Origin of the sequence: Phocaeicola fibrisolvens (assembly GCF_025567125.1) — a bacterium.
GTDB lineage: Bacteria > Bacteroidota > Bacteroidia > Bacteroidales > Bacteroidaceae > Phocaeicola > Phocaeicola fibrisolvens.
In genome coordinates, this window is record NZ_JAOQJI010000007.1 from 1 (window position 1) to 57,671 (window position 57,671).

Sequence of the window (57,671 nt, forward strand, 5' to 3'; positions counted from 1 at the left end):
AACTTTGCCAACGACACTGAATACTAACTGGGGAGTGAACGGATATCACCGGAAATGCTGAACGGGTATCCGCCGGAATATGCACCCAAAGGCGCTAAAATGTACCGTTATCCAAAAAAAATGTATTTTTTGTGACAAACAGGCCCTGTTTTTAGGGACATCTTCGGCTCCGGCCCGCGGCTTTCTAAAAAAAAACAGCTCCCGGTTTTCCGGGAACTGTTTCATATTCAATGCGAATTGCTGTAAAGCTCGCTGAGGAAGTTTTTTTATTCTTTTCCTTTCACCTCGGTTCTGCGGGCTTTCACGGAGTACCTCAGTTCCTTTTCAATCACCCGGTCTTTGCCCAGTCCGTAGGTGTGCAGCCGGTCTTCTTCAATGCCCACTTTCACGAGCCATTTTTTCAGGGCCTCCGCACGTTTTTCGGTTACCTTCTTGTTGATGGCTTCTCCTCCCGTGTGGTCCGCATATCCGCAGATGTCGATTTCCACGTCCGGATTTTCCTTCAGGGCCTTTGCGATGGTAAAGAGTTCGCGGGCATACTTGTCGGTATCCAGTTTCCACTTGCCCCGTTCGAAGTACACGGCCGGCAGTTCCGGCAGTCCTTTGCAGACCACCACTTCCGGTGATTTCTCCGTAATGGCCTTTTCAATGTAGACCGTGTCGCGTATCACCTTCGTCACGGTCCGGGTAGCCCGTTTCCACATCGGCAGGTAGCCCGGAGCATACATCAGGTTGTCCTTCTTCTTTCCGTTGCCGTTGCCGATTTTCCAGATGACTCCGATTTGTGCCGTCAGCACCGTGTTGTGCTTGGTCGTATTGATGGAGTTGATGCCGTCGAACTTTCCGTTTCTGATCCAGATCATGCCCCCCTTCACCTGGGCGTCCAGGTGCGGGTTGATGCGGTATCTCACGGCCAGGTCACCTCCCAGTCCCAGGTCCACCTTTTTCCCGACCCCTTCGGCAAAGCGGCTGTCGTCGCTTCTGCGCTTCACGGTCGACGAGAAATGTTGCAGGTAGATGCCCGGTGCCGCAATCAGGGCCCATCTTCTGTCCCCGTCGCTTCTGCGGAACAGGTTCAGCAGGTTGGTTTCCCAGTTCAATCCCACGTTCAGCATCCGTACCTTGCTGTAGAGGTCCCTGTATCGCATGGAATTTTCCGGGATGTCCGTATTATAATAGGTGTTCCCGTTGGGCAGCAGCAGGAAATCATCCTCGTAATACTGCGAGCCGGCCCGGTTCACGCCATAATCCAGGCTCAGTCTCACGCCGAACAGCGGGCTGATTTGGTAGCCCCCTTGCAGGCCCACCATTCCTCCCAGGAAATTATAGTTTCCTCTGCTCAGCGAGCGGAAGTCACCGGCAAAATACGGAGAACCGATGTGGAATCCCACTGAAAAGCGGGAATAGTCCTTATACAGTTCTTCCTTGGTGGGATAATCCTTCCACGGGTCATCCACCTTTACCGTTTCTTGTGCGGCGAGGTTCACGACACCTCCCCACAGGCACATTGCAGCCACAATATATTTTGCGTAATTCATATACATCTCCATTAATTAAGTCCATCGTTTTTCATTTGCAGGCGGAAGCATACGTACGCCCGTTTCCCGTAATTCTGTCCGTTCTGTTTGGCCTGCAGTCCCACCACCATTTTAAAGCCTTCCAGTGAAGTAGGGGTTACTCCCGGAGTCAGGTTGCTCTTCATGCTCACCTGTCCGGCCGTAGATACCTCGATGTAGTTCCACAGTTCCCCTCTGGCCACGCCCTGCTTGTCATAGATGGCCGCCAGGGAGTACACCACCGGCAAGTCCTTGCGGCTGCTGCCTTCCACTGTGGAAGAAGCCGTTACCGCCGCATTGAACAGAGACTGTATGCCCTCAATCTGGCAGATGGAAGCCCCCGACTGGTTGAGGATGGCTTTCAGCACCGGCAGCTTGTAGATTTCACTCTCTGCGAAGTTGCCCACTCCGATGTCCTCCTTGGTCTGCAGGATTTCCGTGCCCGCCATGAACGTATAGTCCGTATTCGTATCCATCGCTTCGTGGCTTTCCAGTCGCAGCGGTCTGTATTCAGTCAGCTTGTAGTTGTTGCCGTCGTTCAGCACCACAGCCACCTGATACGGAAGCGCCTGTCCACCTTCCAATGCCTCTTCCAGTGTGAAGCCCACTTTCACGGTCAGCTCTCCGTAGGCACTTTGCGTCACCTCCTCTACCGTCATTGCCGGCAGGCTGTTGCTGCTTCTCACCGGTATCACCTCCCTGCATCTCAGTCCGACGATGCCTTTCAGGTTCGTCAGTTTGCCGGCTGCGTCTTCCGGGGTGATTTCCACTTTCAGTTCCATGGTGTAGTGTCCCGGAGTGGTTTCCTTCACCTTCACCGTGCCGTCGTTGTAATCGGCCAGCAGTTCGAAGCTCTGTATGCGGTTCATCAGCGTTTCCACCTGCTGTTTCAAGGCGTCGTATTGTGAAGTCAGCTGGGCAATCTGCTGTTGCATTTTGTCAAGCTGTTCCTGCAGTTGCTGTGCAGCCTCCTCGATGGCCTGGTTCATGTCGTCCAGAGTAGGGCAGTCGTTGATTTTCTGGAACATTGCTTCCAGCTGGCGGTCAATGGCAGCCTTGTCGTAGTAATTGTCCAGCAACTTTTCTATTTCTTCCCGGGTCACGTAGTTGCTTTGTCCTTCCTGCAAGTTCTTGATTCGGTTGTACAAATCCGTAATCTGCGATGCCTGCAAATTCACTTTCGAAGTCAGCTCACCCACTTGCTGGTTCGTCTTTTTCAGGTTTTCGTTCAGCGTTTCCACGAAACTATTGAGTCCGCTCACCTCCTTGCTCAGGTTGTTGTAGTTTGTCTGCAAGGCCAGGATGGAAGACTGCACGTAGTTGTTCAGCTGCGTCAGGGCCTCCGCCTGTTTCTGCTGGTCCCCCTTCAGGTTCAGAATATCCTGTGTCTGCTTGTCTACCTTCTGTTGCAGGGCGAGCAAGTCCTGTTTCAGTTGGGCCAGTTCGGCCGGGTCGCTTCCGCCTCCCTGCTGTTCCAGTGCGCTCAGTCTCTTTTCAATGTCAGTCAGTGTCAGCTGGTAGGCCGTCTGCATGTCCTGTATCAGTCCTTCCAGGGTGCTCACCTTGAGTCCCAGTTGGTCCAGTCTGGTCGACAGTTCGTTCAGTTTTTGCGTATGATTCTCCACCAGCTCCTTTGTCTGCTGCAAGTCATTGCCAAACAGTTTTTGTGTGTTGAGCAGTTTTTCCAGCTGTTGGTTCATGGCCGTCTTCAAGTCGTCCAGGTCCTTCTGCAAGGTCGTTACCAGCTCTTTCAGTTCGTTCAGTTCGGTGTCGCTTCCCGGAGTCAGTGCGTTGATGGCTTCCCAGATTTTGTAGATTTGCAGGTCATATTTTTCCACCAGGTTGTTCAGTTGTTCTCCCAGGTTGTCGTATTTGCTGTTCAGTTGGTTTACCTTGTTTCCGAGCGATTGCACCGTCGACGACAATCCGGCCATTTCATTTTCCACGTCCTGGATTCTTGCGTCCACCTCCGTTTTTACGGCAGTAATTTTTTCGATGGTATTTTGGCGCAGGCTTTCCAGGTTGGCGGCATTTGTAGCCGTTGCCTTCTTCACCTCATCCACGAGCGCCTTCAACTGGTTGATATCCGTGGTCAGCTTGTTTTTCACTTCCTGTAGCTGGGTGAGTGCTTCTTCCATTTTCTGCTTCTGGTCCGCCATGTCGCTGCCCAGTCCGGCCATTTCTGTTTTCAGGCCTTCAATGGCCAGTTCCACCGCCTTCTGCTTTTCCTGCAAGGCCTCCACCTGCATTTCCAGTTTGGCCACCCGTCCGTCCAGCACGTTCAGGCTGGTGTCGATGGCGTTGATTTGGTTGGAGATTTCCAGTAACCGCGTATTGAATTCCTGGTTGGCAATCTGGATTTTCTCCTTGAGTTGCTGTATTTCTTCCGTATTGCCGTCAATTACCGCCTGGAGTTCCGCAATCCGGTTGTTCAAGTCCGTTTTCACAGTCTCCAGTTCCGTTTTCAGCCGGTCAATATCCTCTTTGTGACCACTGCCACCCTCCGTAAGCGCTTCTTCAAGCGCTTTGATTTGTTGTTCGATGAGTGTCACCTTTTCCTTCAAGCTGTTCAGGTTCACCTCACCATTATTGATTTGATTTCGAAGAATTTCCAGTTGTCCGTCGTAGTCTTTTTGGCAACTGGTAAGGAGCGACGTGCCACTTAAGCAGAGTAGCGCTGCGGCTGCCAGTAAATAGCCTTTTCTCTTTGTCATAACGATATAACCTTAATGTTAGTTAGAATAATTCAGTTTCATTACAACAAATATAAAGAAAAATTGTTAGAGAAAAGTGAAGAAATCCTTTTTTTTTTTGCTTAATTCTTCATTTTTCGCCAGCCGTAGTGCCAGATTTTGAAGAACGGAGCCCAGCATACCTCCTGCGGGTAATTGTGTACGAATCCCCACATCCTTTTCAGGGAAGTCGAAAACCTTCCACCGTCTGTCTGCATTCTTTCCCGCGACAGCCGGGGGTCGAACTGACCGAAATTGCCGGCCCGCATGATTTCCTCCAGCAGCCGTCTGCCTCTTCGTTCCGAAGGACTCACCGGCATGTATTTTCTTTCCAGTCCGAATATCGTTTCCAGTACCCACATCACCGCCGCCGCAAAATCCGTCATTTGCAGTGCGCGCCATTGCCGGGCCGTCCGTGCCCGTTCCTCCGGGCTTGTTTCTTGTCTGAATACATAGAAGATGTCCATCAGCTGCCGTAATCCTACGCCCTCACTCAGCAGGTGGCGGTAAGCGTGCAACACCAGAAACACCCGGTTCATTTCCCCCTCCGGTACCCGGACGCTTCCGTCGGTTCCTTCCAGGGTCGTTTCCTGTCCGAAGCCGTTTCGCTTCCATTGGCGGCATAAGGCTTGCAGCCTGTAGTTCGTCAGCGGGTTGAACATCCACGACGGTGTGGTGTGTACCTCCACCTCACACACTTTCGACAACTCCATGTCCACATGGTGATACACCACCTCCGCTTTCGGGTCCGTTTCCCGTGCCAGTCGGATAATCTCTTTCCGGCTTCCTTCCAGCCAGATGTCAATGTCACCCGGCATCCGTCTCAACGGGTGCGGATACAGTTGAGCCACCCCCTGTCCTTTCAGGATCATGGAGCGCATACCTTTCCGGGCAAAGAATTCCGACACCCTGACCGCTTCCTTGTTGATTGCTTGGTTCACCCGTTCAATCTGGTGAGTCCGTCCTATCCATTGCATCAGTAAGGGCCGGGGCGGTTTGCTGGCGGCAGGAAGCACTTCGGCAGCTCCCAGCAGTACCCCTGTCAGCTTCTGCTTTTCTGCCAGTTCCAGCACTTCAATCCATTCCTGTGCGGAAAGAGGAGTTTCCGGTGCACTTCCCGTTCCTACAGCCAGTTTGAGCAATTGGAAAAATCGGTTTTCCTTGCCCATCACATTTCCCTTATCACGTTGCGGATGAACAGCGTGTTGCCGATGATATAGCGGCGCCACATCCGTTTGGGTTCCTTGATGAGTCGGTACAGCCATTCCAGGCTATGTTCCTGCCACCACATCGGAGCCCGTTCCATGGTGCCTGCAAAGAAATCGAATACCGCTCCGATGGTACCGCAGTGACAATGGATGTGCAGTTCGTTCCAGTGGCGGTAAGCCCATTTCTCCTGTTTGGGAGCCGTCATGCCAATCCACAGCAAGTCGGGGTTGGCCCGGTTGATGGCCTCGATGATTTCCCGGTTCTCCGCTTCCGAGAATTCCGGTTTGTAGGGTGGGGAGTACGTTTCAATCCGGATGTTCGGGTACACCGTTTTGCCCTTCTCGCGAATCAGTTTCAACACTTTTTCGCTGCTTCCCATGAAGAAGCACGTTCCTCCCTTGCGGTTCAGGCGTTCCATTTCCATTGTAAACAAGTCCCAGCCTGCAATGCGTTCTTTCGGCTGGCTTTTGGCTTTCAGTTTCCGGCAGGCCATTACGATACTTGCGCCGTCGGGAATCAGCGCATCGCCCTTCATCAGTGCTTCGGCAAAAAAATCATCCTTCAATGCCGTGTTGTAGGAATGTGCATTGATGGTGTTGATCAGTAATTTTCCTTCCGGAAGCGCTTCTAGTTCTTTTTTGGATTCAACGATTTTAAGTTCCTTTAATTTTAGCATATATCTGCGTGTTCAAAAGGTTTACGTTATTGATTTTACAGTTTTCTGTATCTGGCTGCGAACCACAGGATTTCGGCGAAGCACACCAGCGGGACGATGAATCCCACCGCCATTGAAACGTGGTCGGCGATGAATCCCATCAGCATGGGCGCGATGGCCCCTCCCACAATCGACATAATCAGGTAGGAAGACGCCTGTTTGGTATGCGTGCCTACGTGGCGCAAAGATAGTGAAAAAATCGTAGGGAACATGATGGATTCACACAAGAAACACAGCAGCAGGAAATACCACCCGATGGTTCCCGGCAGCAGGATGACCGCCGCCATGCAGATGAAGGCTCCCGTGGCACAAGTTGTCAGCACCTTTTCTCCCTTTACGAAGCGCATGATCCAGCTTCCGCCCATACGTCCCGCCATGAACAGGCCCATGCCGCCGAACGAAAGCCATACCGATGCTTTCTGGGCACTGATGCCCGCATTCTCCGTCGCATAGTTGATGAAGAAACTGTTGATGCCCGTCTGAGCTGCCACATACAGGAAGAGCGACAGCAGTCCCACGGTAAACGAAGCCGTTTTCCAGAGCGAGGTGTCGTTGCCCTGCGTTCCTTTCTCTTCCGCTTCCTGTCCGATTTCCGGCAGCTTCACCCGCGAGAAAATCACCGCAATGAGCAGCACCAGCGTGCCCAGCACCGCATACGGTGTCGTCACGTCGCCCCCTCCGGCAAAGAGGAAGAAGCCCCCCGCCAGCGGACCGCAAATCCATCCCAGTCCGTTGAACGACTGCGCCAGGTTGATGCGCCGTTCGCTGCCCTCCGGTTCCCCGAGCACCGTCACATACGGGTTCGAAGCCGTTTCCAGACACGTCAGTCCGCAGCCGATGACAAACAGCGCCAGCAGGAAGAACTCAAACGACTGAATCCGTCCCCCCGGAATAAAGAGCAAGGCCCCGATGCCATACAGCACCAGTCCCGTCAGCACCCCCGTGCGGTAACCGAAGCGGCGGATAATCCGTCCCGCCGGCAGCGCCATCACGAAATACCCCCCATACACCACCGCCTGAATCAGTGCCGAGCGCGTACGGGTAATCTCCATCGTATCCTGAAAATGCTTGTTCAGTACGTCCAGGATACTGTGTGCCACTCCCCACAGGAAGAAGAGCGACGTAATCAAAATGAAAGGAACCAGGAAACTCCTTCCGTCCCTGGTTCTTACTAATCCTATCTTTTCCATGTCAGCTTCTACTGATTTCCAGTCCTTTGTTCGATAAACTCATTTCCACGAAGCGTGCCCGGTCGTTGGGGCGGCTTTCCGTGAGAATCCGGCGGATACGCAGTGCCGCATCCGGATCTTTGGCCACCATGTACAAGTAGCCCCCTCCGCCGGCTCCCGGCAGCTTGTAGCCCAGACACAGGTCGTCAATCCGTTCCGTCAGTGCCTGTACGGCCGGCGGGTTCGTACCTTCGTCCAGCAGCTGGTTCTGCTTCCACGTTTTCCGTACCAGTCGTCCCATGCCCTCGAAATCATTCCGCAGGATGGCGTCGTACATGTCCATAGCATGTCCCTTCATCTGCTCCAGCAAGTGCAGGTGACGGTTTGAGTTGAGGAACATTCCCCGCACAATCTCTGCCAGGATGCCCTTGGCCGTGCGCGTGATGCCCGTATAATATAAAAGGTGGCATTTCCGGTACTCGTCGCTTGTGAACAGGTAGTCCGGCAGCCAGCGTACCTTCGGTTCCTGGTGCCAGCCCGGCTGCGTCTGCAGCAGTTTCACCCCTTGCAGTACCCCGCCGTACTGATCCTGCCATCCGCCGCCCGTGGTGAGCAGCTGTTCCAGTATCAGCGTGCGGCTGCCGATGCCCTGCTTGTCCCAGTTCAGGCCGCAGAAATCATTCAGTGCCCCCAGCACCGTCGATGCCAGGATGGAGCTGGTGCCCAGTCCCGAACCTGCCGGAATGGCCGACAGCAACGTCACCTCAATACCCGTGCCAAACGCCTTCAACTGTGCCTCCAGCGAGTCGAAATGCTCCGTCGAGAAATTTGGATGGAAACCTGCCAGGGTCAGTGCCGCTTTCGGAATGGAGAACGGCGAACCCACCTTGCTATAATCCTGCAACTCCTCGTAGGTAGACACCACCTCCATGGCCCCCAGGTCGATGGAACGCAGGGTGATGCGGTATTCCTTCGACGGTTTGACGTACACCTGCAACGGCGGCTGTCCGTTAAGCTCAATGGCCAGGTTCACCACGTTTCCCCCCTCCATCAGGCTATAGGGTGGGGTATCCGTCCATCCCCCCGCAATGTCGATGCGCACCGGGCTGCGGCTCCACACAATCTGGTCCGCATACACCGAAAGCTTCGGCTGCTGGCGATGATCCATCGTGCCCGTCAGTCCCTGCCGCATCAGGCCGAACGCCCTGTCTTCCAGGGTCTTCGCCTCCGGTTTCCCTTCCAGTTCCAGCACCTTCGCGCGGAACATTGCGTCGCTGATTCGTTTCAGCAGGGGAGACCCCTCCGGCAGTTCTCCCGGCAAGGCGATGCCCCCCTTGGCAAATTCCTCAGCTGCCTCCAGCAAGTCCACCTGATAGAACACGCTCCGTTCCTGGTTCTGGGCCAGCAGGCTCCAGTTTTCCTTGCGGAACACCTCCCGCTGGGCGAACAGGCGTCGCAGGTTGGCATACGCCGAAATCTCGTCCGCCGATACCTTCCGGGCCTTCTGCCAGATGGCCTTTCCGGCTTCTCCCTGTCCGCCGTCCGTCATCCATTGCAGCACCGTGCCCAGTTCCTCTATCGAGTCCGTCACCGGGAAAATCGCCGCCGCCTGCAAGTCCTCACAGCCCCGTATCTCGTCCGCCGTCAGTCCTCTTTCCGCCAGCCATTCCGTCACCGGACGTCCCAGGTAGAGGGTAGAAGCCTCTTTCAAGCTTCCCTTGAATTTATCGTTGAAGCCATACGGGCGTGCGGCGAATTCCTTTTCGCCCATCGGCACCACGTCGATGCACACTCCCTCCGGCACCTTCAGTTTCCAGTCGTTGCGCGGCACCCCCGTGACGATGTTCCGGCTGTGCAGCTGCCAGTCCTTGCCCACGTGGCTGTTTTCCACCCAGATTTCCGCGTTGTCCGCCGTCAGGGTGAAGTCCATCTCCGCATTCTGTACGAACACCGCCGGATGCGGTTTCACCTTGTGGTGCATGATGGCCCGCTGGTCTGTCACACAGTTCTGCACCGCCAGCGTCGACGAAATCATCTCCCGGCTTGTGCCGTAGTGGTGGAACTCTCCGCCCGGCAGCGGCAGGATGGCCACCTTCAGGCTGTTCAGTTCCTCGTCCGCGATGCGCGGGTGTGCGCCCAGTGCCAGTCCGAACTCCGAATACATGTCGTAGAACTTCACGTCCCCGTTCGCCGCGGTCGAGCGTTTCACCATCAGTTCCACGGCCCGGTCGCTCAGCAGCCAGATGCCGATGTCCATCAGGAACAGGTAATCCTGCATCAGCTTGCCCATCTCCTCCACGCTCGGTTTTTGCAGCATGAAGTCCAGCTTCTCCGGTTCCTTCCGCGAAGACACGAACACCCCGTGGTTCTTTGCCAGCTCAGGGTCTACCCACAAGCCGTAACACACCACGTCCACGTCCGGAATGTCCTGCAGCGGCTGAGTAGCCCGGATGTACACGTCGCCGCTGGCAATCAGTGTATGCAGCCCTTCTGGAGCCCGTTCCATGATTTCCTCGTACAAAGGCAGTTGCAGTGACAGCAAGTTCTGTGTGAGCCGTTGTCCCCGTGCCCAGCGGAACACCGGAATTGGTGTCAGAATCTTTCCCGACGGCGCATAGCCCGGCAGTCGCCGGCTCTGACCTCCCGCATGGAGCAGGATACGTTTTTCCTTTGCCAGCCAGTCCCCGAGTCCGGCTGTGTCACCTTCTTCCGTCCGGCAGGCATTCAGCAGCCACGCCGTACCTCCTCCCGAACCCAGTTTCTTGCCCACCGGGTCCGACGTGCAGAACCACTCCTTGTGGTCCGCGTGCATGATATCGTGAAAACATTCCACCAGATTTGGTGGCAATGACAGTAACTTTTTCATCTTTGCAATTAATAATGAATAATGAATAATGAACAATGAAGAATTAATAATTAATAATTAATAATTAATAATGAAGAATTAACAATGATAGTGGATGGAATGCACCCACTCGTTTTTAATTATTAATTTTTAATTATTAATTGACTTACAGCTTAAATATTCGTTCCATTAATTTCCATTTTTCCTGCGACGTCGCTCCCGGCGCTGCTTTCTGGTATTTCGCCATGTGGGCTTCCCATTCTGCCTGGCGGGGCAGGGTAGCCAGTCGGGCGTAGTCTCGTTCCATGTCAAAGTCGTCGGTGGTATCCATGATCATGAACAGGCGGTTTCCGTCGATGTAAATCTGCATGTCGGTGATGCCCACTTCGCGGATACCCGCTTTCACTTCTTCCCACACGTGTGCATGTTCTGCCACGTAGGCCTCAATCAGCTCCTTGTCGTTGTAGAGCTCGAGTGTCTGGCAATATCGTTTCATAATGAAAAATTAACAATGAATAATGAATAACGTCTCAAGATATATTCTTACTAAGAAAATCTTTCAAGGGTTGTAAAGCAGGTGAACTAAGATTCCAATATTGGATATCATTGAATTGCCATTGTCCACCTCCTAATTTTTTTCGTTTCGTGTTACTTAATGTCTTTTGTGAACTGATATAAGTATATAGTTTTCCTTTCAGGTCTGGGGTTAAGTATTTATCTCCCAAGCAAATCTCATAATCTGAATAACAGTCGAACCAGTGTGCATGATTTTCTTTCTGCATCAATTCTTCCAATAGATTCTCAAAAATACCATCTTGTGCATTATCGGGAAAAAGGAAGATTCCATCAGCCTGCATTTCATTGTCTTGCAGTTCTTGGTTAATGCGTTTCATGGTAGCTGTAAATCCATATCCGGTAGCTGGAGTATCTGCATCAAACACAATCAGATTTTTTCCCCCTTCAATGGTATTCTCTTTAAATTTGTTGGCTACATTCACTAGATTGGAATTTCCGTCTACACAAATTATTTTATATTGTTCTTCGGTAAATCCAAGATTCCTTATCACAGTATCTAGAAATACATATTCGGATGTTTTTTCATACCGTGCTTCAATGAATATATGTGTCATCCTATCTTACCTCCATTTCTTGTTTAATAGCATACGCAAGTTCTTCTGCACTATAACGTAAGGCTACAAGTTCGTCATCATTTTTTCTTATTAGTTTGTAGGATGCAATAAGTTGCGGTTGTTTCGATTTTCCGATAGCCTTGACTAGTGATTTAACTAAATCTAGACTATGTGTAGAGGCAAAAATTTGCGTATGATGCTTTTGACACATATAGAGGATGACTTCCCATAGTTGTGGCATCACGGAGAAATGCAAGCCATTGTCCAATTCATCTATAATGAGTATGCCATTTCTACATTTATAAATGGAAAGTATGACTGCCAATACCTTACGTACTCCATCTCCTAATACATTGATTGGAAGTCGTGTCGGTAGCCCTACGTCTACCATTATTCTGCTGCCTACCAGTTGCAAGTCAATGATGCGTGGTTCTATAATTTTGAGTGCCTCTATAATCTCATTTTCCTGTTTGTTTTTGATTATTTCAGCTAATTTCTCCACAATGTTGGTTTGCATGTGGTTAGAAGGAATATATTCTGCATAAAGTGTTTCCTTGTACCTTTTGTCAGAAGTTATATTTCCTTTTTTCTCTTCTGTAATTACTAGCTCAGAATGGTACTTATTTTCTTTTTCTGCTTCTGTGGAAAAGTTAATTTTTAAACCATAGCGTTTACCCGCACTTTCTGAGGAAGTCTTTTGTAAATCTTCCAAAGAGATATTCTGAGAATGCGATTCAATCATTTGGATAGAAACGTGTCGGCTTTGTTCTCCTTGGCTTGTTAATTGTATAATATGGTCAGGATTTGCTTGATAGAATTCAATTTTTAAATCTGTTTCTTCTAGTGAGTCCAATGCTCTGGCATTATTTGCTAAAATGGGCAATATAGGATTGTCGGGGCCTGACAATATAAATAATGACTCTAGTAAAGAAGATTTGCCACAATTATTCTTTCCAAAAAAGAGATTTACCAATTCAAGTTTATGGAGTGTACATTGGCGGATTCCTCTATAATTTTCTACTGAGAAGTCTGTATAAATCATATTTGTAGCTATTTTCCTGTGAATTGACAGGACAAATGTAACAAAAATAACCTGTTTATTGTATCAAAATTGTTGCAGAATCTCAAAAAAACACCGAAAAACGAGGGATATGTATATGCTTCATGTTTTTCATTTTGTTCTTTCTTCCTCTATGTTTCTGACTTCTTCCTCCGACAGTCCGGTGGCCTCTGCAATCTGTGCCGTAGTTAGTCCCAGTGCTTTTAAGTTGCGTGCAATTGCGGCTTTTTCTTCCGCACGGCCTTCCGCACGACCTTCCGCACGACCTTCTGCACGACCTTCCGCACGACCTTCCGCACGACCTTCCGCACGACCTTCCGCACGACCTTCCGCACGACCTTCCGCACGGCCTTCCGCACGGCCTTCCGCACGGCCTTCCGCACGACCTTCCGCACGACCTTCCGCACGTTCCGTCATGATGTTGTCCCTCAGAATCACGATATTATCCAAGTGTTTGTAGTATGCCTTCAGTTCCTCTCGACTCATGCGGTCCAGTTTCAGTTGCTCCTTCACCTTGTCCAGTCCCGGTGCCGTGGCATGTTCAGGTACATTTCCCGTATTCAGGTAATAAATCCATTCTTCCAGTGGCGTCTTCGCCACCCGGTTGAAATCGTTCACCTTCAGGATGTAATACTCTGGATAGAGTTGGCTCACCTTGTCCACTTTGAATGTCTGTCTCTGGAACGGGCTCAGTTCTAGGATGTCTCCCTCATGGATACCCACGAACTCCGTCTTTCCGTGATACACGAAATCCTTTCCGTGTCCCAGCGAGAAATACACGATGTTCACGCTGTACACCTTCCGCACCTTCTCGTAGCCTTCCCCCCGGTTGATATATTCCGTCACCAGCTTGGAAGCCCCGAAGAGCATCCGTTGGAAATACGCAAACTCATTGTTGTTCTGTACCTCGATGAGCACCAGTTCTCCCTTCGAGTTTTCTGCCAGCATGTCCACCCGGTTGTACTTGTCAAACTCATCCTCCTGGTTGCTTTCGCTTTCCAGCAGTTTGTGGATGGTCACCTTTTCCTCCAGCAGTGTGGTGAGCAGTCCTTCCAGCACCGCATAGTTGGCCTTGTTGCGCAACAGACGCTTCATGGCCCAGTCAAAACGAATATAACTTTCCATAGGGCAATGCCTTTATTTTGTTCTTTTTACAAAGGAAGCAAATTCTCCGCAGAAAAGCAAAAAGATTCCCGCATCTCCTGCCTTAAAAACGCTGGGATGGGGAATCTTTCGTTTTCTGTTGTGCGCCGTATCCGGCTCTTCATTTTTAATTATTTATTTACACCGTCTGGTGGTTGATGCAAATCCCTTTCAGGTACCATTCATACAAGCGGTGGATACCCTCGTCGATTTCCACCTTGTGGTGCCATCCCAGGCTGTGCAGCTTGCTCACATCCGTCAGCTTGCGCAGCGTGCCGTCCGGTTTGGATGCATCCCAGCGCAGTTCGCCCTTGAAGCCGATTTCCTTCATGATCTTTTCGGCCACTTCACGGATGGACAGTTCCTTGCCCGTACCCACGTTGATGTGGCAGTTGCGGATTTCCGTGATGCCGTCGGCGTTTTTCACCGAAGCGTCGTACGTCTGCTTGAAGTCCACGTTCAGCAGCACGTGTACGCTGGCATCCGCCATTTCCTCGCTCCACAGGAACTCACGCAGCGGCTTTCCGGTACCCCAGAGGGTCACCGCTTCGGCTGCTATGCCGTAGTGCGCCAGCACCTCCGTAATGTCTTTCTCGTCCGATGTGCCGTTCACCACAAATTTCTCGCCGTTGCGCATTACGCTCACCGGACGCAGGCTGATGTCCTTGCGCACCGCTTCCCAGTCACCCTCGTTCAGGCATTTGGCCAGGTAAATCTTGCGGATCATGGCCGGCAGCACGTGGCTGTTCTCCAGGTGGAAGTTGTCGTTCGGACCGTAAAGGTTCGTCGGCATGACGGCGATGTAGTTCGTGCCATACTGCAAGTTGAAGCTTTCACACATCTTCAGTCCCGCAATCTTCGCGATGGCATACGGTTCGTTCGTATATTCCAGCGGAGAGGTGAGGAGCACTTCCTCCTTCATCGGCTGCGGTGCTTCGCGCGGATAGATACACGTACTTCCCAGGAACAGCAGCTTCTTCACCCCGTGACGGAAACTCTCGCCAATCACGTTCTGCTGAATCTGCAAGTTCTGGTAGATGAAGTCCGCCCGGTAGTGCAGGTTGGCCATGATGCCCCCTACGTGTGCGGCAGCCAGAATCACGGCATCCGGCTTTTCCTCATCGAAGAACGCCTTTACGGCCACCGGGTCCAGCAGATCCAGTTCCTTGTGTGAGCGTCCCACCAGGTTGTTATATCCTCTTTCCTTGAGGTTGTTCCAGATAGCGGAACCCACCAGTCCGTGGTGTCCCGCTACATATATCTTTGCTGATTTATCCAACATACTAAAACCTCCGTTTCTTCGTAGAAAAATCCCGTTTTAATTGTTAATTATTAATTGTTCATTATTAATTACTTCACGATTCCTTTCTCCAGGTATTCTGCCAGGTTCGTACGGATTTCTTCGCCCGCCTTTTCTACAGCTACCTTCGCCATATCTGAATCCACCATGATGTTAATCAGTTCCTCGAAAGAAGTCTTGGTCGGGTTCCATCCCAGTCTGGCTTTCGCCTTGGTCGGGTCACCCCAGAGGTTCACCACGTCGGTCGGACGATAGAAGTCTTCGCTCACTTCCACCAGACACTTGCCGGTAGCCTTGTCGTATCCCTTTTCGTCGATTCCTTTGCCCTTGAATTCCAGTTCGATGCCGGCACGTTTGAAGGCCAGGTAACAGAATTCACGCACACTGTGCTGTTCGCCGGTAGCGATGACGAAATCTTCCGGTTCGCTGTTCTGCAGGATGAGCCACATACACTCCACGTAATCCTTGGCATATCCCCAGTCGCGCAGCGAGTCGAGGTTACCCAGGTACAGCTTTTCCTGCTTGCCCTGTGCGATACGGGCCGCAGCCAGCGTAATCTTACGTGTGACGAACGTTTCTCCGCGGCGTTCTGATTCGTGGTTGAACAGGATACCCGAGCAGCAGAACATGTTGTAAGCCTCGCGGTATTCCTTCACAATCCAGAAACCATAGAGCTTGGCCACTGCATACGGGCTGTAAGGATGGAACGGCGTGTTCTCGTTCTGCGGCACTTCTTCCACCTTTCCATACAGTTCCGAAGTAGATGCCTGATAGATGCGGCAAGTCTCTGTCAGTCCACACAGACGTACGGCTTCCAATACGCGGAGTACCCCTGTAGCATCCACGTTGGCCGTAAATTCCGGCGAGTCGAAGCTTACCTGCACGTGGCTCTGTGCGGCCAGGTTGTAGATTTCCGTCGGGCGCACCTTGCTCACTACCTGCAACATACTCATGGAGTCCGTCAGGTCCGCATAGTGCAAGTGGAAGTTCGGTTTTCCTTCCAGGTGCGCGATACGTTCGCGGAAATCCACAGACGAGCGGCGGATGGTGCCGTGTACGTCATAACCTTTTTCCAATAAGAATTCAGCCAGGAACGATCCGTCCTGACCCGTAATACCTGTGATTAATGCTACTTTTCTTTCCATATAAAAATAAAAATGAGGTTTATAAATTATGCCTGTGAAAACTCTTTGATGCGTTGTTCTTCTGCCAGTCGGCATACCAGCAGCCTTCCGTCCTTTTCTGCTACGATAAAGCCGTCCAGTCCTTCCAGCACCACCTTCTTTTCGTCGGCCACGTGTACCACGCAGTTCCGGCAGTCAAACAGTTTTACGTTGTCGCCTACTTTGGCGTTTCCGTTTTCATCCTGCGGCAACAGCCCGTGCAGCGAGCCCCAGCTTCCCAGGTCGCTCCATCCGAATTCCGCAGGAAGTACATGGATGCCTTCCGCCTTTTCCATCACGGCATAGTCGATGGATACCTTTTCGCAGGTAGGGAAGTCCGCTTTCAAGGTCTCCGTTTCCTTTTCCGTGTAGAAATCCGGTGCCATCTTCTCCATTACTCCGGCAATCTGCGGGGCATATTTTTCGATGGCATGGGTAATGGTCTGCACGTTCCATACAAAGATACCCGCATTCCAGAAATAATTTCCCTGTGCCACGTATTTCTGTGCCGTTTCCAGGTTCGGCTTCTCTTTGAACGCCTCTACCTTGTAGATTCCGTTCTGTCCTTCTCCTGTTGCGGCAATGTATCCATATCCCGTTTCCGGGCGTGTCGGTTTCATTCCCAGTGTGACGATAGCTTCCGAGTTGGCCGTAAATTCCAGCGCCTGACTGATGCACCGTTTGAACTCTTCCTTGTCGAGTACCAGCGCATCCGAAGGGGTGACTACGATGTTTGCCTCCGGATACTGCTTCTTGATTTTCCAGCACGCGTACGCGATGCAAGGAGCCGTATTTCTGGCTTCCGGTTCTGCCAGAATGTGCTGTGTCGGAATCTCCGGCAATTGTTCCTTTACGATACCGACATACTTTTCAGAGGTAACCACCCAAAAGTTTTCTTTCGGGCACACTCCTTCAAAACGTTCTGCGGTGAGTTGTATCAGTGATTTCCCTACGCCCATCACATCGATGAACTGTTTGGGATATTCCGGTACGCTCATAGGCCAGAATCGGCTTCCGATTCCTCCTGCCATGATAACTACGTGATTTTGCATTTGTATTTTTGTGTTTATTTATTTGGATTTATTCCTTTGTAAAGGGTTTCTATTTCTTTATTGATGGTATCAATATTGAAAGTTGTTTGGGAAAGTATGATAGATTGTTCAATAAGATGATTTCTTAATGTTTCATCTGTCATCAGGCGTTCCATTTGAATAGCAAGTTTATCGCAATCTCCTGGTTGAAAAAGTAGAAGATTTTCTCCATCTTTTGCAATGTCAGGAATTCCCCCTACTGGAGTGGTAATAACAGGCAAGCCGTATGCCCAAGCATCTAGTACGGCCATTGGAAAGCCCTCTGCATAGCTGGGCAAACAAAAAATAGATGCTTCTTTGAAAGCTTTGTCTTTATCTTTTCCATTTATCCATCCCAAAAATTGTGCCTGTGATTCAATTCCTAGTTCTTTTGCTAGTTTTTTTCCGTTATCAATTTCTCCATTTCCGGCAAAAACAATTTTCCAGTCAGGATATTGAGATGCTATTTTAGCAAAGGCTTTAATCATGTCAGCATATCCCTTTCTTTTGTTTACAGTACCAGCATATAATATGATATGCTGTTTTGTGTATTTTTCTGGGAGAATTTCAGTCGTACAAGGATTATAAATGACTTGTATTTTATCTCCTAAATGAAAAGTGTCATTTACGTATTTTTTCCATAATTGTGATAATACAATTACTTTATCCGCATGGCTGAAAAGATATTTGTATACTTTTTGATATTTTCCATTGATAGTCGTCTCAGGAGAGAATGCATGAAAATGTACAATAACTTTCTTTTTCCATAGTTTAGACCACCACATAAAAAGACATTTTCGAATAGCTGATGGAGGTTCACTTGTATGAATGTGTACGATATCATAAAACGGAAGATTCAGTACAAATTGAATCCATCCTTTGCAGAAATAGAATAATTTGAAAATACTACTTTTGTCAATATGAGTTTCAATCCATTTACAATGAAATTCTTTCCATTGCTCACCTTTTTGGTGAGCTTTTATAACGGAAGTGATTCCACCTCTTGTTTTGTGTGAGGTTGCAATAATTAAGACTTTATTCATATCTTTTTATTCTTTGATTCTTATTAATTTTGCAGGAACTCCACCTACAATAGCATTATCAGGTATATCTTTTGTTACAACTGAATTCGCTCCAATCGTAACATTATTACCAATTTTTACTGAACCAAAAATTTTAACTCCTAATCCAAAGTAGCAATTATCCCCAACGGTAACAATACTCTTGTCTTCATTTTCATATTTATTCCCAAAAACGACTCCAGGCAATAATGTACAGTTCTTGCCTATTGTACATGTAGATTTTACGTGGATAAAATCTCCTGTATGATATATTCTTAATCCAGGTCCTATCGTATTAGGATAAATTGTAAATCTAAGTTTAAAACCTAAACGTTTATATTTAAACCAATGATAGAGAAATAAAATTTTAGAACTTTTTGTGTTTTTATAATATTCCACATATCTTAAGTGTCTTATGTATGCATAAATGAACCATACCTCATTGTGCAATATCCAATCTTTCAGTGTCGGTTTTTTGTTGTTAAACCGTTTTAAATCTTCTGTGAGGTAGTAGTTTAAATCTTGTTTTGATTGTATCATTTTTTTTCTTCATTAATAATACTATTGATATTTTCTTGCAATATTGTTTGCATTTTATCTATTTGGTTATTAAGTTTAATAAGATTTTGACTATAATTAGCAAACATTTTGTCTACAAATGATATTAAACTCTCAGCATTAGTATAATCTATGTCAATGGAATAATCTTCAAATCCAATATTCTTCATATATTCTCGTAACTTATAGAGATAGTTTATCGCAATAATTGGTTTTCGTCCTGCAGCAGAACATAGTATGGCAGCATGCATTCTTGTGACAATACTAAATTTAGATTTTGAAAATACATAAGCTAGTTCTTTAGGAGTTAATAATTCTTCTATTTCTATTACTCGATTTTTGTTTCTCATTAGCTCTATAATATGTTTTCCTGCTGTAACATCATCAACTTTATATATGCCAACAACAGTTGGAGTGAAAACTATACTTGTATTGTATTTTTCGATGATATAATCCAAGGTTTCTGCAATAGCTTTGTTGTATCCATCCTGCCTTACAGGTCCTTTTGCTTTTCTAAATAGCCAATCTATAACAGAAACGCAGACGTATTCATCATTATTTATCCCTATTCTTGTAAATAAATTATTCTTTTCTTCTAATTTTTCTTGTAATATTGCTATGTCATAAGAGTTAAATATATGAGGTTTTGTTATGTTTAACTGAGATAACAGATTGAACGATTTATTATCTCTTACGAAGATAGCAAAAGATCTATCTAAAACTTTTTTTGCTTTTTTTATTGTGCTCTTATAGAAGACGGGACCTATAGTTAAAGAAAAATGTATTAACTTCATACCCATTTTTTCGTATATATCTAATGCTTCTAGAGATAAATAAGCTGTTTTGTAATAGACATCATTGATTCTTTCGGCTCCAATACATAAAATGTAATCAGATTGAGATATTTCTTTTAATAGTTTAGCCCTTCTACCCCATAAAAGATTGTATGGCTTTGTTGTAAAAAATAAAAGAAATCTGACGATAAGAATCCAAATAATTGTACTTATAGTCCAGCAAATTTTGTGGATAGTGGTTCCCTCAGGGAAAATGAACAGGTCATTTGTTGTATTTATAGAATTAGAATTTTCTAATGCTTTTATTGATTTGTTGACACGTTCATAATCATTTGTTAAAAGATTGATGGAACAATTATTATCGATTCTCTTTGCTATTTTAATTGCGTTTTCAATTAAGGCCATTGATCCAATATTTGCGGCAGAACCCGCTTCTGCAATAGTAATCTTCATATTTATCTTTTATCTTTAATTAGTCTACTAAGAATTTTATAGATTATAAATGGAAGTTTTGGGGATAGCGTTAAAAAAAGTTGTAAATAACGTCTTTGCTTTTCAACAGATTTTCCTGTTAATATTAATTGTGTGTCATTTGTACGTCCTTTGAAATAAGGAATAAGCTTGTTCTTTTTAATAATATCATCGTACATCAATGATTTTTCAATGTCAATGATTTGTTTTTTTTCTAAAATTAGATTTGGCGTTTGATTTATGACTTCTTTTCCCTTTTCTGTATGAATAATAATTAGATTTTTCCCTGCATTATTTTTTTCTATATTCCATGGATCTAATACTGTTATATCTACGTCAATACCGAAAGGGTTTCCACAGATATTACATCCTGGTACCATCCATAGTTTTTTCCCGAATGGCATTAAAGCTGCTTTTTCCCAAGCAATTTTTTTTTGGTTGAAGGCGCAATATCCTGGCCATCCATTTCCTCTATATGAAAAGGATTCTATGTCATTGATATTTTTTAAGTTGATTCCTGCTAATTTGGCTATAAATTTTGTAGACTCAAAAGATTTCTGCTGTTTACAAAAGATACATAGGGTATAGAGTTTCTTGCATTTATTTTTTAAATATTGACTTAAAGGAAGTAATTGGCAAGTTGTTCCAACAATTAGTATTTTATCACATTTAGTTATTTCCCGCATTTTTAGATTGAGTGGGACTGAATGATAAATAGAATTAGGTAAGTCATTATAGCTAGGTATAGTATTCTTGGTATAAAAAAAACCTTCAGCAAAAGGGTATTCATTTGTTTTTCTTAGAGTATAGACTCCATCGAATATACCATTTTTTAATCCTTCTATGATAATAGTACGAGCAACGCCCCCAGAAGAGGAATTTATTCGTATTTCGTTATTTTTGTTGTATCCTAAATAATATTGTTTTTGTTTGCAATATTCTTTGATATCGATTAATGATGTGTCTTTATTAGCTGGACATATTTGTTTACATCTACCACATTTGATGCATTTTTCTTCTAGAATGTTTAAGGTCATTAATCCATTATTTGCAATTTCAAATTTAATTGCTTTCTGTGGACATATTGCAATGCATGAACCACATTGCTGGCATAAATTATTGTTTATTTTATATAGATTCTGATAAGTTTGAAATACCATACTTATATAGTCTTAAGGAATGATTGTATACTATCACTAATTGTCTTATAATTAAAATATTTTTCTCCGACCTCAAATCCTTTTTCTCCTATTTTATCTGCTAATGAGTGATTATTAATTAGTTCTTTCATCCCTTTATAGAATCCATTTACATCGTATGATATAATTTCTGCAGTTTCTTGATGAATAAAATAATGTGATATTTCTCCAACATTATTGGTGATTAATGGTCTTTTAGAACCTACATATTCTGCAATTTTTTGCGAAAATCGAGCTTTATCTTGTAAGCTATTTGGATCTAAAGGTATTAATAGACCTAATGACTCATCATATATTCTGTAGAGCTCTTCTTGGGGTATTTGGGTTTTTATTTCTATATTTTTTATATTTATATTTTTAATAAGTTGATACATCGTATCCATTTGTTTTTTGTTGCCAAACAATACTAAAATTAAGTGTGCTGTGGAATTCTCTTCTACTACTTTTTTAAAAGCATTCAGTAGGATTTGATTTCTTATTAAGTATTCGGCATGTCCACAAAATGTAAAACAATTGTTGTCCTTATAAGGATATCTTTTTCGATTGTAAGATGCCATTATAGGCAATAACAATTGTGGCTTGTTAAATATTTTTGCTTTATCCTGAAGAAAATGACTGATTGGAAAAATTCCGTCTAAGAAGAAACCAAATGTCTTGTCTTTTAGCCATGCTTCTATTTTATAAGCAAAATTAGGTTGTTTGCAACCTATATGCCATTCATGAAATAAAGCCGTTTTTTTATATCCTAATATTGTACATATTAATGCTAGTATAATATAAACAGGGTATAGTGTCATTCCCAGTATTACAAAATTATTTTTTTCTTGTTTCTTTTCTTTTAGAATCTGCCATATTTTAGGAATATTTTTTAATATGGTCGATAATTTTCCCTTTCGTGGAAAAATATAATAATTGATTCCTGTTTCTGAAACTCCAACAATTTCTTTATCAATACCTTTAGTGCCAAATGGATTATCTATCATTGTGACATTACATCCATGTTCTTTTAATCCTCTTGCAATAAATTCAGCTTTTGAATTATTTGCAGAAAAATGTAAAGGATATCCTTCTGATACAATTAATATAATATTCATTTTATTGTTTTTATGATTTTACATGGATTCCCTGCTGCAATTACATTTGCAGGTATATCCTTAGTTACTATACTGCCAGCTCCTATTAAGCTATTCTCGCCTATATGGACACCTTTTAATACTTTTACTCCATATCCCAACCATACGTTATTTTCTATAATGACAGGTTTATTAGCTCCAGTTCTATAGTCATCTGTATGCCAATCCGAGTCTGTAATTAGTGTATTAGCTCCGCATCTAACATTATTTCCTAATTTTATATATAGAGCAGATGCAATAACAGTTCCTGAAAATCCGCATTTATCTCCAATATCTATTTGTGCTCCTTTTTCTATTGTTGAGAACATACATGGTGTGTATACACCAATAAGATTTGAATTATGTGATGAGTTGAATGAGCAATTAGATCCAATTGTGATAGAAGTGTTGGGTAAGAGTCTAAACTTTGTTTTTCCTCTAAATTTGCAATTCCTTTTTATGCTAACGTGCCACCATAGTATGGAAATTTTATTAATTAAAAGCCAATAAAAACTACTTATCTTAATGAACAGAATACTTATATAATGAGGATGTAAATATCTTATAATCATATTGATTTATCTTTTGAATTATTATATATTTTATAATATGCAGCTAAAATTTGTTCTATCACATATTTGGGAGAGAAATTGTTTAACGCATATTTACGTGCTTCTTGGCCTAATTGTTTAGCAAACTCAAATGATTTAGATATATGTAATATGGCTCCTCCTAATACATAAGGATCTCCATCTTGTACTAAAATTCCAGTTGTATTATTGGTTATTAATGAAGATGTTCCACCCGCAAATGAAGCAATAATGGGCATGCCTAAAAGCATAGCTTCACAGGTACTATTAGGGCTATTTTCAATATGGCTTGTTTGACAGTATAAGTCGGATTGTTGTAAAATAGTGGAAATTGATTTAGCTTCTTGCCTTCCAAGATATTCTATATTTAAATTATTTGCTTTGAGTTTTGTGTATTTTTCAGTTAGAATTACGTCTTTGTTATGGCTTTGTAATCCAATAATTTGCCATTTAAAATTCATATTATTTTGTTTAAGTAATGAGGCGGTTAGATATATAGTTTCTAACCCTTTATATAAACCATTGCTTATTGTTGTTGTAATTGTGAAGGTTTCTGAAAAAGAGTTTTTATTCCATTGAACTTGGAAAAATATTTCTCTCATTATTTCATTAACTTTTAAATAGACGCGATTAGGATTATAAATTAGGGAGCAATATTTATCAAAGTCTGTACGACCAATGATATAGTTCATGTGTCTTAATATTTGTTTTTCTCGGATACATTTATATCGCATCAGATGATTTATTGATGTGCTTCCTGTTAAATTTATCTTCGAAAAGAATGTTTCATATTTGGATACTTTAGTTTGTGGAATACCAGAAAATAGTTTTGCATGTATTGATGACAAAAATCCTTGTATAGATAGTACGATAGGAGTAGTATTAATATAAAGTGATATTAATCCAAAGTCTTCTTCCGTTCCATGTATGTGGATTAAATCTGGTTTTATGTCATTTATGATTTTTAGTAGTGGTTGTACATTATTATTATTAGAAAAGGACATAGTATTTTGTAGCCTTTGCATCCAACGTGTAAGCTTATTTTTGCTGTTATTCTTATATATTGGATAATATTGAATCTTTTTATATTCAAATGGAAGGATATCTTGATTCCAATAAAAAGCAATATGCAACTCAATGTCGTTCTTTTGTGATAATTCTTTAGATAAAGTATTTAACCAACCTCCACTAACCCCTTTTTGGGTACTAATTTTTTCTAATGCGCAACATGGAGTATTGCAGAACCATAATATTTTCATATTCATTTATATTTTAAAGCCAATATGGAGCCGTAAATATTGTGTGCATATCATTCCAATTACTATAATAACTTTCAGTTGACATTGTATTATAAAACCATCGAAATGCTATTAGTAGTGACCATATGACGTAGATTGTTTTTATCTCTCTTTTTTTTATATATTTAAGAATGAAAGTCAATACAAAAGGTGTTAAAATACTGAAAGGCAACATTAATCTCATTGCTGTATTAATTAAGAAATGACTTGATGTTTGTGAGAATATGTATGCAATACTGAAAGTCTTTTCAATATCATTAAACTTGTTGTAATAGTATAAAATTAATATAAGACACAAACAATCATACGCAAAATAAAAAATAGATACATTATAAGATTCACCTATTTCTGTGAGATATTGAGTGTATTTAGTATTTTCCTCTAAAAGAAATAATAAACTATTTGTATCGATTTTTAGTTGATATGAAAGAATGAAAAGTAAAATGATGGCTGTTGCTATAGTTTTATTGATTTTATTAGGTTTGAAATAAATTATTAATAGGTAAAATATACCAATATATGCTGAAAAATGTATATTCCCAGCTATTATTATGATTAGTAAAAATAGAAATATATTTTTTTTGTTTACAATATTGTTATTTGAATTATTATATAGGATTAAAATCCCCATTAGAATCAGCATAATAGCTAACGCTTGTCTTTTACTATTTAAAATGAGTAAGCCATATAATGGTATTAGCATGAGTATTGAATAGAAAAACCACAAGTATTTAATGGGAATACTTACTTTTATTAATTTATTGAGTATATAAATTTCAAAGCAACTTAATAATATGCAAAATCCAAAGAAGCCAATAGGTTTACATAATATCATGATAAGCTCGTATATAGGTTCAATTTTTTCATTTTCTATAAACTTTAGAACAAACGGATGGTCTGTTTCTCCATTTGCTACATAAAATCTTGAAACATATACCCAATAATCATTGGAGTTGCCATAATCAAATGCAAAAAGAAAAAAAATAAGAAAGATAGAGGCATAATAAAGTTTTTTTTCTTTAGACTTAAATGCTAAATATGATAATCCAATAATAAGAATTAGTATAAAATAAAACATAAAAACTGTTTATGTCGATTTATAAATTACTAAAAATTTCTTTAAGTTTTTCGTAATAATGTTCGCTAAAATATGGTTTCATTTTATGGGATAATTGAGTATTTAAAAGTTTTATACATAAATCTTTTGCCTCATTTAAATCTTTTGCAACAAATACATAATCATCGTATATACCTTTAAACCAATCTGCGCCAGTTACTACTTTGTGGTCATTACTTTTTATGATAATTACTGGAGTTCCCGCAGCTAAAGAAAATATAGTACCGTGATAACGGTCAGTTATAATGACATTGTAGCGTGAGAATTTCTCAATAGCATTTTCAATATATTTTTGCAAGTTATTACGGATTTCTAAATAATTTTCATTAATAGTTGTGTCGGTTATGGTAACGCTAGCATATCTGCTTATATCTTTACATAATTTTTTGATTTCTATTTCATTATAAAATTTCTCACTATCATCTCGTACACATACACAGACACCATTTCTTGTATGATTGAAATTTAAGGTTCCAATAAGGGATGTCACAATGTCGGGAAATGGCTTGACAGTAATATCTGGAAACATTTCTTTTGCTTGTTCATATGAAACCATATCTCGGGCCAAGAATAACATATTTTTAGCTTGGTTATAGCATTTACTAGTGCGTAATCTGTTTTCTTCATGCTTAAAAAATATGGTTTGTGGCATCATTAATATATGTGCATAGGGGATTGCATCAATAACTAAGCGGTGCATTAGTTCATGATTTCCTCCTAAATCTTGAGTTGTATATCCGCTTTGGAAGATAATTATATCATTATCTCGATAGTACTTTTTTAAAATAGACAAAAAATTGTAGTTAGGAAATACGACTGTATCAGATTCTATCTTAATTAAATTTGCATTTGGATAATTTTGCTGAATCCAACGGCAAATACAATAATGTTGAGCCATATCACCCAAATTTGAATGTGCCGTAATTCCCAGATAAAAGATTCGTTGTGTTTCTTCGTCAAGGTTTTGTAATCTTTTAATTATTGCATTTGTATCGTTGTATATCTTTTTAATTTTTGCTTTATTGCGAAAGTAAGCTAATATCGGACTATATAGCCATCCAAATGTTTTTCTAATTTTCATTTTTAGTTTTTTATTCATAACTTTTTCTTTTTTATATATGTTGTGATAAAATTAGGTAGTAACATTTTTATATAATTGCGAATTGTTGTATTTGTAGTAGATTGTATTTTTTTAGGCGGAAAGTAACAAAGAGCTAATTCTTCAAAATTTGCTCCTTGGGTGTATGAGTCCCAAAATTTATCATAATTGATTGGACGTGTTTGTGGGTTGTGTAAGTTTTTATTTCCTTTGGCCGCATCTTCAAAGGTTCTAGGTTCTGCTATCAGCTGATGCTGAATTTTTGAGTATAAGTTTTGTCCTTTAGCTGTATTTATGGAAATAAAAGAAGTGCCTTTTTGGTATGATTTAAATTTAAAGTTATATGGCGAATACCCCCAATAATCTGCTAACGTTATATCTGAGACTCTTTCTCTAGTCGCATATTTACAATGAAAACAGTTTTCTCTTAATAGATAATTGTCAACAAAACCACAAAAATAGGAATCTTCATAGACAGAACATTTTGTATAGCTATCATCTGAAAAGATATACTTCATACACGTATGGTATTGATCAGGGTTCTTGTCTCTAAAACGGATTTCTTTTATTTTTTTGTTATATTTCTTTTCTATGTATTTAATACGATCTGAAAGAGCTTTATGTGATGGAACGCCATGACAGACAATATCTAAGGTATATAAATTATTGAAATCTTGTTTTAAATAGGACTTTAGTCCCGCAACTTGGCAAGGTGTACCTGAAAAAAGTACTATTTGGCTGTTCTTAAGTAATTGTTGAATTTTTATAAAACAATTATTAATATTGCTATGAGTATATTTACTTCCTTGAAAAAGAGATATTTTGTTTATATCGTTCGTAACAATATGTTTTGCGCCAGTGCTTTCCCATATTGATCCACAAAAGTATCCACCTTCTTCAATTATTTTTTTTGATAATAAATATGAAACACCTCCGCTTGTGCTATCTTTCCTTTCTTTTTTGTTATTATTCCATCCGGCTAAGATATTAAGAGGTTGGTATTTGTTGACTTTATTTAATACAGGGCAAATTCTTATACATTTGTGACAATTGATACAGATGTTTGAGTCAATAACAGGATATATATGACCTTTTATACTTTCTTGCATAGATATAGCATGAGTTGGGCAACCCTGCATACAAGCTTGACACCCTGTACAATCTTGTTTATTGCAAATTTCCATTTGGTAACAGAATTTATTTATTTAAGATTGAATAGTTTTGCAAATCTTCTTTTTAGAAGGAATAGTTTTTCTTTTGGACCATATGACATTGATTTATCAATTTCCTCAGAAAGTATGATATTATTTATTACATATTCAGGATGTTTTAAAGGAAATTTGTATTCATATGTTGGCTGATAATATAATTTTCTGATTTTAGGTGGTAGCATTGTTAAGTTGTCTACAGAATGTGTAGATACTGAAGATATACCGATATTTGAAATAAGATTTTTAGAAGGAATAATCGCAAGCATTGAATTAAAGATTCGTGTGCTAGATACAAAATCTTCGTAGTGTTCTCTTCCTGTTGCTTTATGTTTGTAATATGAAGTCAATCTTTTTTCTGTCAAGTCCCCACTTTTCTCCAATAATGTAATAGATTCATTATTCTCCAAAAACTTATATTGAGGGTCCCACATATCCACGAAGCGTTTCCATGTTGCCCATCCCCATATTGGACCTTGTTTACGGCAGAAAAAATAATCTGCGTCTATGTTTACCTTTCCCATATGATTCATGCCAGAAATCATACAGATTCTAGAGTCGTTTTCATATTTATCTAGTAATTCTTTACAGAAAGGAAAGAAACTTTGGGAAGGGACATCATCATCTTCAAGAATAATGCCTTTATCAACGTGCTCAAACATCCATTTTTGTGATAAATATTCAGAAGGGTCGCATCCTACATTTTTTTCTTGATACCAACGGTATACTTCACATTCCCAGTCTATATTTTCAACAATCTCCCTACATTCATTAATTCCTTTTATATCATCAGGCCTATTTAAACGAGGTCCATCTTGATATAAAAATAGTTTTGAGGGGCGAGCTATTTTTATTTGCTCAAAGACCTTAGACGTTTGCTCTGGTCTAGCGAAAAAAAGGAGTAATACAGCAATATCAATAGATGCTTTCTTCATCGTTTTATCTTTTTGTTAATTAAGGAATAAATTTTACTTTTCTCTTCTTTGTTTAAACCGAAAATTCCAATCATAGCTATTATCCAAATTATGGCCATGATGGAAAAGCCTAGAAAACCATAGATATTGTCAGACCATAACATTTTTAAAATAATTAATGGGCTTGAAAAAAATGTGACCAATAAGCATGGTTTTGTGGTATGTTTTATGTACTCTTTTATTTTAAAGGTTGAAATTTTAGATAGATATATTAGCTGGAAAACCAATATTGATATTACTGCGGCTATGGTACAAATTATAATTGTATAAGCAGGAGCTCCTATGTTGTAAAAAAAATAAGAAACTGGAAGTACTAATAAGTAAGCACAACTATAAAAGATTTGATATGTACGTATTTTCCCTGTTGCTTGAATATATGAATCAAATCCGACTCCCATACATTTTATTAATCCTCCTATGAGAAGAAGAATAGCAAAGATATTGGTATAGGTCGGTGCTTTGTTTAGCCAAAGTTTTAATACAATATCTATATTTAGTATTAATGGAATTGTTGGAATCAACATAATGAAAAATGCATATTTAGAAATGTTATATACTATGGCTAATGATCTTGCATTTTTATTACCTCCTTGATTTTTCATAATTTGTGGAACTGCAGCTTGATTAAGACTTTGTACAAACATCATTACGTAGTTGTTTATTTGAAAACCAATTCCAAATGCTGCATTTATGATGGTGTTGAAAAATAAGTTTATAATCATATTTGAACCTTGGTTTTGTCCAATAGACGCTACTGCTCCTAACATAATCCAAAATGCATATTGTAAAATTTGTATATAATCAGTTCGTTTCTTGTTAAAACTCCATCGTATAATATCTTTATCTTTTATTCTGCAATAGATAAAAAGACAAATTGGGAGAAGTGCTGAATATAAAGTTACAATAGTAGAGTAAGCTCTAAGTCGGTTGCCTAAATAATAGGTTAATGTTATAACTAGGATAAGTTGCAATATCGATCTTCCAATTTCGACAATAGCTGTAAAAATAAATTTCTCTCTTGCAATTATCAACCCATTGTAGGGTATACTAAGTATGTTAAGAGAAGTGGCAAGCATGCTCATATGGAGCACAAATATAGCGTCATTTATTTTGGATGAGTCAATATTCGCTATATTCTTTATATAATAAATGCCTAAAGTTTCACCTAAAGTAACGAGGAAAAGTACCAATCCAATATGTATAACCATTACAGTATTAAATATCTTATTAGGATTTCCTTCCTTTCCTTTTCCGAACTCGACTACTATATGGCGATAGGTAACTGAAACCATTGTGGTCCCAAAGAAATTCATCATGGAAACAATTCCTCCAACAATAGTATATAGTCCATAATCACTGGCTCCTAATACTTGAAGTATTACTCTAGACGTATATAGGCCTATAAATATAGAGAGGATAAGTTTGATATATAAAATACCAGTATTTAATGCTAAACGTTTATTTTCCGAATTAGTCATACTTTTGTTCGAGAAATTATTTCCGATTGTTTAATTTAAAATTTGTTACAAAAGCATTATTTAGATCCATAGCCATAACCGTAGCCATAGCCATATTTCTTTCCATAACCGTATTTGCCATATTTCCCATACTTCCCGTAGCCGTAGTAATAGCCATTTTTACGCTGATTCATGTCGATACAGTTAATCAATGTACAGAGGTTCGGGAGTTTATGGTCTTTCTTCAGCTCGTTGATGAGTTCATAGTGGCTTTTGTGGGTATAGCCGGCACGGCAAATATATACACTCAGGTCGGCTACACGGGCAATCAACTGGGTATCGGTTACCATACCGATAGGGGCTGTATCCAGAATTACATAGTCGAAGTTTACTTTCAGAATTTCAATGGCTTTGTCAAGTGTCTTACGGGCAACCAGTTCGGTAGGGTTTGGAGGAACGGTACCTCCCGGAAGGATATACAAGTTGGATGAGACCGTAGAAGGCTGACACAAAGAAAGTAAATCGGTATGTTCCGGATCGGCCAGATATTGAGTGATGCCTTTTTCTTTATGGGAAATCTGGAATATTTTATTCAGACCGGGTTTACGGATATCGAGACCTACAATTACTGTTTTTTTGCCCATGAAAGCAAAGCTGCAAGCTAGGTTGCCGGCAGTAAAACTCTTTCCTTCACCGGAACTGGTGGAAGTGAAGAGAATCACCTTTTGCCCTTCCTGTAACATGTACTGGATATTGGTACGTACGGAGCGGAAAACCTCTTCCATCAAGTCATTGTGATTTTCGTGGACGACAATTGGATTTCCTTTGGTATCTACCATGGGCACGTCACCCACTACTGGTACATCGGTAATTTTTTCTACGTCGGCGCGGCCTTCAATTTTGAAACGAAGCAGGTTGCGCAAATAAATAACTCCCACGGGGATTGCGATACCCAATATGAACGCAATCAGGTAGAACATCTTTTTGTTGGGAGATACGGGAGCACTTCCAGCCATGGCTTCCTCTATGATACGCCCGTTGGTGGCAGTGGAAGCCAAGGTAATGGCATTCTCTTCCCGCTTTTGCAGCAACAGCAAATACAGACTGGCCTTGATTTCCTGTTGGCGGGTGATGCTCATCAATTCCTTTTCCTGGGTAGGTGCATTGCTGATACGGGTGGCATACTTCTTGCCTTCGCGATCCAAATCGGATTGGGTGATAAGCAACCCTTTTTCTACATTGTCTACGGTCGTCTGCACATTGGCACGCGTGGCCCGAATACCGGCATCCAATTGGACAACGGCTGGGTTGCTTTCATTGGAAGTGCGGAGCAGACGCTTACGTTCAATCAATAGGTCATTATACTTGATAATTAAATCACTCAGACCTTGGTCTGCCAGTCCTACATTGGCGGGAATCACTTCCATCTCATTTTTCGGGTCATTGATATAGCTTTTAAGGAAGGCGACCAGTCGGAGCTGGGTGGCATTTTCAGCCTGTTTCTGTTGATAGGCTGAATTTTCCTTTAACGCCAGCTGAGCATCGGAACTTAAGTCGGTCAGTCCGGCCTGTTGCTTGAAACTGGCCAGCTGGCTTTCCGTGGTGCCCAATTCTTGGTTGATGATGCCGATACGATCGTCAATAAATTGGGCAGTTTTGGCAGCTACTTCGTTTTTGTCATTATTGGCATCTTCGTTATACAGGGCCACCAGCATGTTGATAAAGTCGATGCCGCGGCGTGGATTGCTGTTCTGGAGGTTAAGGGCAACAATCGTAGTCGTTTTGGAAGTCGGTTCACTGCTCAGGCTGGCCGTATAGGCGGAAGCTACAGCGGTAGGAGAGACTACAGTAGCCGTGATGGTACGCGTTTGGTCTATTTTGGCCAAAGTAGAGTCGCTGTTCGCAGAAAGGGTGAAGACACCCACAGGGGTGGTCAGTACTCCTGGAAGTTGGTCAAAGTGCTTGCGAAGGGTCACTTTGTCAGCATTTCGATTCGGGTAATAACTGCCTTCCACATTGACTTTTCCATCGGGGGTACAGGTCATTTCTAAGGTCACCGGGCCAAAGAGGCGGTCAGCCTCTTCGGGAGTAGTCCATACCTGTACTGGAGAAGTTTTGTACAAGTCGGCCGGATAGCGGAAAGTCTGTGCCTCTTGGTAGTTGATATAGAGGTTCAATTTATTGACGACTTTCTTGACAAGGGTGCGGGAACGCAGAATTTCTACTTCATTATCGAAATTGCTGGCCATACTGAGCATACCCAAATCCTGCATGGCCTGCATGGGGGAAGCAGACGGGTTTTTGGTCTGGTCCCCCTGTTTAATCAGTACGGTGGCATTGACATTGTACACGGGAGCCTGATAGCGCAGGTAGGCATACATCGCGATGCCCATTACGATGACACAGCCCAAAATCCAGGGCCAATACATCAGGTATTCAAAAAACAGTGCCTTGTAATCTACTGGTTTTTCATCTTCCGGCTGGAAACCGTTTTCATATCTTTCGTCACTCATAGTAAGCGTGGATAAGTGTTTTTTATGGATTCTTGTTTTTATAGTCTCTTCTTGGTTTGTTAGTTTATTTGAATACAGTGACCAACAGGCTGGCAATGGATACCAAAATGGAAGTGGCACTGATCCAGATGGTGGTGCTGTTGCCGATATCGGAGTTGCGCGCCTTGGTCTTGTTGGGGGTCACGTAAAGGATGTCGTTCTGCTGGAGATAGAAATAGGGGGAAAGCACTAAATCGGCATCGTTCAAGTTAAGGGTTTGAATCTGACGCTTCCCATGGGCATCCTCACGCACCAGTTTCACATTGTCGCGTACCCCATACACCGTCATGTCGCCGGCCATGGCCAAGGCTTCCAATACGTTTACCTTTTCGTTGGTGACAGTGAATGTCCCCGGTTTGTTGACTTCTCCCAACACAGAAATTTTGTAGTTGACCATGCGTACCGTCACAACCGGAGTCTCTTTCAGGTAGGGAATCAGTTTTTCACGAATCAGGTCTTCGGCTTGGTTTTTGGTAAGTCCTTCTATTTTTAGACGCCCCAGCACTGGAAAGTCAATTTCCCCTTGGTTGTTGACCAAATATTGTTGAAGAGTTGGTTGTGATGAGACATTGGAATTGCCTAATGACACATTGTATTGAGTTTGCATAGTCAAGTTGAATGGGGCAGCTGCCGCAGGGTCTGTGGTATTTACCGTGATACTCAGAATATCTTTGGGCATGATTTTCGCATCGTAGAGAGGAATTTCTTTCCCGTAATTGTTCACTACTTCCGGATCTTGCAGATACGGTACCTTCTTGTACGACGTACACCCGCTCACCAGCAGGGCAGACAACGTCAGCATGCAGACTGCTTTGTATAACTTCATCTTGTTTCTATGGTTTTGTTTTTTTTGAGCGATTTGAGAATGAATTACTTCCCTTTCGGGTAGGCTTCGCCGTTACCAGTCCCACGAGAGGCTCGCTTTGGATAGGGGTTGGTAAACGGAAAAAATGTTTGTAATTCGGCGCGAATTTAAAGGTTATTTTTGATTTATTCAACGTGATTCCGTTTTTTTGCGGAAAAGGGAACAATTTCCCGTTGATAATGAACAAATTTGTCATTTTTGTAACAAAAATGCTTGAACCTTCTTGTCGGTTAGTACATGGGCCAAAACGCTTCGACGTTTGGACGTAAACGCCGAAGCATTTTATGGGAAACGCCGAAGCGTTTTGTCCAAAACGTTTAGGCGTTTGAGATGAAACGTCGAAGTGTTTGAAGTGAAACGTCGAAGTGTTTGAAGTGAAACGTCGAAGCGTTCTGGAAGTCGGGCTGCCGGATAGGGGCGGCACGGGCAGACAGAGGGTGAAAAATAATGCGGAAAACCGGTGAGAAAATGACTGAAAAATTTGTCTATCTAGCTGAAAATGAGTAAATTTATAGCGTAATCAAAACAGAGAAACCATGAATTGTATGCACTTGAAAACGGGAACGGCGAAGGCCGCGTGCGGTGAAGACGTGCCGTTCCAGATGAGGATGTACCGGAAAACCGAGCTGGCCTGCCTGTATTTCCCGTACACGGACAAGAAAGGGGCCTTGATGAACCTGTGGCGGTGGATCAAACGCTGCACCCAGCTGGATCAGGCTCTGCAGGAGGCGGGCTACGACAAATACCGGAAGTATTTTCTGAAACGCGAAGTGGAACTCATCGTGAAGTTCCTGGGCGAACCGTGAAACTGCCGGAGGGTGGAGCTTTTTTTTCAAAAAACAGTCCCCTTTTTAACGGGTATAGTTAATTAAATATATATATACTACTAATGGCCGCGCGAGGGTCTTAAGAAAGGTTTGAAGTAAAATTTGTTAAATTTTTCATAACACGCTGGAAATGAGCATCCAATTTGCGCGCAACCCTTAAGTAAACCCTTAAATAGTGGGCGAAAAGTCGTATGGCTTGATTGACTGACAAAATGTCACATTGTCTATAGGGCAAAAACTACGACAAAAAAATCGCAAAAATGTTTTTTTATTTCAATATGTTTCATAATATTTGCAGTGCGAAATCGACAAGAGCTTCGTTGGAGGTGAATGAGTTTCGAAAAAAATAACTGAGTAATTAACCTGTATGCAAAGAAAACATCCATAAAGGGCCCCTTTGTGGATAGGATTTTTGTGTGCCTAAAACAAAGAAAGGAAGGAAATGGGTTGCGAAATGAAAGATTTTCTCAGCTTCAAGAAGGTGGGAAAAAATGGCTACCTGATGGTACCGAGAAATTTACTGGAAGAGGTGTTCAGTGTGGACAAACCGTTTACAGAGGCTCAGGCTTATCTGTATCTGTACATGAAAGCGTCGTTCTGTAACCGGAAGGGAAAGAGGCCGCTGAAAAGGGGGCAGCTGACGTTTACGGCGTCTGCCCTGGCCAAACGCTTCAAATGGAAGGTGTATACGCTGAGGGAGTTCCTCCATACGCTGCACAAGGAGGGGGTGATTGTCCTGGAACAGATGCCGGGAGTGGGACAGAAAGTGACGATGTGCTTCTACGAGGTGCTGGCAACCGGACGAGAGAAACCGACAGGCGAGTCGGAACAGGCGGATTTCAATGAGTTCTGGAAACAGTATTACTCGCTGCTGGATCGGCAGGGGTACGACTTGTATGCGGCGCTCTCGGAATGGGAAAAGCTTACCGAGGAGGAAAAGAGGCTGGCCGTGCAGAACATGGTGCCGTACTTCGAATCGCTGACGGACATCCGCTTCGTGAAAACGGCCTGCAATTACTTGCGCTTCAAGGTGTACCTGAGGCCGGAGAACGTGGAAAAAATGCACAAGAATCAATAAACCAACGAATTGTGATAACCTTAAATCTTTTGATGTATGAAAACGGACTATGCTGGACTGGGCTTGGAGAAGTTGTATGACCTGGAAATCGAACGGGCGGTTATGGGAACGTTGATGTTCGACCCGGCTGTGGCAAAAAGGCTGGGACCCTCACTGAAACCTGAGTTTTTTTATTCTGAATCGATACGTGTGATGTTCGTCGCACTGCGGTCGCTGATGGCCAAGGGCATGGATGCGGACTTGCTTCTGGTGACGCAGGAGCTGAGGACGATGGGCTGCCTGGAAAAGGCGGGCGGGCCGTATGGCGTGACGATGGTGGCGGGCGGCGTGGCGAACCGGGTCTTCGTGGACAACCATGTGCATGTGTTGTATGAGCTGTATCTGCGCCGGAGGATGCTGGCAGGACTGTACAAGCGGATGAGAGAGGTGGGCGACCTCACGCAGGATGTGTTCGAAGTGATCATGGGGGTGCAGAAGGATGTGGAGGAGGTCTTGGAAAGGTCGCCGCTGAGGAGCAACCTGCAGGACATGAAGTCGGTGATGAAGAAGACGTGCGACCGGATCATGGACCGGGTGAGCCGGAGCGTGAACGGGGTGACGGGTATCCCCACGGGCATCCCGGAACTGGACCGCATGACGGGAGGATGGCAGCCGGGCAACCTGATTTTCACGGCGGGACGACCGGCCATGGGAAAGACGCAGCTGGGACTGAAGTTTGCCATGGAGGCGGCTTCGAGGGGGTATCATGTGCTGCTGTTCACCCTGGAGATGATGAGCGAAGAGGTGGGGGAACGGCTGCTGCTGATGCGCACGCCGGGACTGTATGCGAAGGTGAAAGGGGGACGGGTGACGCAGCAGGAACTGGATGAGCTGTTCCGTCAGGCCCGCGAACTGGACAACTGTCCGCTGCTGGTGGACGACAAGGCGTATTTGGGCATCGACCAGCTGTGTGCGGAGGCTCGGATGGTGCATTCGCGCTACCGGGTGGACCTGGTGGTGGTGGACTACCTGCAGCTGCTGGGGGTGACGGAACGGGCGGGACGCAACCGCGAACAGGAGGTGGCGGAGTGCTCGCGCAAGCTGAAGACGCTGGCCCGCTCGCTGGAATGCCCGGTCATCGTGGCGAGCCAGCTGAACCGGCAGGTGGAGCAGACGTTCAACCAGCGGCCGGAACTGAAGCATCTGCGGGAGAGCGGGGCCATCGAACAGGATGCCGACATGGTGCTGATGCTGTGCCGCAGTGAGCGCGACCGACGGAAAAGCGGACTGATTCTGGCCAAGAACCGGCACGGGGAGGCGAGCAAACCGAACTCGTGCATCGAACTGGAGCTGTTCTAGACGGGAACGAAAATTTTTTCTCTTCAAATGTCTGCGAATCGCTACGTACTTCTACAACGGCGGAATCCCGGTGTCGTATCTTTGTCATGTAATCGGAAAGGAAGGCGCCACGGACCGGATTACAGAGATAGTTTTCAGGTTTAACTTAAAAAAGAAAGAAGTATGAAAAAAACAGTGACTTATTCAGTAGTGGGGCGTGTAAACCCGTCGGATCGTGAAAGTGGTGAAAAGAAGTTTTATGCGCAGTCGCAGGCCCGAGGTGAAATGGGCATCCGTGAAATCTCGGAACGTATCCACCAGATGTGTACCGTGACCCGTGCCGACGTGATGGCGGTGCTGACGGCACTGGAGGAAATCGTGTCGGAAGGACTGCAGGGCGGCGAAATCGTGCGCCTGGGCGAACTGGGCTCGCTGCAGCTGAGCCTGAGCGGCGGAGGTGCGGAAACGGAAGAGCTCTACAACGACTCGCTCATCGAACGGGTGCGCGTGCTGTTCCGACCGGGTACCATCATGCAGGAGGCCATCAACAACCTGGCTTTCGAAAAGGTGCCGGTGAAGTACATGAAGAAGGAAGAGGATCCGGAGGAAATGTCGGCTTAAGCGGACAATAGGTAGCTAGAGAGAATGAACATGATTAGGGTAAAATGGATTGTAATCAGGGTGCTGCAATGCATTCTCTGCATCCTGACCGGAAAAAAGAGAAATTGTGATGAGAAAAATTGACATGATTGTCATTCACTGCACGGCAACGAGAGCGGACCACCCGCTCTCGCCTTCCGAGCTGACGAAGATGCACCGGAAACGGGGGTTCAAATGCTGCGGATATCATTATTATGTGCGCACGGACGGCGAAATCTGTACGATGCGGCCGGTGGAAAGGGTCGGGGCGCATGCCCGGGGCTACAACGAACGGAGCATCGGCATTGCCTACGAAGGGGGACTGGACGGGCAGGGCAGACCGGCGGATACGCGCACGGAACTGCAGAAACGCTCGCTGCGAATCCTGGTGAGGGTGCTTAAGGAGGATTTCCCGGAAATCACCCGGGTGACGGGACACCGCGACCTGAGCCCGGACCTGGATGGCGACGGGGTGGTGGAACCGGAAGAGTGGACGAAGGCGTGTCCGTGCTTTGACGTGGCTACGGACTTGTAACTGAAGGGTGTTTCCCGGATCTTTCTGCCGAGGTGGCGGAGGGTCCGGGAAATGTGTTTCCCAAAGGGGGGAATGTGTGGACAGGAAGGGAAAAAACTTTCAGGATTCGAAATAAACTCCTATCTTTGCAAAACTATCAACATACGAACGGACTAACATGGAGAACTTATATATTCTGATTCTGGCTTTTGTAGCCGCGGTCATCCTGGGAAGAATCATCATTCCGAACATTCTGATTATTTCGCTGCGCAAACGGCTGTTCGACGAACCGAACGAACGGAAAATCCACAAACGGCCTGTGCCGCGCCTGGGCGGGGTGACGTTTTTCCCGGTCATCCTCTTCTCGCTTTCGGTCTTCACGGCGGTGCGCCTGATCACGGGCAACGGGCCGGTCTCGGTGGAACGGGCGGAGATGCTGCTGTGTGAGTTCCTCTTCCTGATGGGGGGACTGACGCTGCTCTACGTGCTGGGCATTGCCGACGACCTGGTGGGGGTGCGCTACCGCAAGAAATTTCTCGTGCAGATTGTCTCGGCGGCGATGTTTCCGCTTTCGGGACTGTATATCAACAATTTCTACGGACTGTTCGGCATCTACCTGATTCCGGTGGAGGTGGGGATTCCGCTCACCATGCTGCTGGTGGTGTTCATCACGAATGCGGTGAACCTGATTGACGGCATCGACGGACTGGCTTCGGGACTGAGCATGGTGGCGCTGGTGGTGTTCGGCGTGGTGTTCGTGTACCTGCAGCTGTGGTGTTATGCCATGCTGGCGTTCGTGAGCGTGGGGGTAATCATCCCGTTCTTCTCGTACAACGTGTTTGGAAATGCGGACATGGGACGCAAGATTTTCATGGGCGACACGGGCAGCTTGACGCTGGGATTCATCCTGAGCTTTTTCGTCATAAAATATTGTATGTACACGCCGGATATGCTGCTGATGGTGAAGAGCAGTCCGGTACTGATTTCGTTCAGCGTGTTGCTGGTGCCGTGTCTGGACGTGGTGCGGGTGGTGATGCGCCGGGCGCGCAACAAGCAGCCGCTGTTCATGCCCGACAAGACGCACATCCACCACAAGTTCCTGGCCATGGGGTTCTCGCCGCGCCGGGCGATGGTGACCATCCAGCTGATGTCGGTGTGCTTCTGTGCGTTTACGATGGTGGCCATCCATTACGTGAACAACACGCTGGTGTTCGTCATCGACGTGGCAACGTGGACGCTGCTGCACCTGTGGTTCGACCACGTGATTGCGCAGCGGAAGAAAAAGGGGTTATAACCGTTTCACGTAGCCCACGGGGATTTCTACCATGGCATAGCCCAGGTGGTCGATGCGGAGCATGACCTGGGAGTGTCCGCCCAGTTCCACAAGCTCGCCCTGAAGGCCCTGGAGGGGGCCCTTGATGACTTCCACGGTCTCGCCGGGGGCCAGCGGTTCGCTCTGGAAGTGTACGGTGGCTTCGGAATAGTCGAGCATGAAGCGGAAGCGGTCCATCTCTTCGTCGCGGATAATGGCCGGCCGGCGGGTGGACGGGTCGATGAGACAGCCGGTGAGGGAGGGCATGCGCTGCAGAAGTTCCACACGCTGTTTCTCGTCGGTGCGGATGAAGATGAGCATGGGGATGACGACCTGCTGGATTTTTTTCTTGCGGTCGCTCCACTGGCGTACCACTTCCTGAATAGGGAGGAAATGGGTAATTCCAGACATGCCGAGTTTCTCGGCGGTTTTCTTTTCGTGGTGCATTCTTACGTAGAAGGCATACCAATGCGCTTCTTTTTTGGCTTCCATCTGATGATACCTTTGTGATTATAAAAATATTTTCTATTTTGCCGGAATCCTGTCTATTTGCTGACGGATGAGCGGGATGCCCGGGTCGTTCTCCGAGAGAACCGGTCTTTGTGTGAAAACCAGTTTGACGTATTCGTGCATTTTCATGGAACCGATGCCTGAGGTGTCACGAAATTGCTTTAACGTTTCTCGGACTTTGCTTTTATCTGTCAGTTTTTCGATGGTTTCCTTTTCTTTTCTTTCTTGTATTTCTGCTGCAATGTCCTTGAGCACTCTGAGCAAATAGCCGGCCAGGGTATGTCCTTGCAGCAGTTTCCAATAGTCTTTTTCTGAAATACCCATGGAGGCGGTCAGCTCTTCTTTCAGGCTGAGCGTGGCGGTGTGGTATTTTTCCAGCAGAGGGCCGTATTTCCCGTTCATGTATTCCAGCCATGCGGCTGTCTCCTTGTCGCCGTCTTTTCTGGTGAATTTCAGGTTGGCAATGTCTGCCCGGAATCCTTTGATGCTGAGTAGTTCTTTTTCCGACTCGTTCAGTGTATTGTCGGCCCGTTTGCGCTCACCTATTATAATAAGCCGCAAAAAGGGGGCGATGAGGGTGGAAAAAGACGCGACCAAAGAATCGAAATCAAAATCGGGCTCTTCTTGTGTGATTTCAGAAACGTATTTCTGTAGGATGTCGGGATACAGTTTATGATTCTCCATGGAGTAATAAATTGTATGCAGCACACAAGGGTCGTGTCCGATGCGGGCGGAGTAGGAGTGGTATCCGCTGACGATATGGTCATAATCCATGTCGACGGCTACTACTTTCGACGGTCCCAGGTCGTGTACGTCCTCCATCAGGCTTCTTTTACCTTTTCGGTCGGTTTCCGTGCCGTGGCTCTCCGCATCTGGCAACTTTAACGTATGTACGTCGATTCTGGCATATTTGTCTTTGGCGTATTCCAATATCTTTTTCCAGAAGAAGACATCATCGTCTCCTTCTACCAGTACGAGCAGGTCTCTTTTCTCCGTATAGGGACGAAAATAACGACTCAACCCGATTTCTGCTGACGTATTTGCTTCTGTGAGTCGGGTCATTTCAACAGGTCCTCCATGTTAACAACCATCTTTTCCCACCCTTCGTAGATGATGGAAGGGGAATGGGTGGAGATAATCAGCTGGCTGTGGGAATTGAGCGTGCGGATGACTCGGATAAGCATTCTCTGCCAGTCGATGTGGAGTGAAATCTCAGGCTCATCCCAGAACGTGATAAATTCTTCTTCTTTCTCAGTGAGTGCGCCAATCATAAGAATCAGCAGTTGCTTTTCGCCGGAAGACAAATCTCTGGCCGGAATGAGGGTGCCGTCTTCCAGCTTGAACTCGATGCCGTTTCCTGATTCGAAGATGGTTTTACGGGTGGACTGGAACATTTCGTTCATCAGTTCCAGAAATTTGTTCTTTTTACGGTAGTATTTGGAAAGGTCGGTCAGGTTGTTTTCCCGGATGGCTTTTTCTACTTCCTGTGAGATGCCGTTGACATATCTATAATATAAGTCCAGACTTCGTTCCACATCCCAATCCAGTTCCGAACGTATTTTGTCGCTTCTCAGCAGGATGTACTTCTGGTAATCTTCCAGACTGGGCATCGTGCCGTCGAAAGTGGAAATGGCTGTTGTTTTGACGTTTACTAGATATTGCTGGCGGGTGATAGCCTGTCCGTTTTGCTTGTATGAGATGAACGGTGAAGAGGTGGTGTCTGACGGCCGGCTGTATTCTATGGAATAGCCTTCCGTAAAGACTAGGCGGACTTCCTTTACTTTTCGCAGGATGTCCATGTTTATTTCTGTAGGTGTTGTCAAGGAGTAGATTACATCCAACAGTGTAGTCTTTCCTGCCCCGTTGATGCCGGATAAGATATTGACTGTGTCGTTCAGTTCCCAGTCTAATCTGAATTTACCCCAAAAGCCTGTTATGTGAACTTCTTTTAACAACATAATTCGTGATGGTTTGATATTCAAAAGTGGTCGTACTTCCCTTTTATAAAAAAGGAATCAATGACAAAGATAAGAAAAAACCCCGTATCACCTACTGGCGGTACGGGGTTTTTGTTGTTTTCTTTTGATTTTATTTGGGGGATTCCTAGAACTTTTTGAACTTCAGAATGGCGTAATCGGATTCGAGTGTCATGTATTTCTTGCCGGATTCCAGCACTTTGAACGTGGTGTTGACGTTGTTCAGACCGTAGGCCTGCAACTCCCAGACTTCGGCCGGACGGGTGTTCTCGGGAGTGGCGTAGGTGCTCATCTCCGTCATCTGGATGGTCTGGGTGGAGGCATCGTACTGGTAACGTCCGCGGAAGGGGGAGACTTGCAGCGGACCTTCTTTCTCGGCTACTTCCACCACCCAGAGCTGGATGCTGTAGTAGATGCGTTCGCACGGATGGATTACTCCGTCGGCCTTGGTGGTGAACTCCAGCAGCTGCCAGTGGCCTTCGATGTCGCTGTTCAGCGGTTCTTTCTGACAGCCCTGGCACAGGAGGGTCAGCAGGGTAAGGCAAAGTCCTATGTAGAATGTTTTTTTCATTTCAATGGGGGATTAAAAGATGATACCTGTTTTTTTGACGGTGAGCATGCCTCCGGTGGAGTTGCCCAGGTAGTTGCCGCGGTCGAGTCCGAGGGCCAGCGAAGCGCTCCAGCCTTTGGCCCACGAGGGGGTGTAGGTGGCTTCGTAGAGGGAGCTGAACTGTTTCCGCTGCTTGTCGAGGGGGTTGTTGTAGGTACCCCAGTGGCGGACGAACGAGAGCAGTACGCGGTAGCCCCATTCGGAGGTGGGCTGGCCGCTCAGGCCCAGGTGCTGTGCCCTGACACGGTTGCTGCGGATGGTGATTTCGTGGTTCTCGTTGTAGGCGGGACCGGGAAGGAGGGGATTGCCCATGCCCATGCCCTGGTGCTGCCATGCGCCGTAGATGTAGTGGTTGTAGTAGTTGTCGTTGGCGCTGATCTGGTATTCGGGAAACTGGCCCCAGAAGCTGTCGTACTGCAGGGGACCGGTCTGGTCTTTGGTGGAGAGGCTTTCCCACACGGCGGAGGTAATCCAGCGGTTGCGGGGGAAGGTGATTTCCAGTCCGAGCTGGCCGTCTTTCCACCGTCCGTATTCCCAGAACATCTGCGAGTGGTCTTCGAAGTAGTGCTCCAGGTAGGCGCGGAACTTCCATTCACCCAGGTAGTAGTTGAGGGCGAAGTTCCAGCTTCCCAGCATGTTGCCTTCCACGTTCACCTGTTCGCCTTCGGGGGTTTCCGTGCCGCCCGACTGCGGAAGGAAGGCTTTCCAGTAGGCTTTCAGGTCGTTGGGCATGTCGACGATTTTCTCCGTGCTGCCGTCTTCGTGCTTCAGGTACTGGTCGCCGCCGAACTGGGTGGCCATCAGGATGCCGAACTCCAGTTCGAGGGGGAGCTTTTCCTTGTTGCCCAGGCGCAGCATGAGCGACTTGCTGTGGTAGAGCACGTCTTTCACGAAGGTCTGTCCGGGACGTACGAAGTCTTCCTGCCACCCGTTCTCGGTGAAGGAGCCGTAGGCAAGGTGGCCCTTGAAGGCGAGCCAGCCGCGGGTGCCCGGCACTTGGAGGTAGTCTTTTATCTCCACCCTTATCTGGGGAATGGGCTGGGTGTTGGGGCCTTCTACCAGCATGCCGCTGCTGAGGGCCGTGTTCTTGGTGAGGGGGAAGCCTTCACGCTCGCGGCTGCCGATGCTCAGGGTGAGCTTCTTCCAGGAGAAATCGGAGTATATCTGATGGATGGCCACGTTTTGTGCGTGGTGGACGGCGGCGGTGAGGTCCAGTCCGGCTTCAATGCGCCAGTCGCGGGGGAACTGTTTCTCGTAGGCGATGCCGGCCAGCAGGTAGCCGGAGTTGGGCTGTACGCTCGACAGTCCGTAGCGGTTGCCCGTGAACCAGAGGGGGGCGTAGGTGCCGCTGCCGGCAGTGGCGCCCAGTTCCACGCGGTAGACAAATGAGGTGGAGTCGGCTGTCTGGGCGTGCAGTGCGCTTCCCGACAGCAGGCTGAGTAATAAAAGGGTACGTAGTTTCATTATGCGAATTTAGAGTTTAGTCTTTCTTTTTCAGTTCATTCCGGACGCGGGCCCACAGGTCTTTGCCGAAAAGAATCCAGCCCGATTCGGCCAGGAAGGCCAGGAAGGCGAAGGCCACGGCGAGCATCGAGGTTTTGGGCGATGCCGGAGCCAGGGGCACGGTGGCGGGTTCCACCACGGCAAACACGGGCTTGGCTTCCTGCAGCTTGCCGCGGAGCACCTGGAGCTGGGCCATGGACTGGCTGTAGATTTGTTCGGCCAGGGTCAGGTTTTTCTGCAACCGGTCTTTCTCGGTGGTCACGGTCTGCAGCACGATGTTGCGGTTGGCGTCGGCAAACTTCGCGTATTCCTGCTGGGCAGCGAAGTATTCCTTGCGGTACTGCTGGCACAGGTGGAGCTGGAAGTCGTAGTCCTGACGGGCCTTGCGGGTGCGGTAGTCGGTGATGTATTCCTGAAGCTTGCTGATGGCACTGTCGGCCACGATGGCGGTAGCCAGGGGGTCTTGCAGGGTCACGCTGACCTCGGTGATGTTGGTCTTCTTGTCGGTCTTCACCTTGAGCACGCCCTTGAGCATGCCGATGCGCTCGTTCTGTTCCGGGGTGAGCTGGAAGGGGTCGATGGCGGCGCGGGTGGTGTCTTCCGATTCGTCGCGGAAGAGGGACATGAGTCCTCCCACGGCCATGCCCGGGGCGTTCATCACGTAGGTCCACCAGGGTTTCCGCTGGGTGTCGAGGTAGTCGTAGAGCAGGCTTTCCTTGCCGTCGCGGGTCTTGACCGGAATCTGGAGCAGCTCGAGGGCGAAGGGGTTGGTCTTGACAATCTCGGGAAACATGTTGAAGGTCAGGGCGTCTTCACCGAAGCCGGTAGAGACGTTGCCCAGGCCGAACATGGAGGCCAGGCCGGAGAGGCCGTTGGTGGCGGTCAGTCCCGACTCGGGCGAGAGGCTGACGTTGACTTTGTAGGTGGTGGGCAGGCTGAAGCTGAGCACGATGCCGACCACGAGGCCGATGCCTACGGCCTTGTAGAGCTTTTTCCGTTGTGCATATAATTTGCGGAAGATGGCGAAGAGGTCGATTTCTTTCATTTCCTTTTCTTCCTTTTGCTGTGTTTGAGGGTCTTCTGTCATTCTATGAGTGGTTTTGGGTGGTAAAAGTAATGGAATTCTGTCATTTACGCAAGAGTTTCTGGTAGATGAACTGCCGGAGGGCGCTGGGCGTGAGCCGCACGGTGCCGCGAACCAGGATGTTGTAGGCCAGGGTGGGCAGGCCGAAGAGGCCCATACGGTAGAAATCTATCTGCGAGCGGATGTCGGCCAGGGCGTATTTCCATCCTCCCCGCCGCTTGATCATGCTGCGGGAGAAACGGAAGTAGAGCAGGCTTTGCTGCACGTTGTAGAACCGGGCGCCGGTCATCAGCATCTTGACCCACAGGCGGTAGTCTTCGGGGAAGCCTTCGTAGCCGCCGGCACGGAGGACGGCTTGCTTGCGGTAGATCACCACGGGGTGGTTCACGGGACACCGGTGACGGGCGTAGGCGCGTATCTCGTCGTGGGTCTCGGGCAGCTTCTTGACCGCCAGAAGGTGGTCGGGGCTGCCTTCGAATTCTTCAATCCAGGCGCTGCAGATGTCTATCTCGGGATGGGCTTCGAACACCTTCAGCTGGATTTCGAAGCGTTCGGGACGGGCGATGTCGTCGGTGTCCATGCGGGCGATGAGGTCGTAGCGGCAGTGGCGGATGCCTTCGTTCAGGGCGTTTCCCAGGCCTTGGTTGCGCGGCAGGCTCACCGTGCGGAGCAGGGGGCACCGCTGCTGGTATTCCCGGATGGTCTGTGTCAGGACGTCGGGCAGGGGGCCGTCTTCCACGAGGATGATTTCGTCGGGCTGACGGGTCTGGCACAACAGGCTGTCGAGGGCTTCACGCAGGCAGGAATCTTGTTCCTTGGCGTAGACCGACAGCAACACGGAAAATGGAATATGGTTTAGGGAGGACATGGATGAATAGGGTCTTTATGAATGTTTTTTGGTTTCGAGTACGGACTGGTAGATGGCGAGGTGGGTCTGGTAGAATATCTCGGGCGAAAAGGCCTGAAGGTATTTCTGGTACAGGTGCTCGCCGAGGCTGTCGTCTTCGCGGGCGCGGCGGATGGCGTCTACCAGCGAGGGGATGTCTTCGAGCTGGAAGAAGGAGACTTCGGTGCGGTCCACCACTTCGCGGAACACGGGGAGGTCGGAGCACACCACTTTCTTCTTGTAGAGGGCGGCCTCGATGAGGGTGAGGACGAATCCTTCGCTGCGGCTGGGCAGGGCGTAGATGTCGTAGTAGGGCAGGTAGCGGCAGGCGTCTTTCCGGTAGCCTGTGAACCAGACGCGGGAAGAGGTGCCGTTGGCGAGGCTCTGCTGACGGAGGGGTTCGAGGCTCTTGCCGTCGCCCACCACCATGAGCTTGTAGTCGGGCAGGAGGGGCAGGGCCTGGATAAGCTGGTCGATGCCCTTGCGGGGGGTGAGGGCCGCGTGGACGCCGATGAGGGGGGAGCTGCCCTTGAAACGGAGGATGGCGGCTTCCTCGTCGGCCGTGACGGTCAGTCCTTCCGGCAGGGTGCGCGTGTTGTAGGCGCAGGCCAGCTTCTCGGGCTTGAACCAGCGGGTGTAGTACTGGAGGGCGTTGCGGGTGAGGGTGATGAGCTTGTCGTGGCGGCACAGCATGCACATCCAGAGGTTGCCGGCTGTGTAGGCCACGAAGGGGTTGTACTGGTAGGAGAAGTCGGCCAGGATGTAGTTGTGCAGGGTGGAGAGGACTCCGGCCCGGCAGTGACGCGGCTTGTGGACGAAGACGTAACAGTCGGGACGCAGGCCGTGCGTATGGATGATGTCGAAGGGACGGAAGTCGATGGCGTGTGAGAAGGTGATTCTTTTTACGGGGCAGGGAAACTGGATTTCCTGTTCCGGGTCGAAGTAGAACACCTTGCAGGTGTGGCCGTGGCGGAGCATCTGGCGCACCAGCTCCAGCACCACGATGACCGGGCCTTTGTTGGCCAGTTTGGGAACGATATAGGCGATGTGCATAGCGTGAGTGAAAATGCGTTAGGAGGTGAAATAGTTCCAGAATTCAGGTTCCTGCATCAGCTTCTGGAAGTTCAGGAGGAACAGCAGGGCCGTGAGGAACCAGCAGATGAAGTATCCGCAGGCCCGGGGCTTGACCACGAGGGCCAGGGCGGGGATGATGAAAATCTCGCAGGTGGCGAAGATGGTGGCCAGTCGTCCGCCGATTTCTCCCATGTTGCAGGTGAGAAGCAGGAGGAGCGTGGAATAGAGGTAGGCGTTGCGGATGAGGTAGTAGCCTTTCTGCCGGTCCTTGAGCAGGGGCTCGAAGTAGAAGAAGGCCAGGCAGAGGAAGAGCTGGAAGAAGAGCACGGGGTTGAGGATGCCCAGGTTCTCCGTGCCGATGTAGCGGAGGAAGATGCCGAACCCGGTCTGCACGAGCACGAGTTTCAGCAGCATGCCGCCCACCACTCCGGCCACGAGGCTTCCGGCCACGAGCAGGAGGACCTGCCGCATCGACAGCCGGAACTTGTAGAGGAAGACGAAGGGCAGGACGATGACGGAGCTGTAGTGCATCATGCAGGCAAAGAAGAGGAACCACAGGAAGGTGCGTTTCCGGTCTTCCAGGAGGTACTTGAGTCCGTAGATGAGGATGACCATGGCCAGGGCCTGACGGATCTGGTTCATGTCGCGGATGATGAGGAAGCGGGCGTAGTAGGTGCAGAAGCCCAGCAGCGGATAGAGGGAGAACTCCTTCAGGCTCTTCACCAGAAAGCTGACGGTGAGGGCCGAGATGGCCAGGAAGTAGAAGTCGATGTTGTTCCAGATGCTCTTCAGGAGGACGGAGAGGAGGTAGAAGCCGTGTTCGGCATAGCCTTTCTCTTCGTTGTTCCACTGCCAGAGGGTGTCGGTCTGGTCGTTGAAGAAGGTGATGTAGTTGATGGAGTCGGTGCCGCTCTCGCCCCGGAAACCGATGAAGAGAACCATGCAGACCGCGATGGCCGACAGGACGAAGTTGCGCTGGCGGACCCGGCAGAAGTCGATGAAAAGCAGTACCGACAGCAGGAAGAAGATGAGCGGATAGATGTACATGGGTATCTTTTATGCTTGGGTGGAGGTGAAGCAGCGCATGAACGTGGTGTAGAACCAGGGACAGCACAGCAGACGGCACCGCAGACGGCGTTCGAGGTTGAGGTGGGTGCGGCCGATGCGGAAGGCACCGAGACGGCACAGACGGCGGTACTCTTCCTGTTTCAGGGAGAGGGGGATGCGGCCGAAGAAGAGCCGGTTGATGCTGAAGAACTTGTGGGTGTCGACCCATTGGCGGGCTGCCTGGTCGTAGGAGCTGTCGGAGGTGTAGCGGGCGCTTTCAATCTCGACAATCTTCTGCCAGCTGCGGATGGATTTCAGCACCTGCTGGTAGCCGCGGGTGGTGGTGATGCTGCCTTCCCGGTGGAAGTAGTTGTAGACTCGCACATCGCGGAAGGTCATGCGGCGGACGTATTTGTAGAGGTGGAGGGTGAACTCGTAGTCCTCGTGGATGATGCCTTCGGTGAAGCGCACCGCATGGCGGGTGAGGAGCTCCCTGCGCACGAGGAAGAACCAGGCGCTGATGCCCACGGGGTAGTCGCGGATGTAGGTCTCGCCCGAGATGACCTTACCCACCGGCTGCCGGGAGGGGTTGAAGCCTGCCGGGCTCTTGTCGGGCCAGATGTCGCAGTAGTTGAAGGCCAGCAGGTCGAGGTCGAGGGCGTCGGCCTGGTCGAGCAGGTCTTTCAGCACCCGGCTCTCGACGTAGTCGTCCGAGTCGACGAACCAGATGTATTTGCCGCGGGCATGCGGGATGCCGAAGTTGCGGGCCGAGCTCAGTCCGCCGTTGGGCTTGTGCACGAGGACCAGGTTGGAGAACTCCCGGCTGAGCTGTTCGACCAGGGAGATGGAGCGGTCTTGCGAACCGTCGTCCACCACGATGATTTCATAGTCCTCGCGGGGGATGTCCTGCTGTTCCAGGGAACGGATGCACCGTTCCACGTAGCGTTCCACGTTGTAGACGGGTACGATGAGGGAGAGACGGATCATTCTTTCTTGATTTTTTTGTAACTGCGGTTGTACACCCAGAAAAGGAGGGGGTTGTTGCGGATGAACTGGTAGATGTTTTTCTTGAGCTTGCTGCTCTTCGACACCCACGAGCCCGCGAAATGGTGGACGGTGTAGGTGTTCCGTGTGCGGGTGACCTTGCCGGTGGTGTAGGACTTGGCCGTGAAGTAGTCGTTCGGGAAGAGGTAGACGGTCTGCGGGTCGTCGGCCAGCTTCAGGGTGGTCCGTTTCTGGAAACGGTGGTCGGCCGAGAGCAGGCTGTACATGATTTCGGGCAGGGGCGTGATGCTCATGCGTCCCTGTGCGTCGATGAAGTTCCGGTCGTGGTAGTAGTCCAGGCACTGTTTGAGGAGGGGGTGGTGCTTTTCCGCCCCGAAGATGCCAGCCTCGATGCCGTCTTCCTTTTCGTAGCCGAAAAAGTAGGGGCTGTCCAGCAGTTCGTCGAAGGGCTTGACCACCTCGATGTCCATGTCCATGTAGATGCCGCCGTAGTGGTAGACGGCATACAGGCGGATGTAGTCGGCCGCGAAGGCATATTTACGGGCTTCGAAGGCCTGCCGCACCCATTCGGAAGAATGGAGGTCGAAACGGTTCCGGTCCCACAGGATGAACTCATAGTCGGGGAGTTTGGCTTTCCACGTGGCCATATAGTCTTGCAGGTTCTGGGGAACGGGGTCGCCGCTCAGCCAGCAGTAATGTATGATTTTGGGTATCATTTGGCAGAAGGTTTAGCGGGCTGGCCGACTTTCTGCAGCCGGTAGCGCCAGATTTGTGCTTCGTTTTTCTTTCCCCTCAGCCGCAGGTAGAGGAAGTTGGCCAGGGCATTGAGGGCGTAGGGGAGGTTGCTGAGGTGGTAGTAGGCCCGGCCATACCGTTTGGTGTAGTAGGTGCGGCGTGCGTCGAAGAGGAAGTCTTCGTAGTGCGTCCGCAGGGTGAAACTCTGTCCTTCCAGGTGGATAATCCGGGAAGTGGGGACGTTGTAGATGCGGTAGCCCAGCTGTCTGACCTGGTAGCACAGGTAGGTTTCTTCGAGGTACATGAAGAAGTCCTTGTCGAAGCCGCCGATGCGGTCGAAGAGGGCCTTGGAAATCATCAGGGCCGCGCCCACCACGTGCGGCACCTCTTTCGGGGCCGTCCCGGCGTTGAAGTCTTCGTTGAAGCGGGTCATGGTGCACGACCGCGAGTTGATGAGCTCCTGGAGGATGCCCGGCTCGCGCATCTCGTAGGAATGTCCCGGGGTCTGGTCGGCCTTGTAGAGGTTGGCCCCGCAGACGCCGGCTTCCGGGTGTCCTTCCATGAAGTCGAACAGCTCTTTCACGGCGTTGTTCATCAGCAGGGTGTCGGGGTTCAGGCAGAACAGGTACTTCCCGCGGGCATGCGAGGCCCCCAGGTTGTTGGCCCTTCCGAAGCCCAGGTTCTCGGGCGAAGGCAGGAAGGTGATGCGGCGGTCGTCGGGCAGCAGGGTGGGCCGGACCGGCGAGGCGTTGTCGACCACGAGCACCTCGAACGAGAGGCCTTCGGTCTTGGCGTACAGACTGTCCAGGCAGTCGAGAATCAGTTTTTCGGTGTTGTAGTTTACGATGATGACGGATACGTCCATAGGGTTGGGTCTAGCAGGTTTCTGAATGAGTTACAACTGTTTGTCGGCAATCAGCCGGCCCCAGTACTTGGGCGAGAAAGAGAACAGGAACGACAGGCCTTTCAGCAGGTTCCGGTACCTGTATTTGCCCAGCGGAAGGCTCAGGTCTTCGTCGGGCTGGTCGCAGAAGAACAGGAGGGGCACCTCGAAGGTCTTCAGGCCGCGGGCTCGCAGGTAGACATTGAGCAGGCGTTCGGCCATGAACCCGTAGATGCGTTTCTGGTAGGGCGAGTAATACTCGATGTGGGTTTCCTTTTCCACCTTCTCCAGGATGCCGAACAGCCACTGGCAGTAGCGGTCGAACTCGCTCCAGCCCATGATGAACATGTTGCAGGGACGGAGCTTGTGGGAGTAGTACATGACGTCGTCGAAGGCCTGGCTGAAAGAGGGGTCGCCGTCGCTCTTGACGAGGCGTTCGAGGGTGCGCAGGTCGTCGCTCACGTGGGTCACGCAGTAGTCGTTGAAGAGGGACAGCTGCAGCGTCATGGGCTTGGGCATGATGACACAGCCCTCTTCCAGCCGGGTAAGGATGTCGGCCGGGATGCGGATGTCCTTGCCCTCGCATTCGCCCGTGGGGAAGAGGGTGCAGGGAAAGCCTTTCCGGCCCTGGCGGTGGAAGTCGAAGTAGCGCCGGTAGTGGCAGAGCCCGATGTAGTCGATGCCCTTCAGGTTCTTCCAGGCCCAGTACAGGGCCGTGAGCTCGCAGTAGCTCGGGTTCTTGGCGCTGATGTGGTCGCCGCTGTCGTCGCCCTGGATGTGCAGGTCGCACGAAGCCAGTGCCTTGCCCACCTGGATGGGAAGGTAGTCCTTGTCTTTCAGGTAGATGTCGTCTTTATGGATGCACGTCAGGATTTTGATTGTCGCCATCTTTTACAGGTCTAGGTTTAATACTTTAGCGATGATGGGGGCCATGTCGTAGTATTTGTACTCGGCCAGCCGTCCGCCGAACAAGACCCGGCTCTCCTGGTCGGCCAGTTCCTTGTAGCGGCGGTAGAGGGCGTTGTTCTTCTCGTCGTTCACCGGATAGTAGGGCTCCATGCCGTCTTTCCACTCGGTGGAGTATTCCTTGGAGATGACCGTGCGGGGGCATTTCAGGAGCTCGTCGCCGAACAGTTCGAAATGCTTGTGCTCGATGATGCGGGTGTAGGGCACCTCCTTCTCGGTGTAGTTGACCACGGCATTTCCCTGGAGGTTGGGGCAGTCGTGGATTTCCTCTTCGAAGCGTACCGTGCGGTATTCCAGCTTGCCGAAGCGGTAGTGGTAGAACTCGTCAATCTTGCCGGTGAACACGATTTTCTCGGCGATGCCTTCCCAGTGTGCCCGGTCGGCAAAGAAATCGACGCCCGTGCGTACCTCCACGCCCTCCAGCAGTCCCTGGATGAGACGGTTGTATCCTCCCACGGGGATTCCCTGGTATTTGTCGTTGAAGTAATTGTTGTCGAAGACAAAGCGGACGGGCAGGCGGCGGATGATGAAGGCCGGGAGTTCGGTGCACTGCCGTCCCCACTGTTTCTCGGTGTAGCCCTTGATGAGTTTCTCGTAGATGTCCTTTCCGATGAGAAGGAGGGCCTGTTCTTCCAGGTTGCGCGGTTCGGTCACCCCGTCGTGCCGCATCTTCTGCAAGGCTTCCGCCTTCTGTTCCTCGATTTTGGCGCGGGCCGCTTCGGGCGTGGTGACCCCCCACATCTGGTAGAAGGTGTTCATGTTGAAGGGAAGGTTGTAGAGCTTTCCCCGGTAGTTGGCCACGGGACTGTTGGTGTAGCGGTTGAACTCCACGAAGGAGTTGACGAAGTTCCACACCTCCTTCTGGTTGGTATGGAAGATGTGTGCCCCGTACTTGTGGACGTGAATGCCTTCTATGTCCTCGCAGTAGATGTTTCCTCCCAGGTGGGGGCGTTTGTCGATGACCAGGCATTTCTTGCCTTGTTTCCGGGCCCTGTATGCAAAGGTGGCTCCAAAGAGGCCGGAGCCGACGATGAGATAATCATATTCTTTCATGATGTAACCATTTTGATAGTTTGATTCTGAAAAGGTCGAGTTGGAAAGCAAGCTGGATGTAGGCGGCGTGCTTGCACAGGAAAATCAGCTTCAGCACCCACACCCGTTTGGGCGGGAAGAACTGCGAGCAGAAATCGTTTTCGTGCAGCAGGGTGTAGCAGAGAAGCAGGAATTCGCGCTTCTCGGCCCGCGTGATACCTGCCGGCCAGGCTTTCTTGTAGTAGATTTCCACGGAGTCGTAGATGTGGAAGGCGTATTTCTGTCCCAGGTAGGCCACGTAGTCCGGGTTGTCGGAGATTTTCCGGGCGGCGTCGTAGAGCAGTCCGGCCACGTGCTTCCGCTCCTTGTGGGTGAGAATCCGTTTGGAAAGGCTCTGGTCGTTGGAGGTGGTGAGGTAGTGGTAGCCGTGGTAGGGAATGGTTCTGACGGAGGTGACGTGCTGGCAGTACTCCAGGTTGAAGAGCTCGTCTTCGTAGCTGTTGAGGGCCTCGCAGAAGGTGAGGTGGTACGTCTCCACGATGCGGCGCCGGAAGAGCTTGTTCCAGGGAACCCCCACGAGGTTCTTCTGGTAGAGGTAGACGAGGGCTTCGTCCATGCGCGTATAGTGGTGTGCGTGGGGCGTGACGAACGTGGTGTGTCCGTCGTATTCGATGGCGGCCCCAATCAGGTAGAGGTCGGTGTCCGGCGTGAGGTATGACTGGAACGTGGAAAGCAGGTCGTGCTCCATCCAGTCGTCGCTGTCGGCGAAGTAAATCCATTCGCCCTGGGCACGGCGGATACCGGCATTGCGGGCGGCGCTGACGCCACCGTTGGCCTGGTGGATGACCTGGATGCAGGGATGCTGGCTCGCATAGCGGTCGCAGATTTCCCCGGAGCTGTCCCGGCTTCCGTCGTCGACCAGAATCAGTTCGAAATCGCGGAAGTCCTGCCGGAGGATGCTGTCGAGGCATCGGCCGAGTTGCGGGGCCACGTTGTAGACGGGCACCACGATGGAAATGAGCGGGTGGGAGGTAGTCATCTTTTACGAAGGGTAGTGAGTTTGTTTTTTACCATGGTCTTTTCCTGCGGACTCAGTCCCAGCAGGTAGATGCAGCCCAGCAGGATGAGGGTGCTGGACGCGCAGACCAGCAGGAAGCCGATGAAGTTGTCGGGGGCCTGCCGGTAGACGAGCAGGGAGAGGCCCACGCTCAGGACGAAGACCGGCACAATCTTGCAGAGCACCTGCCGGACATAGGTGTCCATCGGCATCTGAATCAGGGGGAGGACAATCCGCAGGCGGGCATATTGTGCAATGATTTCCACGGTGATATGGACGAAGAACACGACCTCCGGCGGCAGGGTGGTGAACCGCAGCAGCAGGTAGGAGATGGGCACGATGAGCAGGAGGATGGTGCCTTCCACAATCTGGAATTTCTTGATCCGTCCCGTGGCGTGCACGGAGTTGATGATGGGGTTCGACAGGCAGAATAGGATGCTCGTGAAGAGAATCAGCCGGAGGAAGGACTTGGTGTGGTCCGGGAAACTGCCGAGCCACCAGGAGAGGACGGTGTCGGCTTCCAGGGAGAGCGGGATGCAGATGAGCAGCATCAGGTAGACGGAGTATTTGGAACTGGCCACCACGAGGCTGTGCATCCGTTCCAGGTGGTTGGCTGCGTAGCTCTTGGTGAGCTGCGGGTTGATGGCCATCTGGAAGTTGGTGCAGAAGTTGTTGGCGATGCTCTGCACCTGCACGGCGATGCCGCGGGCCGCGTTGACCACCGGGTTGAAGAAGATGTTCAGCAGGATGTTCAGTCCCTGCGTGTAGCCGAAAATGGCCAGGTTGCCGTTCATGGTCCAGCCCGCATAGCTGAAGATGTCCTTGAACAGTTTCCGGTCGGTCTGCCGGAGCTGGATGTCTTTCGTCTCTTCGAAGTGCCGTTTGCAGTAAAGAATGTAGAGGGTGAAATCGAATGCCTGGATGGTAAACATGTAGAGGGCATAGAAAATCAGCTTGTCGGCCGGGATGTAAATCAGCACGAACACGGCAATCAGTTTCAGGAGTGCATCACCCAGGGTGAGGTAGGCAAAGGCCGACATCTTTTCGTGGGCGATGATGGCCGCGTTGAAGGGCGTGCTCAGCAGGCTGCCCATGGAGGTGAGGATGGAGAGCTGGTAGACCCACATGGCGGCGTGTTCCCTGGCCGCGGGGATGTTCAGCTGCGTCAGCACGAACCACAGGCCGACGGTTTCTCCGATGAGGAACACCACCCCGGCAAACAGCACGTGAATGAGGACGATGTTCTGGAAAATGTTCTTCAGCTCCGGGAGATTGCCTTTTCCCAGGTAGAACGTGATGTAGCGGGAGGAGGCTCCTGCCAGCGAGTTGGTGAGAAAACCCAGGAAGGTGATGACACCTCCCACCACGTTGTTGATACCAAAGTCTTCTACGCCAAGGGTTTTCAGAATCATTCGGGAGGTATAGAGGCTGATGAGCACCAGTATACCCATGCGGACGTATAAAAGCACGGTGTTGTAGGCTATCCTTTTGTTTTCGTTTTGCATCAGGGGGAGAATGTAGGGTTTCGGGCACGCTTCGCGGTTACCTGTCACATGAAAACATGTGAGGTAAGCGCGGCAAATAAGGTTGCAAATATTTTGCAAAATTATTTCTTTTCCGTGAGACAGCCAAAAATAAGCCTCCGCAAAAAGAGGATTTTTGCAGACTTCGGAAGATTTCTGTAGATATTCTGTAGAGATAATGAAGGAAACGGGCAAATACTGCATTCCCTTCCGGATACTTGCGGTAATTGAAGAATTTTATGTAAGTTTGCAAGATAAACGCAAGAAGATACATGGAAGATTTTATATCGACGACGGTCAATGTGACGGCCAATAGAGGGAATAGCCTGATAAACAGGAAAATGATTCTCCGCATTCTGGGTGTGCTGCTTTTCATGGAGGCGATGATGTTTCTGGTGTGTGCCGGCGTGTCGCTGTGTTACGGAGAGAAGGACTACATTTATTTTATTTATACGACGCTGATCAATGTGGTGGTGGGCAGCCTGCTGCTCCTGCTGGGAAAGGGAGCGGAAAACCGGGTGACACGGCGCGACGGATATTGCATCGTGGCGTTCACGTGGCTGCTTTTCACGGGCTTCGGGATGCTGCCTTTCTACATCAGCGGGGGCATTCCCTCGGTGACGGACGCGTTCTTTGAGACGATGTCGGGCTTTACCACCACGGGGGCGACCATCCTGGACGACATCGAGTCGCTTTCGCACGGCATGCTGTTCTGGCGGAGTTTCTCGCAGTGGATCGGGGGACTGGGTATCGTGTTCTTCACGATTGCGGTACTGCCCATCTTCGGGGTGGGCAACCAGGTGCTTTTCTCGGCAGAGGCCACGGGGGTGACGCACGACAAGATTCACCCGAAAATCAGTATCATGGCCAAGTGGCTGTGGACGGTGTACCTGATTCTTACGGTGGTGGAAACGGTGCTGCTGCTGGTGGGCGGCATGGACCTGTTTGATGCCGTGTGTCATGCCTTCTCTACGACGGCCACGGGAGGATATTCCACCAAGCAGGCCAGCGTGGCTTACTGGAATTCACCTTTTATAGAATATGTGATTGCCATTTTCATGACGCTCTCGGGAGTGAACTTCTCGCTGTACTTCATGTGCATGACGGGACGCGTCAAGCATTTGTTCAAGGACGAGGAGTTCCGGCTGTACCTCATCTCCATCGGGGCGGTGACCTTGCTGATTACGGGGTCGCTCTACTGGCACAACCATTACGGACTGGAGGAGGCTTTCCGCAAATCGCTCTTCCAGGTGGCTTCCGTTCATACCTCGTGCGGGTTTGCCACGGACGACTACAACCTGTGGGCTCCGTTCACGTGGATGCTGCTGATGTATGCCATGGTGGCCGGCGGGTGTGCCGGTTCGACGGCCGGAGGTATCAAGATTGTGCGTCTGCTCGTGGTGTTGCGCAACGTGAAGAATGAGTTCCACCTGCTGATGCATCCCCGTGCCGTACTGCCGGTGAAGCTGAACCGGATGGCGGCTTCGCAGCGGACCATTGCCACGGTGATGACTTTCGTGCTGTTTTATTTCTTCTGCATTTTCGTGTGCTGGCTGCTGCTGATGTGCATGGGAGTGGGGCTGGAAGAGGCTTTCGGTCTGTCGGTGTCGAGCCTCGGCAACGTGGGACCGGGACTGGGTGCGTTCGGTCCGGCGTTCTCGTGGAGTGCGCTGCCGGATCTGGCGAAATGGCTGCTGTCGTTCATGATGCTGATCGGGCGTCTGGAACTGTTCGGCGTATTGCTGCTGCTGACTCCGAGTTTCTGGGAAAGACGTTAAGGGGAGGCTACGGCTGCAAAAGGCCGGATTTGAGCTTCATTCTGTACAATTATAAAAATAAATACTTGTCTGATGGTACGGATAAAAACCCCGATTTGGACGTATTTTTGAAAAACTGTCGTGAGGAGTGCGGTATCAGGCACTTTTTTCCGCATACAAGAAAAGGACCACTCCCCTTGGGGAATGATCCTTTTTTTATTTCGGTAAATCGGTCGGTCAGTCGATGAAGCGACGGGTGAGCTGTTCGAACTCGTCGATGCGGCGGTCGCGCAGGAAGGGCCACCAGCGGCGTACGTTCTCGCTGCGTTCCATGTCGATTTCCACCACGAGGTTCTCTTCTTTCAGGTTGCTGGCCTGGGCGAGGATTTCACCTTGCGGGCCGGCCACGAAACTGTTTCCCCAGAAGAGGATGCCGTTGGTCTGTCCGGACGGGTCGGGTTCCAGTCCCACACGGTTGACGGCGATGACGGGCAGTCCGTTGGCTACGGCATGGCCGCGCTGTACGGTGACCCAGGCACCGAGCTGGCGCATCTTCTCTTCCTGGGTGTCGCTGCTCTCCCAGCCGATGGCGGTCGGGTAAATCAGTAGTTCGGCCCCTTTCAGTGCCATGATGCGGGCTCCTTCAGGATACCACTGGTCCCAGCATACCTGCACGCCCAGTTTGCCGAGAGAGGTCTCGATGGGTTCGAAGCCCAGGTCGCCGGGAGTGAAGTAGAACTTCTCGTAGTAGGCGGGGTCGTCGGGGATGTGCATCTTGCGGTATTTGCCGGCGATGCTTCCGTCGGCATCAAAAACCACGGCGGTGTTGTGATACAGTCCGGCGGCACGGCGTTCGAACAGGGAGGTGACCAGCACGATGTGGTAGGCG

General features: G+C 48.1%; 51 protein-coding genes (1 of these 51 running past the window's edge). 7 read left to right on the forward strand and 44 right to left on the reverse strand.

Annotated features, from left to right (window positions below; genetic code table 11):
• Nucleotides 1-266: 266 nt before the first annotated feature.
• The 27 genes from OCV81_RS04445 to OCV81_RS04575 all read right to left on the reverse strand — a co-directional run bounded on the left by OCV81_RS04445 (nt 267) and on the right by OCV81_RS04575 (nt 33,408).
• Complete coding sequence (locus OCV81_RS04445; RefSeq protein WP_022353084.1) at nt 267-1,538, reverse strand: OmpA family protein; 1,272 nt, start codon at nt 1,536-1,538, stop codon at nt 267-269.
• An 11-nt stretch (nt 1,539-1,549) separates the two neighbouring features.
• Nucleotides 1,550-4,270, reverse strand: coding sequence for a coiled-coil domain-containing protein (locus OCV81_RS04450; protein ID WP_148328748.1), 2,721 nt, complete (start codon nt 4,268-4,270; stop codon nt 1,550-1,552).
• Between the two features lie 101 nt (nt 4,271-4,371).
• Complete coding sequence (locus OCV81_RS04455; protein WP_148328750.1) at nt 4,372-5,553, reverse strand: nucleotidyltransferase domain-containing protein; 1,182 nt, start codon at nt 5,551-5,553, stop codon at nt 4,372-4,374.
• A complete protein-coding gene (locus OCV81_RS04460) occupies nt 5,457-6,173 on the reverse strand; it encodes a WecB/TagA/CpsF family glycosyltransferase (RefSeq protein WP_148328751.1) in 717 nt (238 codons plus the stop codon). The genes OCV81_RS04455 and OCV81_RS04460 overlap by 97 nt, the downstream gene beginning before the upstream one ends.
• A gap of 35 nt (nt 6,174-6,208) precedes the next feature.
• The gene (locus OCV81_RS04465) at nt 6,209-7,402 is read right to left on the reverse strand and encodes a sugar MFS transporter (RefSeq protein ID WP_148328754.1); all 1,194 of its coding nucleotides are present in this window, start codon (nt 7,400-7,402) and stop codon (nt 6,209-6,211) included.
• 1 nt (nt 7,403) lies between these two features.
• Entirely contained in the window at nt 7,404-10,256 is a 2,853-nt protein-coding gene (locus tag OCV81_RS04470; protein WP_394802516.1) for a bifunctional fucokinase/fucose-1-phosphate guanylyltransferase, read from the reverse strand.
• Nucleotides 10,257-10,392: 136 nt separating this feature from the next.
• The gene (locus tag OCV81_RS04475) at nt 10,393-10,722 is read right to left on the reverse strand and encodes an L-rhamnose mutarotase (RefSeq protein WP_022353168.1); all 330 of its coding nucleotides are present in this window, start codon (nt 10,720-10,722) and stop codon (nt 10,393-10,395) included.
• Nucleotides 10,723-10,756: 34 nt separating this feature from the next.
• The gene (locus OCV81_RS04480; protein ID WP_148328757.1) at nt 10,757-11,356 is read right to left on the reverse strand and encodes a DUF3226 domain-containing protein; all 600 of its coding nucleotides are present in this window, start codon (nt 11,354-11,356) and stop codon (nt 10,757-10,759) included.
• Nucleotide 11,357: 1 nt separating this feature from the next.
• Nucleotides 11,358-12,398, reverse strand: a complete 1,041-nt coding sequence (locus tag OCV81_RS04485; RefSeq protein ID WP_148328758.1) for an AAA family ATPase — start codon at nt 12,396-12,398, stop codon at nt 11,358-11,360.
• Between the two features lie 129 nt (nt 12,399-12,527).
• Nucleotides 12,528-13,541 carry an Rpn family recombination-promoting nuclease/putative transposase gene (locus OCV81_RS04490; RefSeq protein WP_148328760.1) on the reverse strand — a complete coding sequence of 338 codons (1,014 nt, stop codon included), beginning with the start codon at nt 13,539-13,541 and terminating at the stop codon, nt 12,528-12,530.
• Between the two features lie 157 nt (nt 13,542-13,698).
• Entirely contained in the window at nt 13,699-14,841 is a 1,143-nt protein-coding gene (locus OCV81_RS04495) for a GDP-L-fucose synthase family protein (protein ID WP_148328762.1), read from the reverse strand.
• A gap of 68 nt (nt 14,842-14,909) precedes the next feature.
• Nucleotides 14,910-16,004 (reverse strand): GDP-mannose 4,6-dehydratase, encoded by a 1,095-nt coding sequence (gene gmd / locus OCV81_RS04500; protein ID WP_148328764.1) that lies wholly within the window; start codon nt 16,002-16,004, stop codon nt 14,910-14,912.
• Between the two features lie 26 nt (nt 16,005-16,030).
• On the reverse strand, nt 16,031-17,074 hold the full coding sequence (locus OCV81_RS04505) for a mannose-1-phosphate guanylyltransferase (protein ID WP_262640112.1): 1,044 nt from the start codon (nt 17,072-17,074) through the stop codon (nt 16,031-16,033).
• Nucleotides 17,075-17,088: 14 nt separating this feature from the next.
• Nucleotides 17,089-18,135 carry a glycosyltransferase family 4 protein gene (locus OCV81_RS04510; RefSeq protein ID WP_148328766.1) on the reverse strand — a complete coding sequence of 349 codons (1,047 nt, stop codon included), beginning with the start codon at nt 18,133-18,135 and terminating at the stop codon, nt 17,089-17,091.
• Nucleotides 18,136-18,141: 6 nt separating this feature from the next.
• Nucleotides 18,142-18,693, reverse strand: coding sequence for a serine O-acetyltransferase (locus OCV81_RS04515; RefSeq protein WP_148328768.1), 552 nt, complete (start codon nt 18,691-18,693; stop codon nt 18,142-18,144).
• Complete coding sequence (locus tag OCV81_RS04520; protein ID WP_148328770.1) at nt 18,690-19,958, reverse strand: polysaccharide pyruvyl transferase family protein; 1,269 nt, start codon at nt 19,956-19,958, stop codon at nt 18,690-18,692. Before OCV81_RS04520 ends, OCV81_RS04515 begins: the two co-directional genes overlap by 4 nt.
• Nucleotides 19,959-19,960: 2 nt before the next feature.
• Nucleotides 19,961-21,136, reverse strand: a complete 1,176-nt coding sequence (locus OCV81_RS04525) for a Coenzyme F420 hydrogenase/dehydrogenase, beta subunit C-terminal domain (protein WP_148328772.1) — start codon at nt 21,134-21,136, stop codon at nt 19,961-19,963.
• 2 nt (nt 21,137-21,138) lie between these two features.
• On the reverse strand, nt 21,139-22,269 hold the full coding sequence (locus OCV81_RS04530; RefSeq protein ID WP_148328774.1) for a glycosyltransferase: 1,131 nt from the start codon (nt 22,267-22,269) through the stop codon (nt 21,139-21,141).
• On the reverse strand, nt 22,266-22,859 hold the full coding sequence (locus OCV81_RS04535) for an acyltransferase (RefSeq protein ID WP_148328776.1): 594 nt from the start codon (nt 22,857-22,859) through the stop codon (nt 22,266-22,268). Before OCV81_RS04535 ends, OCV81_RS04530 begins: the two co-directional genes overlap by 4 nt.
• On the reverse strand, nt 22,856-24,136 hold the full coding sequence (locus OCV81_RS04540) for a glycosyltransferase family 4 protein (RefSeq protein WP_262640115.1): 1,281 nt from the start codon (nt 24,134-24,136) through the stop codon (nt 22,856-22,858). Before OCV81_RS04540 ends, OCV81_RS04535 begins: the two co-directional genes overlap by 4 nt.
• 13 nt (nt 24,137-24,149) lie before the next feature.
• A complete protein-coding gene (locus OCV81_RS04545; protein ID WP_148328780.1) occupies nt 24,150-25,253 on the reverse strand; it encodes an EpsG family protein in 1,104 nt (367 codons plus the stop codon).
• Nucleotides 25,254-25,272: 19 nt separating this feature from the next.
• Complete coding sequence (locus OCV81_RS04550) at nt 25,273-26,391, reverse strand: polysaccharide pyruvyl transferase family protein (protein WP_148328782.1); 1,119 nt, start codon at nt 26,389-26,391, stop codon at nt 25,273-25,275.
• Nucleotides 26,388-27,575 carry a Coenzyme F420 hydrogenase/dehydrogenase, beta subunit C-terminal domain gene (locus OCV81_RS04555; protein ID WP_148328784.1) on the reverse strand — a complete coding sequence of 396 codons (1,188 nt, stop codon included), beginning with the start codon at nt 27,573-27,575 and terminating at the stop codon, nt 26,388-26,390. Before OCV81_RS04555 ends, OCV81_RS04550 begins: the two co-directional genes overlap by 4 nt.
• A 17-nt stretch (nt 27,576-27,592) precedes the next feature.
• A complete protein-coding gene (locus tag OCV81_RS04560; RefSeq protein ID WP_148328786.1) occupies nt 27,593-28,534 on the reverse strand; it encodes a hemolysin activation protein in 942 nt (313 codons plus the stop codon).
• A complete protein-coding gene (locus OCV81_RS04565) occupies nt 28,531-30,051 on the reverse strand; it encodes a lipopolysaccharide biosynthesis protein (protein WP_148328788.1) in 1,521 nt (506 codons plus the stop codon). The genes OCV81_RS04560 and OCV81_RS04565 overlap by 4 nt, the downstream gene beginning before the upstream one ends.
• 56 nt (nt 30,052-30,107) lie before the next feature.
• Nucleotides 30,108-32,543, reverse strand: a complete 2,436-nt coding sequence (locus tag OCV81_RS04570) for a GumC family protein (protein WP_148328790.1) — start codon at nt 32,541-32,543, stop codon at nt 30,108-30,110.
• A 64-nt stretch (nt 32,544-32,607) separates the two neighbouring features.
• Nucleotides 32,608-33,408: a polysaccharide biosynthesis/export family protein gene (locus tag OCV81_RS04575; RefSeq protein WP_148328792.1), complete on the reverse strand. Its 801-nt coding sequence runs from the start codon at nt 33,406-33,408 to the stop codon at nt 32,608-32,610.
• A 575-nt stretch (nt 33,409-33,983) separates the two neighbouring features.
• On the opposite strand from OCV81_RS04575, the gene OCV81_RS04580 reads away from it, so the two are divergent.
• The 6 genes from OCV81_RS04580 (at nt 33,984) to OCV81_RS04605 (ending at nt 39,116) form a co-directional block, all read left to right on the forward strand.
• Nucleotides 33,984-34,253, forward strand: coding sequence for a DUF4248 domain-containing protein (locus OCV81_RS04580; RefSeq protein ID WP_148328794.1), 270 nt, complete (start codon nt 33,984-33,986; stop codon nt 34,251-34,253).
• 475 nt (nt 34,254-34,728) lie between these two features.
• A complete protein-coding gene (locus OCV81_RS04585) occupies nt 34,729-35,352 on the forward strand; it encodes a hypothetical protein (protein WP_148328796.1) in 624 nt (207 codons plus the stop codon).
• Between the two features lie 36 nt (nt 35,353-35,388).
• Nucleotides 35,389-36,690 (forward strand): replicative DNA helicase, encoded by a 1,302-nt coding sequence (locus OCV81_RS04590; RefSeq protein ID WP_148328798.1) that lies wholly within the window; start codon nt 35,389-35,391, stop codon nt 36,688-36,690.
• Between the two features lie 162 nt (nt 36,691-36,852).
• The gene (locus OCV81_RS04595; RefSeq protein WP_148328800.1) at nt 36,853-37,290 is read left to right on the forward strand and encodes an HU family DNA-binding protein; all 438 of its coding nucleotides are present in this window, start codon (nt 36,853-36,855) and stop codon (nt 37,288-37,290) included.
• Nucleotides 37,291-37,399: 109 nt separating this feature from the next.
• Nucleotides 37,400-37,843 carry an N-acetylmuramoyl-L-alanine amidase gene (locus OCV81_RS04600; RefSeq protein ID WP_022353250.1) on the forward strand — a complete coding sequence of 148 codons (444 nt, stop codon included), beginning with the start codon at nt 37,400-37,402 and terminating at the stop codon, nt 37,841-37,843.
• Nucleotides 37,844-38,000: 157 nt separating this feature from the next.
• Nucleotides 38,001-39,116, forward strand: coding sequence for an MraY family glycosyltransferase (locus OCV81_RS04605; RefSeq protein WP_148328802.1), 1,116 nt, complete (start codon nt 38,001-38,003; stop codon nt 39,114-39,116).
• Here OCV81_RS04605 and OCV81_RS04610 read toward each other — a convergent pair.
• The 16 genes from OCV81_RS04610 to OCV81_RS04685 form a co-directional block, all read right to left on the reverse strand.
• The gene (locus OCV81_RS04610) at nt 39,111-39,626 is read right to left on the reverse strand and encodes a UpxY family transcription antiterminator (protein ID WP_148328804.1); all 516 of its coding nucleotides are present in this window, start codon (nt 39,624-39,626) and stop codon (nt 39,111-39,113) included. The genes OCV81_RS04605 and OCV81_RS04610 overlap by 6 nt on opposite strands.
• 33 nt (nt 39,627-39,659) lie before the next feature.
• Nucleotides 39,660-40,706, reverse strand: coding sequence for a DUF4435 domain-containing protein (locus OCV81_RS04615; protein WP_148328806.1), 1,047 nt, complete (start codon nt 40,704-40,706; stop codon nt 39,660-39,662).
• Nucleotides 40,703-41,602 (reverse strand): AAA family ATPase, encoded by a 900-nt coding sequence (locus OCV81_RS04620; RefSeq protein ID WP_148328808.1) that lies wholly within the window; start codon nt 41,600-41,602, stop codon nt 40,703-40,705. Before OCV81_RS04620 ends, OCV81_RS04615 begins: the two co-directional genes overlap by 4 nt.
• Nucleotides 41,603-41,747: 145 nt before the next feature.
• Nucleotides 41,748-42,191: a lipocalin-like domain-containing protein gene (locus OCV81_RS04625; protein WP_148328810.1), complete on the reverse strand. Its 444-nt coding sequence runs from the start codon at nt 42,189-42,191 to the stop codon at nt 41,748-41,750.
• A gap of 12 nt (nt 42,192-42,203) precedes the next feature.
• Nucleotides 42,204-43,694, reverse strand: coding sequence for a capsule assembly Wzi family protein (locus OCV81_RS04630; protein ID WP_148328812.1), 1,491 nt, complete (start codon nt 43,692-43,694; stop codon nt 42,204-42,206).
• 16 nt (nt 43,695-43,710) lie between these two features.
• The gene (locus tag OCV81_RS04635; RefSeq protein WP_148328814.1) at nt 43,711-44,820 is read right to left on the reverse strand and encodes a GumC domain-containing protein; all 1,110 of its coding nucleotides are present in this window, start codon (nt 44,818-44,820) and stop codon (nt 43,711-43,713) included.
• A 40-nt stretch (nt 44,821-44,860) separates the two neighbouring features.
• Nucleotides 44,861-45,685 (reverse strand): glycosyltransferase, encoded by an 825-nt coding sequence (locus OCV81_RS04640; protein WP_148328816.1) that lies wholly within the window; start codon nt 45,683-45,685, stop codon nt 44,861-44,863.
• A gap of 15 nt (nt 45,686-45,700) precedes the next feature.
• The gene (locus tag OCV81_RS04645; RefSeq protein ID WP_148328818.1) at nt 45,701-46,756 is read right to left on the reverse strand and encodes a glycosyltransferase family 4 protein; all 1,056 of its coding nucleotides are present in this window, start codon (nt 46,754-46,756) and stop codon (nt 45,701-45,703) included.
• Nucleotides 46,757-46,774: 18 nt separating this feature from the next.
• Nucleotides 46,775-47,824, reverse strand: coding sequence for an EpsG family protein (locus OCV81_RS04650; protein ID WP_148328820.1), 1,050 nt, complete (start codon nt 47,822-47,824; stop codon nt 46,775-46,777).
• Between the two features lie 9 nt (nt 47,825-47,833).
• Complete coding sequence (locus tag OCV81_RS04655; protein ID WP_148328822.1) at nt 47,834-48,811, reverse strand: glycosyltransferase family 2 protein; 978 nt, start codon at nt 48,809-48,811, stop codon at nt 47,834-47,836.
• The gene (locus tag OCV81_RS04660) at nt 48,808-49,545 is read right to left on the reverse strand and encodes a glycosyltransferase family 32 protein (protein WP_148328824.1); all 738 of its coding nucleotides are present in this window, start codon (nt 49,543-49,545) and stop codon (nt 48,808-48,810) included. The genes OCV81_RS04655 and OCV81_RS04660 overlap by 4 nt, the downstream gene beginning before the upstream one ends.
• Complete coding sequence (locus OCV81_RS04665; protein WP_022353451.1) at nt 49,542-50,429, reverse strand: glycosyltransferase family 2 protein; 888 nt, start codon at nt 50,427-50,429, stop codon at nt 49,542-49,544. Before OCV81_RS04665 ends, OCV81_RS04660 begins: the two co-directional genes overlap by 4 nt.
• Nucleotides 50,430-50,459: 30 nt before the next feature.
• On the reverse strand, nt 50,460-51,335 hold the full coding sequence (locus OCV81_RS04670) for a DUF4422 domain-containing protein (RefSeq protein ID WP_148328826.1): 876 nt from the start codon (nt 51,333-51,335) through the stop codon (nt 50,460-50,462).
• Between the two features lie 3 nt (nt 51,336-51,338).
• Nucleotides 51,339-52,466: a UDP-galactopyranose mutase gene (glf, locus tag OCV81_RS04675; RefSeq protein ID WP_022353453.1), complete on the reverse strand. Its 1,128-nt coding sequence runs from the start codon at nt 52,464-52,466 to the stop codon at nt 51,339-51,341.
• Nucleotides 52,453-53,484, reverse strand: a complete 1,032-nt coding sequence (locus OCV81_RS04680) for a glycosyltransferase family 2 protein (RefSeq protein ID WP_148328828.1) — start codon at nt 53,482-53,484, stop codon at nt 52,453-52,455. Before OCV81_RS04680 ends, glf begins: the two co-directional genes overlap by 14 nt.
• Nucleotides 53,481-55,007 carry an MATE family efflux transporter gene (locus OCV81_RS04685; protein WP_148328830.1) on the reverse strand — a complete coding sequence of 509 codons (1,527 nt, stop codon included), beginning with the start codon at nt 55,005-55,007 and terminating at the stop codon, nt 53,481-53,483. Before OCV81_RS04685 ends, OCV81_RS04680 begins: the two co-directional genes overlap by 4 nt.
• A 290-nt stretch (nt 55,008-55,297) precedes the next feature.
• Here OCV81_RS04685 and OCV81_RS04690 point away from each other — a divergent pair, with 290 nt between their 5' ends.
• A complete protein-coding gene (locus OCV81_RS04690) occupies nt 55,298-56,803 on the forward strand; it encodes a TrkH family potassium uptake protein (protein ID WP_148328832.1) in 1,506 nt (501 codons plus the stop codon).
• A 216-nt stretch (nt 56,804-57,019) separates the two neighbouring features.
• Here OCV81_RS04690 and OCV81_RS04695 read toward each other — a convergent pair whose 3' ends face one another.
• Nucleotides 57,020-57,671 carry the 3' portion of a carbon-nitrogen hydrolase gene (locus OCV81_RS04695; RefSeq protein WP_148328834.1) on the reverse strand. It continues 236 nt past the right edge of the window, so the window shows 652 of its 888 coding nt (coding positions 237-888); the start codon falls outside the window, past its right edge; the stop codon is at nt 57,020-57,022.

Coding starts and splice junctions, on each gene's coding strand:
- OCV81_RS04450 (WP_148328748.1), bottom strand. CDS start 4,270: ATGACAAAGAGAAAAGGCTATTTACTGGCAGCCGCAGCGCTACTCTGC.
- OCV81_RS04585 (WP_148328796.1), top strand. CDS start 34,729: ATGAAAGATTTTCTCAGCTTCAAGAAGGTGGGAAAAAATGGCTACCTG.
- OCV81_RS04480 (WP_148328757.1), bottom strand. CDS start 11,356: ATGACACATATATTCATTGAAGCACGGTATGAAAAAACATCCGAATAT.
- OCV81_RS04680 (WP_148328828.1), bottom strand. CDS start 53,484: ATGACTACCTCCCACCCGCTCATTTCCATCGTGGTGCCCGTCTACAAC.
- OCV81_RS04600 (WP_022353250.1), top strand. CDS start 37,400: ATGAGAAAAATTGACATGATTGTCATTCACTGCACGGCAACGAGAGCG.
- OCV81_RS04655 (WP_148328822.1), bottom strand. CDS start 48,811: ATGATCCGTCTCTCCCTCATCGTACCCGTCTACAACGTGGAACGCTAC.
- OCV81_RS04580 (WP_148328794.1), top strand. CDS start 33,984: ATGAATTGTATGCACTTGAAAACGGGAACGGCGAAGGCCGCGTGCGGT.
- OCV81_RS04475 (WP_022353168.1), bottom strand. CDS start 10,722: ATGAAACGATATTGCCAGACACTCGAGCTCTACAACGACAAGGAGCTG.
- OCV81_RS04640 (WP_148328816.1), bottom strand. CDS start 45,685: ATGTCCTCCCTAAACCATATTCCATTTTCCGTGTTGCTGTCGGTCTAC.
- OCV81_RS04575 (WP_148328792.1), bottom strand. CDS start 33,408: ATGAAGTTATACAAAGCAGTCTGCATGCTGACGTTGTCTGCCCTGCTG.
- OCV81_RS04660 (WP_148328824.1), bottom strand. CDS start 49,545: ATGATACCCAAAATCATACATTACTGCTGGCTGAGCGGCGACCCCGTT.
- OCV81_RS04530 (WP_148328774.1), bottom strand. CDS start 22,269: ATGAATATTATATTAATTGTATCAGAAGGATATCCTTTACATTTTTCT.
- glf (WP_022353453.1), bottom strand. CDS start 52,466: ATGAAAGAATATGATTATCTCATCGTCGGCTCCGGCCTCTTTGGAGCC.
- OCV81_RS04690 (WP_148328832.1), top strand. CDS start 55,298: ATGGAAGATTTTATATCGACGACGGTCAATGTGACGGCCAATAGAGGG.
- OCV81_RS04510 (WP_148328766.1), bottom strand. CDS start 18,135: ATGAATAAAGTCTTAATTATTGCAACCTCACACAAAACAAGAGGTGGA.
- OCV81_RS04540 (WP_262640115.1), bottom strand. CDS start 24,136: ATGAAAATATTATGGTTCTGCAATACTCCATGTTGCGCATTAGAAAAA.
- OCV81_RS04590 (WP_148328798.1), top strand. CDS start 35,389: ATGAAAACGGACTATGCTGGACTGGGCTTGGAGAAGTTGTATGACCTG.
- OCV81_RS04565 (WP_148328788.1), bottom strand. CDS start 30,051: ATGACTAATTCGGAAAATAAACGTTTAGCATTAAATACTGGTATTTTA.
- OCV81_RS04555 (WP_148328784.1), bottom strand. CDS start 27,575: ATGGAAATTTGCAATAAACAAGATTGTACAGGGTGTCAAGCTTGTATG.
- OCV81_RS04560 (WP_148328786.1), bottom strand. CDS start 28,534: ATGAAGAAAGCATCTATTGATATTGCTGTATTACTCCTTTTTTTCGCT.
- OCV81_RS04505 (WP_262640112.1), bottom strand. CDS start 17,074: ATGCAAAATCACGTAGTTATCATGGCAGGAGGAATCGGAAGCCGATTC.
- OCV81_RS04460 (WP_148328751.1), bottom strand. CDS start 6,173: ATGCTAAAATTAAAGGAACTTAAAATCGTTGAATCCAAAAAAGAACTA.
- OCV81_RS04570 (WP_148328790.1), bottom strand. CDS start 32,543: ATGAGTGACGAAAGATATGAAAACGGTTTCCAGCCGGAAGATGAAAAA.
- OCV81_RS04535 (WP_148328776.1), bottom strand. CDS start 22,859: ATGATTATAAGATATTTACATCCTCATTATATAAGTATTCTGTTCATT.
- OCV81_RS04455 (WP_148328750.1), bottom strand. CDS start 5,553: ATGGCTGTACCGACTCATCAAGGAACCCAAACGGATGTGGCGCCGCTA.
- OCV81_RS04545 (WP_148328780.1), bottom strand. CDS start 25,253: ATGTTTTATTTTATACTAATTCTTATTATTGGATTATCATATTTAGCA.
- OCV81_RS04550 (WP_148328782.1), bottom strand. CDS start 26,391: ATGAATAAAAAACTAAAAATGAAAATTAGAAAAACATTTGGATGGCTA.
- OCV81_RS04445 (WP_022353084.1), bottom strand. CDS start 1,538: ATGAATTACGCAAAATATATTGTGGCTGCAATGTGCCTGTGGGGAGGT.
- OCV81_RS04665 (WP_022353451.1), bottom strand. CDS start 50,429: ATGGACGTATCCGTCATCATCGTAAACTACAACACCGAAAAACTGATT.
- OCV81_RS04610 (WP_148328804.1), bottom strand. CDS start 39,626: ATGGAAGCCAAAAAAGAAGCGCATTGGTATGCCTTCTACGTAAGAATG.
- OCV81_RS04615 (WP_148328806.1), bottom strand. CDS start 40,706: ATGACCCGACTCACAGAAGCAAATACGTCAGCAGAAATCGGGTTGAGT.
- OCV81_RS04595 (WP_148328800.1), top strand. CDS start 36,853: ATGAAAAAAACAGTGACTTATTCAGTAGTGGGGCGTGTAAACCCGTCG.
- gmd (WP_148328764.1), bottom strand. CDS start 16,004: ATGGAAAGAAAAGTAGCATTAATCACAGGTATTACGGGTCAGGACGGA.
- OCV81_RS04630 (WP_148328812.1), bottom strand. CDS start 43,694: ATGAAACTACGTACCCTTTTATTACTCAGCCTGCTGTCGGGAAGCGCA.
- OCV81_RS04620 (WP_148328808.1), bottom strand. CDS start 41,602: ATGTTGTTAAAAGAAGTTCACATAACAGGCTTTTGGGGTAAATTCAGA.
- OCV81_RS04515 (WP_148328768.1), bottom strand. CDS start 18,693: ATGATACAATCAAAACAAGATTTAAACTACTACCTCACAGAAGATTTA.
- OCV81_RS04520 (WP_148328770.1), bottom strand. CDS start 19,958: ATGAAGATTACTATTGCAGAAGCGGGTTCTGCCGCAAATATTGGATCA.
- OCV81_RS04465 (WP_148328754.1), bottom strand. CDS start 7,402: ATGGAAAAGATAGGATTAGTAAGAACCAGGGACGGAAGGAGTTTCCTG.
- OCV81_RS04670 (WP_148328826.1), bottom strand. CDS start 51,335: ATGGCGACAATCAAAATCCTGACGTGCATCCATAAAGACGACATCTAC.
- OCV81_RS04495 (WP_148328762.1), bottom strand. CDS start 14,841: ATGTTGGATAAATCAGCAAAGATATATGTAGCGGGACACCACGGACTG.
- OCV81_RS04685 (WP_148328830.1), bottom strand. CDS start 55,007: ATGCAAAACGAAAACAAAAGGATAGCCTACAACACCGTGCTTTTATAC.
- OCV81_RS04485 (WP_148328758.1), bottom strand. CDS start 12,398: ATGATTTATACAGACTTCTCAGTAGAAAATTATAGAGGAATCCGCCAA.
- OCV81_RS04635 (WP_148328814.1), bottom strand. CDS start 44,820: ATGACAGAAGACCCTCAAACACAGCAAAAGGAAGAAAAGGAAATGAAA.
- OCV81_RS04605 (WP_148328802.1), top strand. CDS start 38,001: ATGGAGAACTTATATATTCTGATTCTGGCTTTTGTAGCCGCGGTCATC.
- OCV81_RS04645 (WP_148328818.1), bottom strand. CDS start 46,756: ATGCACATCGCCTATATCGTTCCCAAACTGGCCAACAAAGGCCCGGTC.
- OCV81_RS04625 (WP_148328810.1), bottom strand. CDS start 42,191: ATGAAAAAAACATTCTACATAGGACTTTGCCTTACCCTGCTGACCCTC.
- OCV81_RS04490 (WP_148328760.1), bottom strand. CDS start 13,541: ATGGAAAGTTATATTCGTTTTGACTGGGCCATGAAGCGTCTGTTGCGC.
- OCV81_RS04525 (WP_148328772.1), bottom strand. CDS start 21,136: ATGGTATTTCAAACTTATCAGAATCTATATAAAATAAACAATAATTTA.
- OCV81_RS04650 (WP_148328820.1), bottom strand. CDS start 47,824: ATGTACATCTATCCGCTCATCTTCTTCCTGCTGTCGGTACTGCTTTTC.